This is a genomic window from Bacillus mycoides, assembly GCF_001757995.1.
GTDB lineage: Bacteria > Bacillota > Bacilli > Bacillales > Bacillaceae_G > Bacillus_A > Bacillus_A mycoides_B.
Genome location: NZ_LXLV01000037.1, coordinates 1 through 55,189, shown reverse-complemented (window position 1 = coordinate 55,189; position 55,189 = coordinate 1). Strand labels below are relative to the sequence as shown.

Genomic DNA, 55,189 nt, shown 5'->3' with positions numbered 1-55,189 from the left:
AGCGGGAGACATATATCGATATAACTCTTCGGCAAATAAAGACAGCTCTTGTTTTTGATGCATATTCATAAAAAGCACGTCACCCTTTCTCATTAACATAAGAGAATAGTAACGTGCTTTTAAGTTTAAAAATAGTCTAAATCCTTAAGTTGATGGATGTGGGGTACCACCACATCCATCAAGCTAAGAAAATAGATAACCCACAAAACGAAAAATTTTTGCCTTTTATAGCAACGAAGTGCATTTTTATCGTTTGAGGTATTAGAGAAGAAAAGTGGATTCGTTCAATATAGAGGCGAATATCCTTTCTTTTTATCATTTTCCGACAGAAAACCCCCACCTCAAGGAATGGGTAGGACATGGTCCAATGAGTAAGTGGGAGATGAATGGCGGTTAGGCAAAAGCCTAAAGGTTCTTCTGGGTGAAGAATCAGTATAAGGTATCGTAATGGTAAGTTCTTTAAAGTCTGTCCCATCGCTGTATTCGTAAAATGATGAATAACATCAAAACCCTCAACTTGATGGATATTAGCGAACCGTTTCACAAATGAAATTAAAGCGATAGGCGGGATCCTAATTAAAGTTTTTTAAATCTAATTGGACTTACCATTAAGAGAGCGAGGATTAATGTAATCCATGCATTACTATATGAAAATAATCCCATACCAGCCAATGGTAATCCAGCAGCTGGAATAGGTAATCCCTTAAAATATCCAATGGTTGGTTTTACACTAAATTTAGCTAATCTTAAAGCACCCATCGTTGGGAAAAGGATAAATGCCAAAGAAGTTAAAATAGATGGTGTTGCTATCGAATGAAATAAAAGTGCAGGAGCAACTCCGAAACTAACAATATCAGCTAAGGAATCCAATTGTACACCAAACTCACTGTTCACTTTTAATTTTCTCGCAATTCTTCCATCAAGGAGATCTAAAACAGCTGAAAAGAAAATAAAAATGGAGGCTACTTCCAAATAGTCACTCATATTCATGGTAATTGAAAAAACACCGCACAATAAATTTCCAATCGTAAATAAATTGGGTACAGCTTTTACTATCTGATTGAACAAGGTTGTCCCCCCTAAGTTGATCAAACTTCACATTTATGTAGCATTTTCTATGTATTCTTCCGTTATTCTTGAAAATATATGACCACTGTATGCTAAGTAAATTTCGACAAGAGAAAAGCCGACTTCTTGTACGTTATGTTAGTTTATAAACATGTTTGATCAAAGGTAAGTCTATTACTGAGTTCTTCCCCATTAATTATTGTATAACGGATAACCGATTCAATTAAAGGGCATTATCAAAAAGGATAGTACTATTAAACAGAACAAGCCAAAGAAATGGATAAGGAGTGAGCAAGCGATGGACAACATGATTAATATGGGCAACTTTGGTTTACAAAGGGGACCTGCTCAAAAAACGGTTGGCCAGTATTTGTTCGATTGCCTGAAACTGGAGGGCATTACCGAAATTTTTGGTGTCGCAGGGGACTATAATTTTACACTTCTTGATACTTTGGAGTGTTATAACGGCATCCGTTTTATAGAAGGACGGAACGAACTAAACTCGGGCTACGCTGCAGATGGCTATGCAAGAATCAAAGGAATATCGGCTCTTATTACGACCTACGGGGTCGGGGAGCTCAGCGCCTGCAATGCGATAGCGGGAGCCAACAGCGAGCATGTACCAATAATACACATTGTGGGTGCGCCTCCTGAGAAGGATCAAAAAGAGCATAAGCTTATGCATCACACCTTAATGGATGGGAATTTTGACGTCTTTCGCAAGGTGTATGAGCAGATTACGGCATATACCGCGGTGCTTACACCGGAAAATGCCAAGATTGAAATTCAGACTGCGATTCGCATTGCTAAGGAAAAGAAAAAGCCGGTATACCTGGTTGTGGCTAATGATTTAGTGACCAAGCCGATTAAAGTATGGGCAGAGCCAGTACCACCACGTCCAACATCCAACCCGAATACCCTTCAGGCTGCAGTGAATCATGTCCGTCCGCTTTTGGAACGTGCCTACCGACCGGTTATCTTGGTGGATGTGAAAACGATGCGTTTCGGCCTTCAGACAGCAACTCGGCAGCTAGCCGATGCAATGAATGTGCCTGTTGTAACGATGATGTACGGGAAGGGGGGATTCGACGAGACCCATCCAAATTATACCGGAATGTATCTAGGCTCTTTCGGGAGGGCTGAAGTCCAAAGTACGGTGGAGAATGCAGATTGTATCATTGTGATTGGCATGGTATGGGCGGACACAAACACCGCAAGTTTTACCGCAAAGCTGGACCCGCTAATAACTGTTAATATTCAACCAGATATGGTTAAAATCGCTGAGGCGGAATATCCGAATGTTCTTGCAGCCGACATGCTACTTGCCGTGCAGAAGGTGGGTTATAAGGGAAAAGGTTTGACAGAAAAAATTTCATTCCCTTACGATCAATTAACAACTAATGTCGACGGACCTCTATTGGCGGTCGACTATTATCCACGTTTTCAGCGCATGCTGAAAGAGGGTGATATTGTAATCGCTGAGACCGGAACGTTCTATAATGGAATGGGAGAGGTAAGACTGCCGGGCAATGTAACATATATTGGGCAAGGTGGATGGCAGTCCATTGGTTATGGGATCCCTTCGGCGTTCGGTGCTATTATGGCCGCGCCGGAACGCCGAGTATTGCTGTTTACAGGTGACGGAGCCCTGCAGCTAACAGCACAGGAAATCAGTTCTATGCTCTATTACGGCTGCAAGCCCATAATCTTTATATTGAACAACGATGGTTATACAATTGAGAAATATTTAAATGTCAAAACAGAGGATCAAAAGTACAACCAAATCCCTCGATGGTCTTACACCAAGCTGGCCGAAGCTTTTGGAGGTAACGCGTTTACCGTTACGGTCCGGACCTATGGAGAGCTTGATCAGGCCATAATCCATGCTGAAAAGGAAAGCGCCGAAAGACTCTGTATAATTGAAATGATCGCAGGGAATCCGATGGACGCACCTGAATATATGCGACGGATGCGTAGTTATCATATTCTTTTAATAAAACGCAATTAAAGGGGTGTAAAGTAAGTTGACAAAAGTTAAGGTTAGTTTACGACCTATTGCAAGTAAGTTCAATTTACCTACTGTTTTGAAAACAACTATACTACCAGGTGACTCAATTGAAAGGTTATTTATTGCAACCCAGGTAGGAGAAATCTTTTACATAGGAGACGGAGTTATAAGGACTTTTTTAGATATTCGCCCGCGAATCATAAAATTAGGCACATCTGAAGAAGGGGTTTCTGGTAATGGATATGATGAACGAGGATTGCTAGGACTAGCGTTTCATCCACAATTTTATCAAAACGGTTTATTTTACCTTCATTATTCAGTAGCTGGCACTCAAGGTCCGGGTGCCCTTTCTGAACCTTTTAAACCTAATCCATGTGATCTGAAAACTTTAAACTTAAAGTGGGTAAATAGAGATACTCAATATGATCATATTGATACGGTTGAGGAATGGATTTTACAATCACATGGTCAACCTCAAAAACGACGGACATTACTTAACATAAGAAGGCCCTTTTTTAATCATAACGGAGTCAATAGTTTAAACTTTTCACCTGAGACTGGAAAACTTGTTTTTACAAATGGAGATGGTGGATCGGGTTATGATCCATTTAATTTAAGCCAGGATGATTTAGAAATAGCGGGTAAAATAATTGAAATTGATGTAAGTAAAAATACATTCATAAATAACCCTCCAGTAGTTACGCGCTTTAATGAGTTTCCTTTATCTATACAAGAAACACTTACAGTAATTGCGAAAGGGGTTCGGAATATAACAGGTATTTCATTTCAAAGGTTTTATAATCAGTATATCAAATATGTTGGAAATGTCGGTCAGGATATTGTAGAGTCTATTTTTTCGTTTGTTCATTATAAACCCATACCGGTTACTGAACTTATTCAAATGTATGTAATGAGATCCACTCCCACTCAAGATGGATTTATTAATTTTGGTTGGCGAGGATGGGAAGGAGAATTTCCTACTTCTTTTATAAGGCACTGTTCTGAGAATCCTACTTTGGATGAGAGAACAATGGCTTATTATAATGAAACAATTCAAACGTCAGCGAGGCGTATTCAGCCCCTAATTAGTTATTTTCATAAAGATTCCAGACCGGATAAGTTTGGAGGAACTTCACTTACAGGAGTTCAGCCCTATATGGGAACTACAATCCCAAATTTATCAGGTAGCGTCGTGTTTACTGATCTTGCCAAGAAAGAAGAATCTCAATCTCCAGTAAAGGGAGTGTTAGCTTATACTAGAGCAAGTATAGACGATAAACGTAATGATTTTCATGTTATTGAAACCAATTATGATTTTGGTGCTCAATCAGCTTATTATGTTAGTTTAGGAACAAACTTAGATCAAACTAGATTATATTTAGGAGTTTACGGTTCTATGAAAGTAACTGATTTTAACAAAGGTACTATTTATGAAATTGTTCCTTGATACGATATAAACTCTAAGTCTAAAAATATAAGGAATTCATTCTTCTTTAAAACGCACGACCTGTTGTCCCCCTTAAAAAACTTCTATGTATAAACGATTAGTAGAAAGTAACTCATAAACCGTAAGTGTATGAATAATTATAGTAAGTGATGAATTAGGTATCTTTAGGAGGTATTTTGATGAATCGCTTTAGATGCTATTGGTATCAATGGATGATAGAGCAGGATGCGAATTTTGTTCATAAAAGAAAGGTGACTCCTGCAAGTAGGTTAGTCATTACAGCTTTACTCGGTTCATTTGCTGCTATTTTTCAATCTGCGGGGAATTTAATCCCTGGAATAGGGTTATTTATTAGTCCTTTCGCGACGCTACCGATTTTTCTAGCTATTTGTTATTCTATTCGTGAGGGAGTACTCTCTTATATTCTTACTATTTTCCTATTATTCATTATTGAGCCAAGTGAACTAATTGTCTTTCCCTTTACTACAGGATTATTAGGTATAGCATTAGGAGTATCCTTTTTACAATTCAAGAGGAGGATTTGGGTAATTTCCTTTTCAGCGATATGTCTACTTATAGGAATTATGATCATTCTCGATATCTTCCGTTTTCCTGTACTTGGTCCTACTATTCATACAACTATGGATATAAAAGTTATTACATTAATATTTATACTGAGTTTTCTATACTGCTGGATCTATGCAGAGCTGTGTAGAATAATAATGAATAGAGTATATAAAGTATGGTCTTAACGATTGTATAAAATCTTTTAAAATGAATACACTTTCTCATATATTTTCAAAGATTGGAGATTTAAATCATGTATAACGTTGAAATTAGAAGACCGAATTCGGATGATAGTGATGAATTAAATTTATTTTTTCGTCTAGTTATTACGAATACTTATAAAAACGAAGGGTTATCACAATTATTAGATGACATAGAAAATGAAATTAACTCGAAAAAGCAATATTTGAAAAACGATTTTGATAGTAATGGAGAAAGTCGTTACTTTTTATTAGCAATAGATACAAGTAACGATAAGATCATTGGAACGATTGAAATTGGTCCAGCAAGTACATTAATTAATAGTTGTACAGGCGGTGTACTTAAGGATTTGTATGAAATAGGAACTGTATTTATACTTCCGGAGTATCAAAGAAAAGGTATAGGGAGTTTACTGCTAAATACAATGTTTCTTACATTACTTAGCAGAGGAATAATCGAATACTGTTTAGATAGTGGATACAAAGAAGCACAAAGTATATGGACGAAAAAGTTTGGAAAACCTAGTTATGTGCTGAAGGATTATTGGGGCGAATCAATTGATCATATGATTTGGAAAAAAAGTTTACATGATATACCTATAATATTTGAATTATAAAATGAAATATGCCTCTGAACATAGCTTTTCTTACATACTTATGCTATTATTTATCTTTATAATAAAAGAGGACGTGAATGAACTTGATTAAAATTAATATTCCTGAAGCTGATGTTTCAATTACTGAACGTAAACAAGTTATTAAAGGAGACGAGCCATTAATTACTCCAATTAACGGTTTTATCGATTTCCACTTGTTCCCTAGAGATAAAGGCGGCATTTTTATGTTTTACAACATTAATGACGAACTTCTTTTCGTAGGTAAAGCTCGTAAAATTAGACAACGTATTAAAAAGCATTTTGAAGATAATGTTTCACCAATCAAAAATAATCGTGATGAAGTATACCGCATCGATGCATGTATCGTAGAAGATCCAACAGAAAGAGAAATTTACGAAACTTATATCATTAATGAATACAAAGCGAAATATAACGTTGATAAAGTGTTTTATAAATAAACAATATTAGCGAAATGAAACAATCCTAGTACATACACTAGGATTGTTTTTATTTATATAGGTTTGTAATTTTTGTCCGTAATGATTTTCCTCGCATTTGTTCCTCCTTATAAGGGAATATATTATTTAATCGGCAGAATTTTTTCTTATTTTAAAGTGATGAGCGGCAATTAAACAAAGTACCCCTATAAATAACATAATAATTCCAAGAGTTTTATGCTTTCCTTCAAAGAAAGGTATGTCTGTAATTACATTTGTCATACATAAGCCTAAGAACACAAGAATTGGTCCAATCCAAAGTAATATGTTTCCTAATTTTGTGTGTTTCTCCATATAAACCCTCCTTTATTTTTACATATATATCCATCGACATTGCAATCCATAACTTCAAAATAAAGGTTAAAGTAAATCCCCAGGAGAAATATATTTTCTTTCATAACAAAAATTAAAGCATCATATATTGGTACAAGCAAATGAGAAAGGAGATCATCATGAATTGGCTAGAAGCTTTTATTTTAGGAATTATTCAAGGACTGACAGAGTTTTTACCTATAAGTAGTACAGGGCATCTATATTTAGGGAGGCATATTTTTCAGTTAGATGAGGCAGGTTTGTTTTTAGATACGATGCTGCATATCGGAACTTTGCTTGCAGTGTTTATTTATTATAGAAAAGAATTTATTTATTTAATAAAAAATCCATTTTCAAAGCTTATGCTATTACTTATCGTTGGGACGGTACCTGCTGTCGTAATTGGCTTACTATTTAAAGACTTTTTTGAAGATATTTCAAAAACAGGTATAACAATAGGTTGGGAGTTTTTAGTGACGGGCTTATTTCTTTATATGGCCGATAAACAAAAGAACGGTCGTAAAAAAATGAATGATATTACATATAAAGATGCATTCATAATTGGTTCATTTCAAGCAGTAGCTATATTTCCAGCAATTTCTCGTTCTGGAATGACAATTGTCGCTGCATTATGGAGAAAGTTAGACCGCGAAACGGCGGCGTATTTTTCATTTTTATTATCAACACCAGCTATTGTCGGAGCTATCATCTTGCAATTTGCAGATGTTTTTCAAGGGAAAGCAGAATCTATTTCTAGTACATCATTAATTGTCGGAACATTATCAGCAGCGTTCTTTGGTTACATAGCAGTTTCATGGATGATTCAATATTTAAAACGTCATTCTTTAAAAGTATTCGCGTATTACGTATGGGGATTAGGTATTTTAATTTTAATGTTGCAATTCACAAAGGTTTTTTAAATATAATTATCAAGGGATTATTAGTTAAGATCCTGTTCCATTCATACACGACTCATACACGACAGGATCTCTTTTCATTAAGGGGGAAAAAATGTTTACTAAGGCTATTGTTATTGGTGGAAGTATCGCAGGAAAACTCGCCGCAAAGGCTTTATCAAATACTTTTGAAGAAGTACTCATTTTAGAAGCAGGAGAAAGATGGGATGGGAAAGGTCCGCGAAAAAGAGTTCCGCAAAGTAATCATCCGCATGTGTTATTAAAAGGCGGCGAAGAAGCACTTGAGGAGTTGTTTCCTAACATTACTAATGAATTAATTGAAGCAGGTAGCATCGTAAATAACTTTACTCGCGATTTAAAATGGCATCAGTTCGGCCTATGGAAGCAGCCTTTCAAAGGCGAAATAAATATGATTCAACAAAGTCGTCTTCTGTTAGAATCGCATATTCAAAAACGAATTGAACAAGTTTCAAATGTTACTACGAAGTATGAAATGTTGGTTGAAGGATTACTAGTAGATAACAAACTTAATAAAGTCTATGGAATAAAAGCTAAATGTTTGAAAACAGGAATGAAAGAAGAATTTCATGCAGATCTTGTTGTTGATGCAAGTGGATTTGGTTCGAAAAGTATAGATTGGTTACAAGAATACAATTTCGAAGTACAAGAAGAGAAAGTAAGAATTGATTTGTTTTACGCAACTAGAATGTTTAGGCTCAAAGAAAAAGAGATATTAGACTGTTGTAATATGCTTATGTCTCCAAGTTTTCCTGAAAATCCTTATGGTGTTCTAATTCAAACGATTGAAGATGATCGTTACTTTGTTACTTTTAGTGGATATGCAAATGAAAAAGCACCGCAAACAGATGATGAATTTTATGATTTTGCTGAAAACCTATCAATCCCTAATGTTACAGAGTTTCTAAACAAAGCTGAGGCGATTACCGATATAAAAACGTACAAAATTCCATATCAAGTACGCAGGCGATTTGATCTAGTTAATAATTTACCTGAAGGATTGTTAGTAGTTGGAGATGCGTATTGTCGTTTTGATCCAGTTTTCGGACAAGGTGTTTCAGTTGCAGCTATGGAAGCTCACCAATTGCAATTAATTCTTCAAGGGAGAAAAAGGCTTGATAAAACATTAACTCGAGAGTTTTATAGGAAGACTGCTATGATTATCAAAACACCTTGGGAAATGACCACAACGGAGATAGCACGTCATCCTAAGTTACAGAAAGAATTAACTACGAAACAAAAATTTCAGCAATGGTATACGAAACAAATATATCAACTTTCTGCAAGTGATTCTGATATTTATATTCGGTTAGTTAGAGTTATGAACTTAATTCGTAGTCCATTTCATCTTTTTCATCCTAGTTTATTACTTACTGTATTACTTAGACGAAAGAAATAGCAGGAAAATTATTGTTTAAAAAAGAATATATAACAGTTAGTAAATCAAGAAGGGGTAAACGGGATGGAAATATACATAGAACAATTAAAGAATCAAGACGCTGAAGATTTATTTAATTTTGAACTCACGAACAAATCATTTTTTGAAACAATGGTACCAAGTCGTGGCTCTAAGTATTACGTGTATGAACACTTTCAAAAGCAACTTGACGAACTATTAAAAGAACAAACTGAGGGGATTTCTTATTTTCATCTCATACGTAATACAGAAAAAGAAATTGTAGGACGTATAAATTTAGTTGATTTAGATAAGGAAAAACGAATTGGGTCGTTAGGCTACCGAGTTGGAGAGAAGTTTACTAAAAAAGGCGTTGCAGCAGCATCTGTAAAATTGATTTTGGCTCAAGCAAGAGTCTATGAAATTAATGAAATACATGCTAAGACAACAACAAATAACATAGCTTCACAAATTGTATTAGAAAAGAGCGGATTTTCTCGTGAAAAGGAAGCGGATACAACTACTGTAGATTTAAACGGGGAAAACGTAAATTTCGTACATTATATTTGGAGGACTACTAAGGGTTAAAAATAATAGGGGGACATGTACATGAAGGATTTACGTTATCCAATAGGCAAATTTACTTATGTAGGCACTATTACAGAAGAAATAATTGATAAATGGATTCAAGAAATTGAGGATTTACCTAATGAATTAGCAAGAGCGATAAAAGATTTAGATCAGAAGCAGTTAGATACACCGTATCGCGTTGGTGGATGGACTGTTCGTCAAGTTGTTCATCATGTTGTTGATAGTCATATGAATAGCTACATACGCTTTAAATTAGCACTGACAGAAAAGAATCCAACTATTAAACCGTACAAAGAAGAAAAATGGGCAGAGCTACCTGACTCAAAATTACCAGTAGATGTTTCACTTGTAATGCTAGATTCATTACATAAAAGATGGGTTAACTTATTATATTCTTTAGAACCAGCAGATTTAGAAAAGACATTTAATCATCCTGAATCAGGAGAAACAAAACTTGCTGCTGCAATTGGACTATATGCATGGCACGGTCGTCATCATACAGCTCATATTACTTCTTTAAGAGAGCGTTTAAATTGGTAACATTAGAGAAGGCTACAGCGATCGATGCAGAAGTTATATTTCAAATGCAAATCGAATCATTTAGCTCATTATTAGAAAAGTATAAGGACTATGAAACAAATCCAGCAAGTGAACCCATTGAAAGAACAGTTTCAAGAATAAATAATCCGGACGGTGGATTTTATAAAATTTCCGTAAATACAAATCTTGTCGGAGCGATATGTATATCCCGTAAAGAAGAGGTATCTAAATTTTGGATCAGCCCGATGTTTATTATTCCAGACTATCAAGGGAACGGAATTGCTCAAAAAGTATTAATTTTAATCGAGGAGATGTTTCCGGAAATAACGACTTGGGAGCTTGCTACAATTTTAGAGGAAGAACGAAATTGTTTTCTATACGAAAAGATGGGATATATAAGAGCGGAATTTAAAAATAAATTAAATGATAAAGCAACTTTAATTTATTATAAAAAAGAAAGGTAAAGCACATTTTAAATGCTTTTCCTTTTTTTATCATTTTAGATTAAATATACAAATTCAATGTATATTCTTCCAAAAAGTTCGGATTAGTAATTTCTAATGCGAATAAATATACAAAAATGAACTATTTTGTCGTATATGTTACTAACGCTTTTTGAATACTTAAAATGCTATCATCGCCTTTAAATTCTTTCGTAATTGGCTCGCTCAAACTAGACACCCATATTTTAAGCTCTGCATCTAAATCAAAATGCCCAGCTGTTTCAATACTAAATTGTGTAATACTTTTATAAGGGATAGAATGGTATTCTGTTTTTTTACCAGTTACTCCTTGTTTGTCTACTAAAATAAGACGGCGATTTGTAAATACGATTAAGTCACGAATTAATTTATAAGCATGCTCAACTTTCTCATCATCTAGCATAATCTTTTCTAAATCACGTTCAACGCTTTCTGTACTCGCACTTGATGCATTTCCTAAAATACCACTAAATAAACCCATATGAAATTCCTCCTTTATAATATGTGGAATGAGTTTCTTATATTGTACCATGCGAATGACTAATAGATTATGACATTGCTTCAATAGTTTTTTGTTATTATTGCAACTATTTTATATAACCTCATCCTAAAATCTTGTGCTAACATGTAATTAAGAAAACAGAAGTAGAGGGATTGAGCATGAAGAATATCGGTTTAGTATTAGAAGGCGGCGGAATGAAAGGGTTATATACTGCAGGAGTACTCGAATATTTTATGGAAAGGAACTTATTCTTTCCGTATGTAGTCGGTGTATCCGCGGGAGCGTGTATGGGAGCAACATATTTGTCACGTCAAAAAGGAAGAAATAAGAAAGTAAATACAGAGCTAGTAGCAGATCACAGGTATATATCTTATCGAAACTTATTTCGAAAACGTGAATTATTTGGAATGGATTTTTTATTTGATGAAGTACCCAACAAAATTGTACCGTTTGATTTTCAAACTTTCCTAAATTCAAATGAACAGTTTGTAATCGGAACGACTGATTGCGAATTAGGACAGGCAGTTTATTATAATAAAACAGAACATGGAAATGATATTTTAAAAATTATTCGTGCATCAAGCTCTGTGCCGTTTATAGCACCTGCTGTAGAATATGATAATCGAAAATTGTTAGATGGAGGGATTATAGATCCTATTCCAGTTTTTAAAGCACAAAATGATGGTTATTTAAAAAACGTTGTTATAATGACAAAGCCAGAAGGATACGAGAAGCAACGGAATAAATTTTCTGGACTGTCTAAAATTTTATATAGAAGATATCCGAAAATCGCAGAACTTTTAGTAGAACATTATCGTTTTTATAATGAAACTGTATCTTATATGAATCACAACGAACAAAAAGATAATTTTTATGTAATTCAGCCAAGCGCACAGCTTCCTATAAGCGGTATAGAGAGAAATAAAGAAAAGCTCGTTAATTTATATAATCTTGGGTATAAGGATGCTCATAATCATTATGAAAATTTATTGAATTGGATGGAGAAATAAAGGGGGGGAACGTTGATATTAGGAAAAAAGATTATTTTTAATGAATTGCTGAAAATGCATAGTCCTCTATATAAACCATTTCCGAATTGTGATACACGAAAATTGCAGCGAGACTTTAAAAATAAATTTACAGAAGATGACTGTATAAATGCCGATTTAAATTATTATTGGATGCATACCGCAGCAACTTTGAGTAGGGTACTTAATAAAAACGAAAAGAAAATTTCATTTCAACAAATACACTGGCTGAGAAAATCGTTTTTTGAATGGTTTCCGCAATATCGTTTTCTAGAAACAGAAATTGTGAAGTATCCAATTTTGTATAGAGATTTTATGAATTATGAGAAGGCCCGGAAACTATTACTTTATTACCTTACTGAATAAAAGTGAAAACGTACAGGTTATACATTACTTGTGCGTTTTTTTGTTCATAAAATATACAATATTAACAACTTGTTTATATAGGAATTCTAATGAGAAGAAAGAAGTACATATAGAATGATGTAAGGAAGGGAGGATAAGCTTAGTAGCCGTTTTCCTTTAAATCATTATTCATCATGTAAATGTTAAGTGACATAAAAGTTTTTTAATTCTTATTGGACTATCAGGCAGTTTAGTTAACTTGTGCTTAACAATTGTGCCGGATTCTTGAGAAATCCTTTCAAATATTGTTAGTTATTTATGTTAAAATATTCCGAGTGAAATCAGGTTCTTATCGATTTCATCAAGTATCAAGCAAAATAATTTAGAAACGAAGAAGGGATAGCACTAACATGGAAAACGTGTCAAATGTAGATAAATTAGAATCAATAAAATCTTTACAATCAACAATCAATAAGCTAGAAAATGCTTTGTCACAGATGATTCAAAAAGGTGCAAATACTACTTTAGTAAAGAAACGACTGAAAGCTGTTTGCATCGGCTTAGCAATGCTAGAAAACGTTTGGAATCAAAGAACCCATAATTATACCCAGCAAGATGTAGCAGAAGCTTGTAATGTTCTTACTGGTTTGCTTCCGTCAATTGAGAGGGCGTATGATAAGTCAAAGGCTGGAAGTCCTCAAAGAACGCTTTTAGAAAGAAGAATAAAAGCGTTGGAACAAGCTATTCAAGCAATTGATAATTTTCCTAATAAATAACTGATCTAAAAGGATGCGTTAATTCAATAAGAATTAAATAACTTTAAAGAGCCTTATTACAAATAAAATGTAGCAAGGCTCTAATATTCTTCATATCAAAATTAAATAACTATGACTTTACAGCGAATTTTAAACATATTCTTTCTATAGTTCAATTTCAAATAATACACGTAAGATTCATCTTTATACACCACATGATTATTCTCGCACTTCACACCTTCAAGAAGTTCTTATTACATCGGCTAACCAGTATACATTTCATCTTCATATTCATACGAAATCAGGAAAACTTGAAAATGAACCTCTTTTAACGGCAAATAGACGTCTCTATAAAGCTTTAAAAGAAAAAAGATACAAAACCATTTGTGAAGAGTTTAAAGATCGTCACGATGGCATTTGGTGGCGTAAAAAGCTACCGGATGGATTGAGAGCATTAAAATATTCGAAAACAACACTATAAAAATAAAATGAAAAGGGGAATGAATCTATGAATCAAGATGAACTAGATAAAAAACTTAAAAAACAAGAAATTTTAGTTAAAGATGAAAAAGTTTGGTCGTTCACTTATGAAGACCATATTAGCTCAATCATAAAGCAAGCAGAAAAGAAAGGCGCTTTTAATGATTTACCTGGTAAAGGGAAACCTCTTAATCTTGATAAAGAACTTTCGTACAATCCTGAAAAGCAACTGTATAGAACTTTGAAGAATAATCATGTTTTACCGAGGTGGATTGAACTTTCAAAAGAAATTGATATTTTAAAAGAAACTCTAAAAGAAACAACAAATACCGCAGAAGCAGCAAATTTAATTCAAATTATTAATAAAAAGGTTTCAGAACATAATTTACTTTGTCCGCCAAGTGCGCAAAAAATGAGGGTGAAAACGGATTTTTAGTTTTTTTTAATGAAACCATCTTTTGCAATATAATTGAGATAGACATTTATTATTTATCTTTAAAGGGAGGCAGGCGAAATGAAGAATACGTATCAGCTTAAAATACCAAAAGAACTAGAGCAATATCGGAGTATTTTAGAAGAAAGTGTAAAACCGTATATAAAAGTGCCTGGAACGCAAGCAGAAACAACTCTTTTTGAAAGTAAGTTTGGCGGGTATCCGTATGTACCTATAAATCAAGAACATCCTAAAGACTCAAATGGACAACCAATGATGCTACTTGCGCAGTTAAACTTTGAAGAAATGCCGTATATTGAGTCCATGCCTCAAAACGGACTGTTACAATTTTTCGTAAGTGCTGATGATGAACTTTTTGGAATAGATTTTGATTATCCAACAAGCCAAAAAGACTTTCGAATTATTTATCATTCTACAATAACGGAAGATTTAACTAAGGTTATTACTGATTTTAGTTATTTAAACACTTTAGATTTAGAGCATTTTATCATACCTGAAGCAGCTAAACTAAAGTTTGAAGTCGATTATCAACCAGTAACATCAAGAGATTATCGATTTGAAAAGATTTTTAATGAAAACATTGATTGGGAAGAAATTGTTGATGAAGAAAATAAAACAGAATTAGGCGAACTGTATGATGATCTATGCGAAGATCAAGGGCATAAAATTGGCGGTTATCCATTTTTCACACAGACAGATCCGAGGGAATGGGAAGAAAAATACCAACAGCATGATATATTATTGCTACAAATCGACACGGATGATGCATTAAATATTATGTGGGGAGATTCTGGTGTTGCTAATTTCTTTATACGTAAGGAAGATTTGTTAAATCTAGATTTTTCCAATGTTATTTACAATTGGGATTGCTATTAAAATAACAATTTAGAGCATTACTTATGTTTAAATAGGGAAAGGACTCAATTTATTGGTCTATATATGTTTAAGTGCTAAAAAATCATCCTAACAGTTAGGGTGATTTTTGTTTTAATAATATTTAATTATGTTAACTAAATTGAAAGATAGCAATCATAATAAAAGTCAAGCGATGATATGAAATAAATAAAAATAATGTAACATGTAGCAAATCATATATGTAGCTAAAAATGATAAATTAATCAGTGGAAAATTCATTAGTAATAAAAACACTTTAATCGATTTTAAATTTTTATTTTAAATGTATCGTTACGTAAAATTTTTTTGTGTTTGTAAATAGAACGATTCATGAATTTTAAGTTCGGATTTGCTATAAACGGATTAAATATAAATTTAGTGATAAAAACGTAAAAAATCATTTAAGTTTGATTTAGTATAAATCTCATTAAAAATCTCCGTTTCGTCTCATTAAGTATAGTTTACTTGGTTTTTGATACAGATGAACACTTACTCTATACAACTTTGTATAATATATATTATGTTAACTAGTAAAAAGTAATAAACTTATTATATGTTAGTTGTAGTTGTTAGACTCCCCTTTTTAATTGGGTTAATAATCTGTTATAGATTGTGTGGTTATTTGTTGTTTTAAGTTGTTCATGTTGTGTTATTGATAAGAATATTTCCGTGTATACTTTATATTTTAGTTAATAAAAAACGCAATTCATTTAAAGTGAACAAATTGCGTTGATATGATTAAGAATAAGTTTTTTTAAAATTAGTTTGCTACAGCGATTGCTTCGATTTCGATTAATAATTTATCGTTAATCAATTTGTTAACTTCTACAGCTGAACTTGCTGGTGGATTGTTTGTGTTGATGTATTGATCTCGAATATCTCTAACAATGGCCATTTGAGAAATGTCCGTCAAGAAAAATGTTAATTTTACTACATCATTAAAATTTAATTCTGAAGCTTCTAATGCTACTTTAATATTTTCAAATACTTGGCGCGTTTGTGTACTTAAATCTCCAATCCCAACTATATGACCATCAGTATTAAGCGCTACTTGTCCAGATATGTAAATTGTCCGTTTAGCGTTACTAACTTCGACTACATGTGAGTAACCAAAAGTTGCTGGCAAAGTTTCCGGATTGATAAATTTCTTTTGCAATGTACTTCTCTCCTTTTTTTATCGTATTTTCTTTATATTTTAATTTTAATTTATTTTTGAACTATTATCTGTTCACAAATGATCTATTTTGTTGTATTCACTTATTTTCCATTGTTCTTGATGGTAATAGATGCTTGTTGTTTACCATTTTTATTTAGCTTAATGTTCTCGCGACCTTGGAGCTTTCCAATAGCATTCCACTCAGTTTCCCCGTGCCTAACTAAGCATATAACAGTCATACACGTATCCTCCTGCTACAATGTGAAGTTAAATTCTATACATACAGTTTAAAGAGTTATATATGTTTGATTCCCTTGAGAGCTGCGTTTAATTACGTCTTGTTTTATTAATTCATCAGTTACTTTTGTATAGAAAAAGTGATACCACCATATAAAAAATTCTTCATAGGTTATTTCCATTGAGTATCTGCTGCTACAAAATTTTTTACTAATTGCTTTTTCGCGTAATTAATATCAGTAATAGCATCGTGAAAATGTTCTTCAAGTATTTCCTTATTCGCAGTTATTAAATTCAAAGTTGTATATCGTGTGTTTCTATAAAGGCCAATTTGAACTTCTCCTAAATATAAATACGTATTACCATACATCCCGAATGCCTCTATGTCTGTTTGTTCCTGTTCTTGGATCGCATAATTATATCTTTTCTCATTTCTCAAAGGTCGTTCCGTTCCTAAATAGTTTTCTTCAATATTAGTTATTTGTCCAAAATCTAGTAACACACCACTATAAAGTAATAGACTATACGATTCTTTAGGTAAATGATTAGATGTTTCAATTCTTTTAGAAATAATATCAATTTGATTAGAATACTTCTCAATCATTTTAAGTGTAGGCTTAATTAGAGGCTTACATAGGTTATACAATTTGTTCCCTTCATAGGCTGTTATAACCATACACGTCGGATAGTAGCCTTCTCCTGTCCTTTTCAATAAGCCTTCTAATTCTAATAAATAAATGTGCTTTTCAAATTCTTCATTAGTCCAATTTAGTACTGTCTTTATAGTATTTGATTCAATTCTAAGATGAAGCATAACAAGTAAATATTGAAGATTTGTTTCACTTATTTTTATAGTTGGAGAATTATCTCCAGATGAAATCATTTTAGTCTCCTAAGCTGTTTGTAGTATTTTCTCTGGAGTATTATTAGCAACCATCATTACATCCCTCCTTTTTAAATAAGTTAATTGTAAAATCTATGTATTTACTATGTTCTATAAATAAAAATAAGTACCCTTTAATACTCTCAAATTAAAAACCTTAGTATGGCTATGTTAATACCTATACTAAGGTTATCTAGAATTTTATTTTTAGTTATTACTTATACTGACACATTGATTTTCTTTTGGTATAACACCGTCTGCTGTTATAAATCCTAAAATATAAGCCATGTTATTTGACCAAGTTTTAAAATAATCTTCTTTTATGGCATACTTTCTCTTCCAACTACCTCTTGCTCGTCTTGGAACGTTATTGTCTGTTAAAAACATGCATATATACCTAGCAGACACATTGGCAAGTACAGCTATTTCTGAGGTGCTCTTCCCTTCTGTATAAAGCTAAATCATTTCAGATTTTGATAGTTTACATTTTGACTTCTTTTTTCTTTCTTCAAGCATTTATAGACTCTCTTTCCTTTGGATAATTAGTTACCTACCTGCTTCTATAACATATAGCGAAACATACGTTCTTTGTTGTTTATGAAAAAGAATTTACTTAAACAAAACAATTTACAAATACATAATATTAGTTTTAGCTGCTGCTAAATGAATTCTATTTTATATATAAATAATAAATTTGAAGAATTTATGAAATGTACTGCATTAAAGATGAAAGGTAAAATAATATAGTTTACACTAATAACAGCTAGAATAACAACATACGTATATTGTTAAACGTAAAAAGGAGAACTAATGAAAAAGAAATATATAAATCAAATTCATACTGATGTAAGTTTTAAACCAAAAGATGTTATCGGTTTAATGACTGATTACTTTAAAATGAAAACAAAACTGCGTCCTATAAAGAATTTACCTATTGCTTTATCGAATAAAGATAATGAGTCTTTAGAGAGTATTACATGGTTTGGTCATTCTGCTTCTCTTTTAAAAATAGAAGGTAAAAAGCTGTTATTAGATCCTATGTTTGGCGACGCCTCTTCCCCGTTTCCTGTTTTTAATAGTAAACGATATAGTGGTGCTTTTTCTTTAGAACGTGAAGATCTTCAAGAAATTGATGCGATTATTATTTCTCATAATCACTATGACCATTTAAATTATAAAAGTATTATGCAGTTAAAAGATCATGCAAAGCATTTTTATGTTCCGACTGGAGTTGCGCGTTATCTTATTAAATGGGGTGTTTCACCTAATAAAATTAGTGAGCATAATTGGTGGGATGAAATTACGTTTGATAATATTAAGTTAGTTTGCGCTCCTGCAAGGCATTTCTCTGGACGAAGTATGACAGATAAAGATCGTTCTTTATGGTGTTCATGGCTTATTCTTGGTCAAGAAACGAAAGTTTTCTTTAGCGGTGATAGTGGCTATGCTCCGCACTTTAAGGAGATTGGTAATAAATATGGTCCATTCGATCTTACTTTAATGGAATGCGGGCAATACGATACGAGATGGTCTGCAATTCATATGTTGCCAGAAGAAACAGTACAAGCTCATATTGACGTTAAAGGAGAATTGCTTGTTCCTATTCATTGGGGTGCTTTTACGTTAGCATTACATGAATGGAGTGATCCAATTGAGCGAGTTACAAAAGAAGCAAATCGTTTAGGGGTTAATATTGCAATGCCACAAATTGGTGAAGCTATTACGTTAAAATCTAGAGAATATCCTACGTCAGCTTGGTGGCGAGAAGTATAATTATAATAAAAAGCGAACCGATTTAATATTGATGGTTCGCTTTTTATTCATTTATGACTCATCTATTAAAATTCTCTGTTTTATCTACTGGAATTGCATTTTACATTTTTTCTTTTGTCCAATATCCTGTAGGGTCTTCCATATTGTTTGAATCTAAAATAGCAGATGGGATATTGGGGGCTTTTTTATAAAACATCACTTACTTATTTGTTACCGAGTTGTTCCGCCAAACCGATTAGAAGTCCTTCGGTTCCACGAATGTAGCAGAGCCGATACGAGTCCTCGTACTGAACCACTTCGCCAACGAGCTGAGCACCATACTTAGTAAGTCTGGATACCATTTCGTCAATGTCTTCAACGGTGAACATGACGCGTAGATAACCGAGGGCGTTTACAGGAGCAGTCCGGTGATCTGCTATAGTAGGTGGGGTGAGAAATCGCGAAAGTTCAATTCGGCTGTGGCCATCTGGGGTAACCATCACAGCAATCTCTACGCACTGAGAACCCAATCCAGTTACGCGACCGGACCATTCACCTTCGACAGTGGTTCGCCCTTCGAGGTTCAAGCCAATTTCCTCGAAGAAAGAGATTGCGTCATCAAGGGATTCTACAACGATGCCGACATTGTCCATTCTTAGTAATTTGTTTTTTGCCATAGTTTTATCTCCTTATGTGTAAAAATTTATTATTTGATCATCTTCATAATTATTCTGTTAGAAATTCCTTTCAAACAAAAAACACCTTGTCACAGTTCATGATAACACAGAAAAGTCACAGTATAGGAAAATGTGAAATCGGATTTTCGGGTATGTCACATATAGCATCTTGTTAACGAACAACACTTCGTAAACCCTCTACTACCCAGAAACCTTTTCTTCAAAAATAGTATCCATTCCGATTTCGTTCAATTGCTGAAATTGCCTTGAAGGATTTTGACCAGAGGATGTTTTGCGACTGGCTCATTCTATAAAAGAAGGAACAGTCTCAGCATCACTTTGTTCTCAATAAGTTCTAACAGGTGATATTAAATATACTGCTGCAGATTGTTCACCTGCTTCAATTAATATCGGTCTCATGGAACCACCAAAACTTAAAGTAACTCTATCTTCTTTTATTGCTTTTAAAGTATCGACCATATATCGTCCATCGAAAGATATATTTAATTGCTTTTCACCGTGAATAGCATCTATTTGTTGTGTCTCGGATATTTCACCAATTTGAGAAGCGTTGGAAGAGATTTGTATTGTGAATTCGTCGATGATTTCTAAGTTAACGTTGTTGTTTGCCCATTCACTAGCTAATAAACTTGAACGATCTACACCTTGTAAAATCTTTTTTCTATCTATATTAATAACTGTTTGGGATTCATTTGGAATTAGGCCGGATATATTAGGATATTTCCCTTCAATAAGCCTTGAATACAACGTGATTGTACCGAATTTAAAAATAATGTGACTCTCTGAAAGATATATGTATACTAAATTTGAAGTCTTGTTCATTAATTTTAGTAGTTCACTAATAGTGGAACTTGGTACAATGCAATTTGCTTTCGCATGAGATGAAATTAATATTTCTTGTAAAGCTAGTCTATGTGAATCAGTCGCAGCGCAAATTAACTTATTATGATCAAAAACGAAATTTACACCAGTAAGAACTGGTCTAGATTCATTTTTAGCAGCTGCAAAGGCAGTTTGTTTAAATACTTCAATCAATCGTTCCGTCTCTACTTGTATTTCTGCATGTTCATCTATAAATGGTACATGAGGAAACTCATTCGCCGAGAATCCATTTAAGTTTAATGTAATTTCATCAGATTGAATTGTAATCAACTGCTCATTCATACTTTTTATTAAAATCTCACTTGGCATTTTCTTAATAATTTCAATGAAATACTTTGCCGGTACAACAATACTCCCTGCTTTTAAAATAGTTGCAATTTGTTCGTTTTCAATTGAACTAGGTATAAATTTTTCAATGAAAATATTCGAATTGCTTGCGATTAAAGTAATTCCAGATTGATCTGCTGTTATTTTTATTCCGGATAATATAGGAATTAAAGTTTTTGTTGAGATAGCTTTACTTACTTCTGAAAGAGCTTGTGTAAATTGTCTGTGATTAACAATAAACTCCATTTTTCCCCCGCCTTAAATGAAATACTATCTTTATGAAGATTGATGAATAATAGTTCCATTAAAAATATAAGGAACTGTTTCTTTCTTTTGTAAAACACCTTTTAAGTGTTCTGGTATACGTAAATAAGGCTCTGCTATATGTAATTCCATCCAGGTAATCTCTTCAATCTCTTTTGGACGCGATATATATATTTCTCCTCCTATTATTTCTCCTGAAAAATTAAAGAAGATTGCATGATGTCCTCTCTCCTCAAAAAAGGCTTCACTAATGGAACAAATTCCTTTTACGGATATATCTAGCCCTGTTTCTTCTTTCACTTCACGAATTGCTGCCTCTTCTAACGTTTCACCGAATTTAACTGCTCCACCTGGTAAAGTGTAATAAGAACCATTTTCCCCTTTGTTTTTAACCATTAATAGCTTTTCATGTGTTTCATCATATAGAAGCGCGTATGTAACATTTACTTTTTTCATATGTAACCCCTTTGAATGATAAGAATTTTCTGTCTTTGTTTTATTCTATCATTAAATTGTATTTTATTCACAAAAGGAAATGAATTTCTATTCATAAACTCACAAAAGAAAAAGAACGTGTTTTGAAAAAATCAATCAAAATACGCCCTCTATATGTTAAAATAATCGATTCGTTTAAAGAATATCAAACAATAGCAACCATTAATTCAATACGCTTTTTACAATCTTTTTTCTAAATAGTAATGATTATGTCCTTTAGGATGATCTTCACTTACGCCTATCACTTTATATCCATGCTTCTTATAAAAATTAGGGGCTTGGAAACTAAAAGTATCTACGTTGATTAGCCTACATTCTTTTTCAATTGCAAATTCTTCAATGAGTTCCATTAATTTGTTACCGTAGCCTTCGTGTCTACATTCTTCAGAAACCCATAGAAAATCGATATGTAAATGATGCCAGAATGTTATTGCCGTTATCCCTCCTACTATTTCTTCTTTTTCATTTTTCACTATAAAACTAATCTTTTCTGAAAGTGTTTTTTCTTCATTTGAAAGTTGTTTTTGGTTATATTCAATTACTTTTTCTCTTATGTAATCACTATCTTCTTGTACCCATTGCTTTACTATTTTCATTTTAACTATCACGCTCCTTTATGTTATTTATTCAATTTAATAATCGGAATTTCCTATCTTCTTTAATGTTAGTTATGTAGTAAGTACAGGGACAAAATTAGATTTTTTGAATGTCATCCATTGTTTATACATTATGTTTAAAGAAAAAGAGCCCTAGCATAAGGACTCTTTCTTAGCATTAAGCTATTTTTCGATTTAACGATTTTAATTCCTTCTCCTTTTCTGCATTTGGAGGGCGGATTACTATAGAGATAACGAAAGATATTACACATAGAACACCGATTGTAATGAAGGTTGGTTGAAATCCGCCAAGTAGTGCTCCAATGAATGATCCTGCAAGTGCACCAAATCCGAAACCTTGGTAAACAATCCCGTAATTTGTACTATGATTTTTTAATCCGAAGAAGTCTCCAACAATTGCTGGGAATATAGTGATGTTGCCACCAAAGCAAAAAGCAACACTTGCTACACAAGCAAAATAAATACCGTAATTTAGTGGAATGAAACTTAAAGTAAAGACGGATAATCCAATAATAATAAACGTTGCAGAAACGATTTTTAATCGGCCTATTTTATCTGATAACGTTCCAAGAATAATTCTACCTATTGTATTAAAGATTGCGATCATTGCGACGGCATTTGCGGCAGTCGCTGCACTAAGACCAACGAGCTGCACCCCAATGTCTTTTACCATACCGATTAAATATAGTCCGCCCATACATGATGTGAATAACATGAAAAATAAGAGATATACTTGTTTCGTTTTCATCATTTCACGCGGCGTATAATCATTGTGTAATGTTTCAGTTACAGTGTTACTTACAATTGCTTCACGTAAGAAGAATGATCCTATCAGCACTAAAAGTAAGACAATAATACCCCAATATAAAAATGCTTGTGATACCCCAAGACTGTTGATAAGATTTCCGTTTATATATCTAAAGATTAAGCTTCCCATTCCATATGCTGAAACAGATATACCAGAAATAAGCCCTTTACGGTTTGGAAACCATTTAATTAAATTAGATAGTGAGGTAATATATGCTGTTCCATCAGCATATCCAACGACAACACCAGCTAATAAATAAAGTAATGGTAATGAGGAAACTTGTGAACTAAGTATTAAACCGAGTCCTAAAACAATTCCTGCAGTAGCGATAAGTTTACGGAGTCCAAATTTTTGTTGTAGCTTTCCTGCAAATAGAGTTGAGAATGATAAAGAAAAACTCGTAATTGAGAAAGTGATCGCGACTGAATTGAGGTTCCATCCAAACTTACTTACAAGGGGTTGATTAAATAAACTCCATGTGTAAATTGTTCCTAGGCCAATTTGAACAATGATTGTACCTAGAACAATTAGCAACGGATTTATAGATGATTGTTTCATACTAACTGTCCCCTTCTTTTATCATGACATGAATTTTCACAATTAGTATATCCATGATAAATTGCACGATACCGTACGGAAAATGGAAATTAAGTTAGTTTACACAAAAAGACACTTCATCAAGAAGTGCCTCTTTGTAGGTTATATACAGATGTATTTAAAGAAAGCTTTGTTAAGATAAGACATTTTCAAATGCTTATGTACATATGTTATCAAATAATTTGCTGAAAGTGATGAGACTTAAGACGTATTTTTCTTTCATAAATAAGTCCGAGAGAAAATTAATATTCAATTTCCTCGAAGTCTTTCGGCTGGGGTACAGTTTGCATATTAGCTGCATCTTTCGGATCGCTATAAATCGCGTTTTGTTCTGTGTTTACATCCTTTATATTTTGCTTTTTATTTTTATTCACTTCATTTTTCATTAAAGTTCACTCCTTTTTATTATAGGAGTAGTTATGCCCTAACCATATTATTTTTACTGCTACTAAATGTATCAGCGACTAAATTGCTAAATTCACGTAAATAATATAAATAATTATCCCCACCATAGTTGTATCTTTTATTGTACATTTTAGCAACGACGACATTATATTCTGGAATGACTAATATCGTAGGTCCTGTAATTCCTAATATTTGATAGGAACCTTTCGGAACTCGCTCACCAAGTTCGCTAAGTAAAGCTGGTTCATTTTGAACGAACCAAAATAACCCGTTTTGAGGTAGTTCTTTATTTTTATACGCTGGATTTTGTAAGCTCGTAGCAAGTTCTATAACTTCTTTTGGCACAATTTGTTTACCATTTAAGAACCCGTTATTTAAATGCAGGTTCCCCCAGTATGCAAATTCTCTCGCAGAGACAAACAAATTTTTCTCGGAGCCGTCATCTACTGTACCAATACTATTTATGGCGCCTTCATTTGGATTTACAACAACTTTAACCAATTTTTCATCATGTTCTATTCTCCATCCAGTTTCATTGAAGTTGGCAGGTAGGAATACACGCTCTTTTAATAATTCAGGAAAACTCTTATTATACAGCTGATAAATAAGCTGCGTCACCATTCTTACATTAATATCTCTGTACGCCCAAGCTTGTCCCGGCTCAAATTCACGAAAAACTGTCCCATCATCGGTTTCATTTAAACCGTGTGAATGAGTTACTAAGTGTCTTATCGTTGTCTTACCGAGTAATGAAGGATCATGTTTTTTAAAATAATTTACTGCCTCATCATCAAGAGATTTTATTTTCCCCTCATAAACTGCATAAGCTACCATTAATCCTAAATAGCTTTTTCTTGCGGAAGCGACATTGAACTGTGAAGATATGGTTACTTTTTTACTAGTAGGAGTATTTGAATGCTTTCCACTATAGTGCTCTAGTACAATCTTATTATCTTTCATAATACAAAGTGCAGCCGCAGAACTTTGATTTGTCTCTTTAATATTTTCTACCCATGAAATTAATTTTTCATATTTGTACAAATAAATATCCCCCTAAAACATATAAAAATGACAGCATGAAAGAAAAGAAAGAAAAGTTTCAATACATTTTAACTTTGCATCTGCACTTTTCTTTCATGTGAAATATTATTGATCTGTAGTACTTAAATAATCCACCAGCTCCAGCAATTAGAACAGCTGAAACAACCAAAACAGCCAACACAACCTACACAACCACCGCAACGTCCGCCGCCACAACCACCACAGCGACCACCACAGCCACCACAACGTCCGCCGCATCCGCCACAACGACGTGCATCGTCTTGGATGTAATAATATGGATATTGATTTTGTTGCTGATCCCAATACACAACATTACCAGGTTGATAATCATTAAGGTTTAATGATTGTAGTTCTTGTTGAAACTCATTCATTATGAAACCCTCCATTCACAAATGTAAATTCCGTCCATATCTTTAAGTTTATTTACTTTTAAAAATAAAGTAGAAATAAGGCTATAGACTAAATGCGTACATCAACAAAATATGACTTTACACTAGGTGATGTACCTTGTTTATGAGCCTATTTTCTTTATATTCTTTTAGTGGACGTAATTAATATAAATAGAGACGATTAAAAGTTACTAATCCAGCAAGTTAATAGTTCATCACTTAATTTTCTTTCTAGTAATTCTTTTACTGAAGGTGTCGGCATTATTGTATAGGAGTATATATTTTCTTTAGTAAAATCAATCCAGTGAAATGCTAAATGGGACTCTTTAGATATTGGAGTGAAATCGGGTTTTAACTCATTTGAATCTATTTCAAAAATGTGGTTAATTTCATGGTGGAGCATTTCTTTGGTTTTCCATTGATTTTCTATGACGCCTAAAAATTGTTTTATACTGCAATTTACCCCAAGTTCTTCTCGCAACTCTCTTATTAGTGCAGTCTCTGCTGATTCCCCAATTTCAACATGGCCACCAGGTAAAAAATAGTGATGTCCTATGTATTCAGCAACTAGTAATTTTTCATCTTTTATCATGATAGCTCGTACAATATGATGGAATTTACTTTTCATTTTGTATTCCTCCTAATCATTCACTTTATACTTGCTCGAAAATTTCCATTTAAAAGCGGGATAATATAAATCATAGGTGTTTCATATGAGTGAATTTCATTAATAACTGCAAGAGAACATTTTTAAAATTAAAACTAATAATTTTGATAAATGATTCTAAAAAAGAGTATGTTTATGAAGAAAATTATCAAAACATACTCTTAATATTTTTAATTGACTCATTCATTTACAAAAAGGTTTGATTATTCCCTTTCTATGTGGCTCCACAATTGAAGCTAATAGCTAAAGAATGAAATTAATACTTTTCCCTAGGTAACTTCATTCTCAAATTCAAATTTACCTGTTTGTACAAATTTTAGACCCTTAGCGAACCACGAAACCCCCTTGCGGCATAGTAGGATTCTGCTCCATTGTGATACACAAAGACATGCCCAAAGCGATAATCGCAAAAAAGGGCACCGCCAAGTTCTCTAATATCAGAAGGTGTTTGCACCCAACTTGACGTCTTCATATCGAAATTTTCAAGATTATGCAACGCACGATATTCTTCTTCCGTTAATAGTTCAATACCCATGGTAGTTGCCATATCAATAGCGTTATTTTCTGGTTTATGTTTCTTTCTTGATTCTAGTGCTTCAAGATCGTAACAAACACTTCTACGACCTTTAGGACTTTCTGCTGAACAATCATAAAAAATGTATTCGCCTTTTTCTTTATCAAAATCAACAACATCAGGTTCGCCACCAGTTCGTTCCATTTCGTTGAGCGACCACAACTTTTCAGTATTAGCATCTAGCTTCTCTTGAACATTAGCCCATTCTAGACCTGTATGGCGGTTCATATTATTCTCAAAACGATCTTTCAATGTTTGTAGTAATTCTTCACATTGCTCTAGTGACAACTCTTTTTTATTGCTCTCTTTCATATTAGTTCCTCCATTGATGTTTTTATTAATGATAGTTTAAGTATATATAAATACTGTTTTATAATAAAATGTTTAAATAATTGTGTGAATTCGCTTTGCAATAATTTATATGATTTAGCAAAATCACTTATCCGCAATAAGGTCCTTTAACGGAACAACTTATTGCGGATAAGCAGTTCCTTACTCGATCTTTCAATTCTAGATGTTCTTTTCCTTTTTACTATAAATACACGATATAACTTTATTCAAAACAGTACATCTTTATTTCAACAACAATAAGCGATATATTTCCTCACCGTCATATACATTTCCTAATGGTTTAAAACCATAACATTCATATAGTTTCTTTGCTGAAATATTATCTTTATGGACAGTTAATCTAATTTCCTCACACTCTTTAAAGTTATTTTTTATTAATTTAATGATTTCCTTTAATGCGGATTTTCCATATCCTTTTCCTTGCTCTTTTTCATCAATGATAAATCCGTTAATCCAATACATATCTGTTGATTCTCGTACAAAAGCGTGCATAATAAAACCAACTATAAGATCGCCATTATATATAGCGAATGGAATATATTCGACATTTGCACCATCTGGTTTTATGTATACTTTAGCAAGTGATACTGCCACTGCCGGAACAAAGTGTATTTGATTTTCTTTAACTTGTAACTTTAATACGTCTTCCCAATTTTCTCTCGTAACAATTTTTAATTGGACGTTCACTATTTTAAGCTCCTTTAAAAAGAGAATTTATCTTTTATATTCAACGGTGTGAAATAATTCCCTTTTTCGACATCAACCTATAACATGATTTCCATAAAATCCTGGATAAATTTTTCCTCATCCAATTGTAACGCTATACGTGCCCCTTCAGATTTAGAGTGTGGGCGAAAATCAGCAAAAGTTTGTCCCTTCGTTTCACCGCATATATCCACGGTCACTTTTCGGGATGTATAATTTAAAAATGTAGGATTCACCAAGCCACTAATAGCAAGTACATCGTGTAATAATGGCCCTTCAATAGATGGATTGAGTTTTTGGTGTGCTGATAAATAATAATCATACAGGGGTTTCATAATCGGCTTAAATGAATTTTTTGTATTAGCTAAAATATAAGTAAATACATTTGGGGTTAAAACTGTTTTATTTGTTACATTTAAAGGGAATAACGTTATATTTTTAGCTTGCTGAAATACAATTTGACTTGCTATAGGATCTCCGTACACGTTCGCCTCTGCTAATGGAGTAACATTCCCTGCTTCTAAAAAGACACCACCCATAAAATAAATTCCTTTTACATTTAACATCAAGTCGCTCCATAAATTAAAAGCAATTGCTAACGAGGTAGATCTTCCTACATCGACAATTGTTAAATCTTCTCCATTCTTTACAAGAATCGCAGCAATACTACCAAAATTGTATATCGGAATAGACAACACACTTTCCGGTACATGTATGGGTCCTAATCCTTCTGGTCCATGAATTTCAGGGTAATACGTTGTAATTTCATTTGTAAGTGGCTTTGTTGCCCCACTAATTACAGGAATATCTTGTCTGTTTGCTAACTGTAAAATATAAGCTGCATTATGAGCGGCATGTATATGTTCAACATTTCCATATCCAGTTACGATACCAACAATTTCAATTTCAGGATGTAGTAATCCGTACATAATTGCAAATGAATCATCAATACCTGGGTCTCCGAAAAATAAAACTTTCTTCAAGAAACGTTCCCCTTTCATATGTAAGATAATTATGTATATGTGGAAAAAATTTAAATCTATACAATTCTAAGCAAGTATTAATGGTGAGTAGCGTGTCGATAAAAAAGAACTAGTATTATACTAGTTCTTACTCTGGTAATCATCTAACAGTATAATTAAATTCCGTACAAATGCTGGACTAGTGCATTTTAATATAGATATTTTCCGTTATATCTATAAAAACCCATATTAGTTCAATATTGTGCAACTACTCGCAGAGGTGTCTTACTATACTTTTTCGCTCCCGATTTGCTTATAATTATCTTTTTTAAATGTTAAATGAGCAATCACAACTCCAAGTATAGTAATTACCCCTCCGATTATCGAAACAAAGGTTGGCACCTCACCTAACCATACCCAAGCAATAAAACACGCAGTTACGGGTGTTAAATATAGAGAGCTAGTTGCCTCAGATGCACCGGCATGGGATGTAATATACGCTAATGCAATGTACGGAAGTACTGTCGGAAACACACCTAAATATATAACGCTCAAAGTAATTTCTATAGGAGCTGCTACAATTTCTTCATAAATCCCAGGTGAAAAAATAAACATACATACAGTACCAGACCAAATTGTATATATTGTAAATGGCAAGAAACCATACTTTTTTAAGTACGACTTTTGGAAAACGAAAAATAGGCTTTCTGAAAATGCCGCAAATAATATAAGAAATACCCCGCTATTCAATTGAATGGAATCTCCTGGACTTAATGATAAAAAAGCAATTCCTGCTAAACTAATTACACCACCGATCCAACCATTTAATTTCATTTTTTCATTCAAAAAAACAGAAGCAAGAATTGCCGTTAATATAGGTGTTACAGATACAATTAAACTAGCAGGTCCAGCATTCACACTCTTCTAACCGTAGTTCAGTGCAATATGATAAATAGTAAATCCTAGAGCGCCAAATATAAAAATTACTGGAATATCTTTTAAGTCAGGTAAACGTAATTTGTATATAAACGAAAACAGTAGAAGAATCAAAGAAGCGATTAATAATCGTAGCAATGTAAGGTGTTCAGGCGTGTAAGCTTCAAGGCCCATACGAATCCCTGGAAAAGCTGTCCCCCATATAAGAATGGTAAAAGCGTGAGCACATACAATACGGAAATCCCATTTTTTATTATGCATATTTTCTCTCCCTCTCCAATAAACCAGCCATTTTCCTATTACCAATTATTTCTTTTCATCATATTTAATAGTTGATACAATGTCTTCAACCAGTTATTCCTCGAAAAAACCAACCACTTTGCATTTTTAAAATGAATGAGGGAGTTTTTTAATATGTCGACCGATAAAAAACCGCCAAAATATCGACAAATAATAGACTATATGAAAGAAAAAATTGAAAACGGAGAATGGACAATTGGAGGTAAGATTCCTAGTCAGCGGCAGTTAGCGAAATTATTTCATGTCAATCGTAGTACTGTAATAACTGCACTAGAAGAACTTATGGCAGATGGTTTAATTCAAGGGAAAATTGGAGCGGGAACAATTGTAATGAATAATACATGGTCATTATTAGCGACTAATCCCCCGCCTGATTGGAGTGAATATGTGAAAGCCGGTATTCATAAACCAAGTAAATTAATGGTTCGAGAAATTAATGAAGCAGAAGCAAACAAAAAATTCATTCATCTTAGTAAAGGAGAACTTGCACCTCATCTTTTCCCGTTAGAAACCATGCAATTCATTATGGGAAACGTATGTGAGGAGCTAGATTATTTCGGATACGAGGAACAAAAAGGATATTTCCCTTTACGTGAAGCGATAAGTAATTATGTAAAATCATTCGGAATAAATACATCTCCAAGTTCTGTATTAATAGTCTCTGGTGCATTGCAGGCATTACAATTAATATCAATCGGTCTATTACATAGAGAGTCAACTGTTTTACTTGAACAACCTTCTTACTTATATTCACTTCATGTATTTCAGTCGTCTAATATTCACCTTTCTGGAATACAGATGGATGATCATGGCATTGTCCCTAATGACTTATTAAGACGCATTAATTATAGTCAAAAGAAAAATATTTTATATTCGATTCCTTGTTTTCAAAATCCAACGGGTGTATTAATGTCCAACGAGCGACGAAAAGAAATACTAAAAATTTGCGAAAAGGAACAATTGCCTATCATTGAAGATGATATTTATCGTGAGCTATGGATTGATGAACTGCCTCCACCTCCGTTAAAATCAATGGATAAACATGGACATGTATTATATATTGGTAGTCTCTCTAAAACGCTTAGCCCAGGACTTAGAATTGGTTGGATTATCGGACCGGAACCCGTTATTGATAGATTGTCAGATATAAAAATGCAAACAGACTATGGATCGAGTTCTTTATCACAAAGAGTTGCTGCTGAATGGATAAATAAAGGTTTTTATGAAGAGCATGTAGCGAACGTAAGAATTAACTTAAAAGAACGAAGAAAAATGATGGTACAAGCTTTACATAAGTATTGTACAGACATTGCTACATGGGATATACCTAGTGGTGGATTTTTTATATGGCTAAAGGTTGTACCTAGCATTCCGATGAAGAAACTATTTTCAGAGGCACTGTCAAAAGGAGTCCTTTTAAACCCAGGACGGATTTATGAAGAAGAATCAGATCAGTGTATACGTTTATCATATGGATATGCTTCTTCAGAACAAATAACTTACGGCATTAAATTGTTGAGTGAATTAATCCGTAAATTAATGACATAACAAAAAATCCTCTTTTATTTATAAGAGGATTTTTTATGTAGCTTATTTACCACAATCTCATTTTCTGCCCTAATAAAATTAGTTTTTCATAAGGATCTCCATCAATCTTTAATACTTGAGCAAAAGCAGGTTCTGTTTTTAACCCTTGTTCTTTTAATCGAATGATTTTTTCTCTTATATGGGGGTGCTGCATTAATAGCATGTGCTCTACAATCATATGTTTATATGCATTTTGACTACGAACTGGCTTAGGTTGACCAAATAATACAAAATCAAAACCTTCAAATTGAAATTTCACCTTTATCGTTTCGGTATTTTTATTATTTTTCTTTTTTATTTCAAATCCTTCATAAGAACCATATAAAGATCTTATTTCCTGTTCAAAAGCATCAAAATTATGTACTTCCATTACAATATCTAAGTCAGAATGAAGTATATCGATTCTAATAGGGATTGTCCCGCATAGCACAGGGCTATATAGTGCTAAGTCCTCGGTTATGTTTAGTTTATTCATAACTTCGTAAACTTTTTGCTGTTTATCATTCCCAGATTGTAAATATGTGATAGATGTAAACATTGAAGTCTCTCCTTCATTTAACGTAATACTCGTCTCACTAAATTCGAGAAAAAATTTAATCATTTCATTTTGTTCTAGGAGTACCCTTATTTCAATATATTAAGCCGAACTAACTATATTTTTCAACTTTTCTCCTATACTGCAATACTATAAAAATAAAAAGGAGGAATTATCATGAGTGTTTTCAATATTCTTTTGACCATTCACATATTATTTGGAACCATATGTTTAATTACGGGAATTGTAGCGATGCTTGCTCAAAAAAAGAAAGGAAAGCATACAGAATGGGGCGAAATATATCATGCATCTTATGTTGTAATAACTCTTACTGCAATTATATTGTCCATTATAAATTGGGATAAAATCGCATATTTATTTTATGTAGCAATTTTCTCTTATTTATTTGCGATTTATGGCTATCTTGCAGGAAAAAAGCGTTGGAAAAATTGGCTCCACCACCATATTAGAGGTATGTTAGGCTCCTATATCGGTGCCGTAACCGCGCTTTTAGTAAACGTCGGCATTCATATTCCAATTATTAATTCACTGCCGCCTATATGGTTTTGGTTTTTACCTACCTTAATTGGCATTCCTCTCGTAGCCAGTGTATCAAAAAAATATAAAAAACAAAGGAAGAATTAATTACATTTTGATTACTTTCTAAGTAAGCTTATGAAAAATTATGCTTAATACTGCAAGTAGTATTATTATTTTGATTCCATGTTTCCGATGATATAATGGGTTATATTATTCCATATAAATTAAATATAGGAGGATTTTAATGATACTATCACAAGATAAAAACATTAAACTAGTGATACATGGACTTACTTTCTTATCTTTCTTGGCCTTTTTCCTCTTTGGTAATACACTTTTCTTTGTACCGCTCATACTTTATTTCGTTTTTAAATCACAAAGTATAAAAGAGATGAATTTAGAATCAGCCCTTTTTCAATTTGGAGTATGGCTCGCTGTATTTCTTTGGAACTTCATAGTAATCCGTACGATCATGATTTCCTTATTACACATTGACTTGAGTAGAAATTCCTTATTTGTTATTTTTGGAACAATTCCACTATATATAATACTTTTAGCTGCTGTAATTTTAGGACCACTTAAAGGGATTTTATATGAATTACAAAATAAAGAATTTCATTATCCTATTGTTTCACGATGGGTGTATAGAACTAAATAAAAAGAATCCAATATTTTTATTGGATTCTTTTTATTTTCTCTTTTGCATAGTTATTTAAACTTCGACTCAATGTATTCAATTATGTTACCATCAGGAAAACAGCTGTAAATCATTTCCTAGCGGGGGATTCTTTTTACTTATGATTTTTTAAATCCAATATTGAATGTAAACGATCTGGATAATTAGTAAACATCCCGTCGACGCCCCAAGAAAGTAACTTTTTCATATCTTTTTCATTATCTACTGTAAATGGATGAACTTCTAATCCATAATTCTTTATTTTTTTTACGTAGGCTGCATCAATATATTTGTAATTCATACCAAGACCTATGCAGTATGTTTTATACTTTTCTATTTCTGATTCTGTTAATTGAACTGCTTTTTTATATGATAATAATTGTACTAGCGGTATATTGGCATTTAAATTATGAATCTTTCGCAGACTTTCTTCACTAAATGATTGAATAATAGCTTTATCATTTATTTGGTAGCGATTTATAATTTCTAATAGTTTTTCTTCCATTCCAGGATATTCATCTGGTGATTTTGTTTCGATATAATAGTTAGCATTATGTCCAAACGTTTCAATAATTTCTTCTAGTGTTGGAACTTTAGCATCTTCAAATTCTTTCTTTGCTAAATTTGGATGCTTTTTATTGAAAAAAGATCCTGCATTTAGTTTCTTTATTTCTTCTAATGTATGTTCTTTAACTAATCCCATACCGTTAGTTGTACGGTTTAATGTTTCATCATGCATAGCTACTAAATGTCCGTCTTTTGTCATTTGAAGATCTATTTCTATGTAATCACCCTTTAATTGTCGCCCTAATTTATAAGCTGCTATTGTATGTTCTGGTGCATATGCAGAAGCACCTCTATGCGCAATATTTTTTATATGATTTGATTGATTAGTAGCTTTTATATAATTATGTTCATTTCCTTGTTGAAAAACAAAAATGCTTATTACTATGAAAAAACAAATGATTGTAATTAGTGATATTTTTTGCATAACGGTATGTTAACTCCTATATTTAAAACAATTTGCCTTGGATGATTTACTCAAATAAATGCCGATTTTCAAAAACAGTCATTTGTCCTACAGCTTGAAAGCCGGATTTTTTATAAATATTTATTCCATCAGGTGAAGCTTGTAATACGCAATACGTATTTTTTAGTTGTTTAGCTTCTTGCAGCAAGAAATTAAACATAGTAGAGCCGAATCCTTGCCCTCTCATTGCTTCTTTAGTCGCTATATCATAAATACCGACACTATCTTTCGTACATACTAAAGAGCCAACAGATACGACCTCACCTTTATAAAGACCTAAGTATAGTTTCATGTTATCGCTATTCCATAAATCTAAAGAAGAAATTTGATTATAGTATGCTTGAACGTGAGTACCTTCTGCTGATGTACCGAATAAAGCCGCTAATGTTTCGCCAAATTGTTGTATTTGTTTTGGTGATGTTGCTTTTTGTATTGTAAAACCTACTGGAATGTCTATTGTTGGATGAATTTTTTTTAAGTCTACAACCATTGCAATATTATTTTCTGCTTCTATTAATCTAAGTTTTAGTAACTCGTTCTTAAGTGTATTCTCTCGCTTTGCATCCCAACACCAAACACTCATGGGGAACCCTTTTTGATTAAAGTGTTCTATCTCCGTACATAATTCCTCGTTTCCTTCAGTTAAGTTGTTGTTTAATAAAGTAATAATATTAAATGTATCTGTAGGTATACCACAGTTAACAGCAATATAATCCTTCGTTTTCTTTACACTCATTCCTTGTACATGACGAGCAACATATGTAGTTTTATATGTAAAATTATCTATAAGTAACTTTTGATAATTCATCAATCGTGCTCCTTTCATAGAAAGTAATAATTTAATAACTCATATATTAAATATAACATATAAGAAATATCACTTAATCAATGATATTCCCCTTTTTAACCCCTTTATATCACACGATGTAGCATAATAAGAATTAAAAATGATATAACATTGTCGGAATGAAAAAAGTGGTATATAATAAATATTAACATTACTAGTAATTATTTTAGGTATTCCTAGAATAAAGGAGCGATACATATGAAAATTACTATTTATTTCGGAAGTCATGAAGATCAAGATGTTCGTACTATGGACTGTCATTTAGATGTAGAAGATACAGAAGAGATTGTTTCTGTATCATAATATAAATAATCGGGATGAACCCTATTCCCTACAGCGTTTAAGACACCTTTTAGAGGTGTCTTTTTTATTGTTTTTTCGTCAAAAACCCTTTACTTTAGAGCGTTTTAATAGTAAAATATAAATATACGAACAAACGTTCTTTTTAATTTATTTGTACATGAAGGGATGATTTTAACAATGACTCAAGCAAAGCGCAGAGGAAGAAAAAAGCAAACACCTATTATTTCAAATACAGGCTTTATTGGCTCTGTCTTTATTGATACATTGGAGTTACAAAAGAAATCCTATTATTTCGCTCGTAAAAAACTTCAAATTGTTCATCACGTACTAGATGGTCTATCTGGAGCAACGAGTGCATTATTTAAAGAACATAATATCTCCGCATACATGTCATGTGTGTATTTACATAAACAAAAGAAAATCGGTTTTGTTCTTTCAACAAAACCTTTTGAACAAAGTGATGGCGTTGCTTACTTTATAAATTATTTAATCGAAAAGAATTTTTACGGTGACGAAGACGTTGAATATCAAGAAGTATTTAATACAGGTTTTATTGGTGTAGTATTCGCTGATTTATCTAGTATAGATCGCTTTAATTTTGAGTTTGAAATGGGTATGTTAACAAAATTAATGAAAGATATGATTATTCCGGTTAAAGAACTCTTTTTACGCCACAATGTACCGGCATACATCTCCACTTCTCATTTAGAGGAGCAAAATAAATTAGGTTTCGTTCTATCTGTAAAACCATATGATGAACGTGCAGAAGCAGATTTATACTTCGAAACATATTTAAAAGAGCGCGGGTTATTTATTGGTGATGAAGAAGATGATATTGATAAGATTGTTATTAGAAAAACAGCTGAATTACGATAGTTTTCCAGTACAACTTACATTTATGAATTGTTCAGTATTTAATTTGAACTTAATACCTTCCTATTGGTAATAGGAAGGTATTAATAATTTATTAGTCCTTATGCTTTTCATACATCTCTATTTTTTTATTTAGTAAATCTTTACCCCAGACTTGCATTGCTTCTAATACAGGTATAAATTTTTTCCCCTGCTCTGTTAAAGAATATTCTACCTTTGGTGGAACAACTTTATAAACTTCTCTGTGTACTAGCTCGTCCTCTTCAAGCTCTCTTAATTGTCTAGTTAAGATTCCTTTTGAAATACCGGGTAACATCCTCAATAATTCATTAAACCTAATAATTTCATTTTTGCTTAAATGCCACAAAATCACGATTTTCCATCTTCCTGCAATTGCATTTTGGGTAACTGTTAATGGACAAATTTCTTGCTGTGTTTCTTCAGAAATCGATTCATCTTGATAACTAAAACGTGCCATAATAAAATCTCCTTTTTCTCTAAGTACTATTTTTATGACTATGTTATTAAATTGTGCCTACTTACATAAATCCTTCTTAAGAAATAGTATATCTAATGTAGACAAAAATCAAAAATAACGCTGTATGTAACGGAGGAGATTGTATGAAAGTTTTAGTAACAGGTGCAAACGGAAATTTAGGTTCTAAAATTGTTGAGTATTTACTTACCAGATTATCAATTGAAGAAATAATTGTTGGTGTACGTGATGACAAGTCTGAAAAAGCACTTAGCTATAAGAAACAAGGCTTAGAAGTACGTGTAACGGATTTTGAAAATCAAGAAACCTTGTTTTCAGCATTCAAAGATGTTGATCGTTTATTCATCATGTCAACATTTGGTGACTTTGATACAGTTATACGTCAGCATACAAATGCAGTAGAAGCTGCCAAAGCAACAAGTGTAAAACAAATTATTTATCCAAGTGTTACAAGAGCAGAAGGAAATGACTTCTTCCTAGCAGGCATGCATAGAGCACGTGAAGTAGCAATTATTGAATCAGGTATTCCTTATGTGATTCTGCGTAACAACTGGTATGTAGAAAATGAACTTGGTACAATTCAAAGCTGTATGGCTGGTGCCCCTTGGGTGACTTCTGCAGGAGAAGGGAAAATCGGTTGGGTATATCGTCCGGATTTAGCTGAAGCAGCAGCGAATGTTTTGGTAGCTGATGGTCACAAAAATAAGATTTATGAACTTTCTGGTGAAAATTTAAAACAACAGCAATTTGTTGATACATTAAGTGAAGTATTAGGTAAAGAAATTCCTTTATTAGAAGTAGATGACTCTTCTTATGAAGAAATGTTAAAAGGTGCTGGAGTACCTGAAGCCTATCTTCCAATGTTAGTAATGACTCAAAAAGGGATTCGTGAAGGAGGATTAGAATCAACACATACCCATTTAAATTTCTTATTAGAACGTCAGGCTACACCATTAAAGCAAGCATTAACACATTTATTAGTAAATACAAAATAGATAAATCAAATTCTACAGCCGAGATCCAAATAATAAATTTTGTATCTTACAAAGTGCCAGTCCACATTAGGAATGGCACTTCTTTATTCCTGCCTTTACTTCGACCATCTATCACTTTAGTTAAAGAAGAATTTTTAAACTACATTATTATTTTTCAAAAAACTTTATTGCAAAATAAACATCTTTTTTGTTACTTAACAAATTCGCTTAGCTACGTAAAACACTATAATCTGTTGAATGAATTTCTAAATTCAACTTATTTGAGTAAGCCTTATTCAAAATAAGAAATACTATCCCTCCTGCAATTGAAAGCATGTAGGCTGGAATGTAATTTAATAATAGACCTGATAATGCCAGTGCTATTGGCTGCATCATTTTACCTATACTTAATCCAATACTGAGCACTCTTCCCCTATATTCATCGGGAATCTCTTTTTGCATGAAATAAGTTAAAGGAATATCAATTAGTGCTATCATTAGCCCTAAAAAGAACATAATAATGCAATACATAGTAACGTATACAAAATTATCTACTTCAATATTTTTGAATAAAACTGGAATCCCTGAAATTATCATAAAAATTGCTAACATAAAACTTGATTTTTTTAAAAGATAGGAATAAGAAAAACGATCAGTTATCTTTTTTACTAAGATTGCACCAACTATCATTCCTACTGGAAAAGTCCCATGAATCATGCCAAATTGCTTCGAACTAAGATTGAGAACTGTGTTTATTATGTATGGTAATGGGACGATTACAGCAAAACCTAGGAAGAAATTAAGTGAAGTTAAAATAATAAACGTATTTTTTAAGCTTTCCCTTTCAATTAAGTAAGAAAATCCCTCTTTTATATCTTTAATAAAATTAATTTCCCTGTTTGAACATTCCTTATTTATGTTGTACTCGAACAAGTTAAAGTGAATAAACAATATTGATATGCCAGAAAGAATAAATGAAATACCATTTATAATTATAAAAGTTTTTATATCTAAGACAGCAAAAACGATGCCCCCTAACATAGGACCGAGAATTAAAGATACAGAATCGATAATTTTACTTATAGAGTTAATACTCATTAACCTCTTTTCAGAGACGATATTTGGTTTTGCGGCTTCTAACCCTATTCCAAAGAATGTTGTAAATACCGACATAAGAAAGGTAGTAGCATAAATGATGAATAAGTTTAATCCATAATTGATGCTTACTATATAAACAGCAATTAATAAGCCTCCATTTAGTAAATCCATACAAATAACCAGCTTCTTTTTATCAACCCTATCTGCGATTACGCCGGCAAATGGATTCATAACAATCATTGGAATCGTTCCTAAAATGAGTGTAATTGCGAAATTTAATGCTGATCCGGTTATTTGTAAAACATATAATCCTAATGCGAAACTATAAATAGAACTGCCAAATATTGATATTGTTTTCCCAATTACATAGAGACAAATATTTTTTAGTTCTTGGCTGTTTTTTTCATTTTGTAACTGTATTCGTAAACTCTCCATAACTTTTCCCTCCCACTTAACTTTGTATTACGTACAGTGTAAGTTCTCGGGTCAACCCAATATCAATATGCTAGTATTAAAAACTTTTAAAAGAAAAATTAAAAAAGATGGGGTTAACCCCATCTTTTTCCGAAAAATGAATATGTATAAATTTCTTCTCCTTTGACAAAGAAATTTTCGTATTTTCCGCCTCGTTCCAAATATTTAGAAGTTCTTTCATCAATAGAATGAAACTGTAGCTTTTGGATTTCTCCCTTAACTGTTGCAGATGTAAAATTCTCTCGGAGTCTAGGTGCAATTTGGCTATTTATGCTGAATTTATTAAATAAAATAAATGAACTTAATAAATAACAATTGGGTTTAAAAAGGGAATTTAATTCGTGCAATAAAAACTCCTCATGTTCAAAACTATAATTACTTGTACCTGATTGATCAATTACAATATCAGCAGAATAACTCTGAATAGGTATGTTTAGAAAGTCGGCACAGATAAATACAATATTTTTTTTCACATTTCTTCTTTCAATTACATCTTTTAAAAGTAAAAGTTTATTCAAATCTCGATCAACAGCAATGTATAAACAATCTTCCGGTAATTCTTCATAAACATTTCGTAAAAAGAACCCCAGACCCGATCCTAAATCAAGTAGTATCTTGTTATTTAAATCTAGCTGTATTAGTTTCTTTTTTGCCCATTCGCCGCCTCTTTGTATATTCTCCAAAAAGGTGGTATCAGTTTCATGGATATAATCTGAAATAGATTCTTCAAGTGATGTCCTTTCATACGCCTCAAATAATTTTCCAGCTGTTAAAATCCCGGAAGTAATCGCGTATTCTTCACCACAATTACAAATTAACTTTCCCTCAACAATTTGGTTCTTATTGATAATACCATCTTCAAGAATTAAATTTCCGTTACACTTAAAACATTTAAATAAATGAAGTACTTTTAAATCTATCCCTAAAATCGAATTCGAAATTTCAGTTGCTATTGATAAATTATTTAACGCTTCCTTTAATTTGTCTTTTCGTTCCTCTAAAGTTTTTATTTCTTGTTCAATTTTTTCATATTTCACTTTAAATAAAGATTGATAAAAAATATCCTTTTCGTAATCTAAGGATTTCCCTAAATTTTTATAAAGAAACAGTTCTTTAATTTCATTCAAGCTAAACCCTAGCCATTTGTACTCTAATATAAGTTCTATATCCTTTTGACAATACTCGTCAAAAAAATAATGACTGCCCTTTTTTTCAGGAATAATGAGCCCGAGGTCTATATAATGTCTTATCGTATCTACACTTACATTATTTATATCTGCAAACTTACTGATTTTCATCCTAATCACTACCATTTATATATTTGTTTATACATACTTCTTTTTTATTTTTAAAAATCCTTTTATCTCCCTATATGAAAAAAATCTTATTATTTTTGTTGAAGGGACCCAAAAATAGCATATAATTCTTTTGTTTTATATATAAAATATTATTAGTTCTAAAATAATTAAAATCCATAAACAATGCAATTTTATCCATTGCATTGTTAAAAATAAGTTATCCTTTCCTATGATTCCGCAGAAAGAATAACTTATTTTTTATTTTTAGACATTTTAGCTATATACAGTCTCTTGTAAAGAATCTATTAAATATTCGCTAAGATTATCATGAGTAATGACATACATTTTTTAGAAAAGTGGCTCCGCAAGAAAATAGGACCCTCGCCATCTTTCATCTAATTTATATCTAAGCTGTTACAGTACCATCAAAGTTATTTAAAACAACAACTTACTGGTAGGTTTGTAATTTTGTGTGGTGAGCAATAGACGAACCCGCGGACAATGTCTACCAGTAGTACATAACTTTCTCCTCATTAATCCTCAATTTCAATTCCAGCCTGTTTAAACGGCTCTAATACTTTTGGATAACACATTGAAATATATTCCACTGTTTTTAAATTTTTTAGACTCTGAAATCCTTCAACAGAAATTACATCAAATAAACTGTCTTCACCATCCCAATCTGGCTTTAGAATATGATAAATTTCATTACCTCCATCAAAGCAAAGGGATTCAATCTTTTCCAAATCACTTATTTCTAAAGTCAACTCTTCTAAATATCCCCTGATTTCAACAATTGATCCAGCTCCAGAATACCATTCAAAATTATCCGTATACTTATCTATTAAGTCTGTTAATTCTTTTAGAAATAGTGGTTCCTTATCTAATAAAGCTTCGATTACCACTAATTTAAAATTAAAATCTTTAAACATCTCACTCTTTCCCATGTTAACTACCTCCAATGTTATCTTTGTCCTAGCCTTTTAATCTACACTGCACTAAAAAGGAGAGTCTTCTGTAAAATATCTAATCTAGCAGTTAATATCATTTCAGTTAAGTATCTTAATATATATTAAAAACAAAAAATCATTTAGAAAGGTATGTTATCCTTCACAAACACTTACAGTTTAACACTAACAAATTATTACAATTATTACGAGTGTTTTTAGCTTGAAAACGCTGTAGTGGCTCCCCATTTTCAATTTGATTAAATAAAAAACCCGTGAATGATTCACGGGTTTTCCTCTAATAACTAATTGCTATTGTTCCCTCACCTGCATGTACAGCAAATGAAATTGGTAATGGATAAAGTTTGAAATCCATTTCAGGGAATGCTTGTTTAATATCTGAAATCCATTCTTCAGCTCCATCTTTATCGTTAGCATAGAACATATGAAGTACTTTTGGTAATTCTTTTTCAAGCTCATTTTTAATGTAGTCTCTACATTTTTGGATTTTACGCACTTTCTTTTCAAGTAAAAGTTCTCCGCCTTTTACTTCTAAAATTAAGTTGACACTTAATAAACTTCCAAGTAAAAATTGAACTCCCTTTACTCGACCACTTGCATATAAACCTTTTAAGCTTTTTGGAAATACATAAAAAGGCCTTCTTTTTTCATCTACTAATGTTTTATGTATATCTTGTAAAGTCATACCATCATTGTATAACGTTTTAGCTTTTCTCATAAGTTCATCCATTGGATAACTTGTCGTTTCACTATCTAATACAGTTAAAGGGAAACCTGCCATATCAGCAGCTAGCTTCATATTTTGATAGGTCCCACTTACTTTTCCGCTAATAGCAACTGCAAAGCCTTCTTCATATTCTTCTTTGCATTTCGTAAATAACTCCACCATTTCCCCTATGTTAGGTTGTGAAGTAGTAACCGTTCTTCCGTCATTTAACGCTTCATAAAGACGTTCATGAACTCCTTCTTCACAATCTTTATACGACACTCCATCGATAATAACTTCAATTGGGATAACAAAGTTATCTCCTTCTGTTGTAAAACTCGCAGTTGTACTATCAGTAATCCAAGCAACACGCTTCATGTTGTTCCTCCCTTATTCAATTCCTCTTTTCTGACTTTTCTATATATTTATCTTATGAAAAGAGAATATCCCCTGTAATAGTAACAGGACTTTAATATTTTGGCTATAGTAGATATATGATAAATGTGAATATTGTTTGTCTATTTCACAAATAAAAAAGAAAATCAGGATATTTCCCCGATTTCCCTCTAATAATACATTATTTAAAAGTTTCATTATCTAAAATTACAACATAATCATTCGTCAATCGGCCAGCTTCCTTCGTATAACTAACAAGTCTTTGTATGTTATCACAGCTAATTTTTGCTCCCCATACAAGTAACGGTACTCCGATAAAGTCAATGTGGAACCTTCTAGAAAACAGACCACCGAAAGTCATTGGTAAAGGCACTGTTGGTGATGTATTAGAAAAAATAATCTTTTCATGACTTTGATAATGTTTTTGCAGAATCTCTCCTAAATGTTTCATCGCAGGTACAACAACTTTGGATGCCCCGCACCCAATTGTATATACAGGATTCCCATATTCATCTTGTCCATGGAAAATAATCTTTCCCATGTCCTCTGTTTTCAATTTATTAAAGTAATCTACATTTAATATTTCTTCTTTTGTTAACTTACGATCCGTTGGCAATTTATTTAAATGATAAGCTGCAGCGAGTGCAGTTGAATGTGTTCCGCCGAAATCTGTGTAAATGAATATCATATTATCATCCCTTGTTGTAAAAGTTCAATGTTATTTAGTATTACCGTTCACAGCATTGTTAAACAAGGGATAAATGTATTTACACTTTTTGTGTTAACTCATTATATTTTTTCCAGATATAATATCGTCTACTTATTACTGTACCTAATGTAATGCATAAAAAGGCACTCGTTACAACCATTAATGTGTAGTGAGTACTGCCAGAAAACATATTTTGCTTAATCGTAACTTTTGCACCTAAAATAACAAGGAGAATAATTGTACTTAACCAATTTCCTTTTCGTAATACATGACCTGTTTCACTATCTAATCGAAATGTTAAAGCTTTTCCCCTAATAACTCCAAGACCCAATCCAATGCCGAGCATTGCAACGAATAGTAGTACTTGCAATATATTTAATTGTCCCATATAAATAATGGACTGGATTGTTACAAGGCACAGCAAAGCCGGAATGAGCCAAATACGATTAATATTCACTTTATATTCCTTACCCTGTATTAATACAATTATAAGAATAACAAGTAGAATAACAAATAGAATATCCATTTAGAGTCCTCCTATATACTTGTTTACTTTTGAAAATTATATTCGCCTCTGTTAATTCCATACTTGAAATACGATAGCTACTTTAAAGTGTATAATGTGGAATGTGATTTCCATCAGTCTTACTCATTAGTTATAAAAATAAAAAGACATACTTTTTACTCGTACGTCTTTATTACCTTTATTATTACATTCATAAACTCTTTTAAACTTTTATTTATCAATACATTCTACATCTTTAGAATTAGTTTTATCTACTACTTGAATGTTAAATGTAGCAGCTAGCTTTAAAGTGATTTTATAAATAGAATATCCAACAATAGAACCTAGAACGTTACAGATTACATCATCAATATCAGTAATACGTCCCCATCCACTAAATAAAGACTCAATTAGTTGTAATAATTCAATACTAACTGATATAGCAAATCCTAATAAAATAGTATTTTTGATCTTTTTATATTTATCCCATATATTTGGTGCTAAAAAACCTAAAGGCATTAATAATAAAATGTTCCCGCCAACATTTCTTACGATTAGACCGATCATAAATAGGACATCACCATCATAAGCAGTCCCTATTTGACCTATATCCTTAAAAATTGATGCAAAAGGAATAATATTAACTGAACGACTAAGATTTTCAGCACTAGAAGGAAAACCAATTGGTAAAGGAAATAAAGTTACGGCAACAACCATACAAATGTATACTGCGAATAGAAAACTAATTAATTCTTTCCACCAATTTACATGCTTTTTATTTTTGACCCCAATTAATATACTTCGGACAAGTAAATAACAGATAACGCCAAAAAAAATAAATAAACTACCGTTAATCATATACAAATCGCTAGCACACCCCTTCATCTTAATTATTCGCTTCTATTCTATAGGAATTTTCGCAGGATGGTTTTGTCATACGGAATAATGTATCTTTATATTATTGTAAATTCATTAAAGAGAAACCTTCATTTTATTTACAAAATGAAGGTTTTCTAGTTAACACGCTAACTTAAGTACTTTTCAAAGCAAACACACTCATGAACCCTTTTAAACTTTTGTGTTATTTCTTTTTTATTTTCACCTGTGTAATGAGCGAATGTTTGAATAGGATATAAATGTCTCATATTACTTTTTATCACATCGTTTATTTCATCTGTATGATCAGAATATACGTGTAAATATGAATCTACGTTTACAAAATTATTATTTTCATACCATTGTCGAACCGATGAATCATCTCTAGTCCAAGCTTCTAATCGATTTAAATGAAACATTTGCGCTATGTTTTCTGCTTCATATAAAAGTTGATTTCCAATTCGCTTTCTACGAAAATCCGGATGAACTGCAATATGCCGAATTATACCACCAAGACCCATTCCCCTTGAACAAACCGTACGTTCTTTTATTTCGTATTCAATATCTATCAATCCTACTACTTGTCCTTCATATATAGCTACTAGTTCAATTGCGGGATTTTCATATTTTTCTTTCTCTCTAAGTACATTGTCATAATATGCTGTATCTAAAAACGATAACGCACGGCAACGTACCCAGCCTATTTCGTCTTCTTTTTTATATGCTCTAATTTTTATATCCATGTAATTAAAAAGCTCCTTCTATTTCTACCATGAATTTTTCAGGTCCTGCCCCTTTATTTGATGGAATAACTAATGAAATTCCTAAGTCTGGGTATACGGCCGAGCGAAAACTAACGCCTGGATCATATCCCATTACATGATATTTAAAAATGGTATTCTGTTTTTTCTCAATCCATATTCCATAACCGTAAGACTGGTTATTATTCACCGAAATATGAGGAGTTAAAAGTAAATTTGTAAATTGGTGGCTTAATATTTCATTGTTAAATAGAGCCTTCCAAAATTTCAACATGTCTGGTGCGGTAACGTAGGCACCGCCATCAGCACCTCCCTTAATAGGTATAGAGTATGCATTTGTTCTCCATTTTTGATTATTTCCATCTTTTATATATCCAAGGGCTGTATCTTTAGGTAAATTATCTAAAGAAAAATAACCCGAATCATTCATGACAGCTGGAACAAATATATTTTTTTCTATATATTCCGTAAATTCAAGTCCTGACTGTTGTTCTATAATTAATCCGAGTATGATAAAACCTGCATTGTTGTAGTGAAACTTACTTCCTGGGGCAAACATCATATTACTGTTTTGGAATAATGGTAAAAAGTCTCTTAAACCTTTTAATAGATACATAGGCGTTTTTTTCCAAAGATCCTCGAAATTATCCATAATACTTTCATCAAAATAATCCGGAATACCAGAGTTATGCGTTAAAAGTTGATGTATTGTAATGTCTTTATCGAAGTTTGGAAATTCAATACTTAAACAATCTGTTAACTTTGTATGAAAAGAAAGTAAACCTTTCTCAACGAGTTGACATATGCCTATTGCAGTAAATATTTTACATCCTGAAGCAATTCCAAATCTTGTTTGTAGTGTATTGGTTATACCTTCACTTCGGTTAGCATATCCAAACGAATTTTCATAGATAATATCATTATCTTTTTTTATTAAGACTACCCCAGAAAAATCTATATTCTGATGTATTTCTTTTACAATTTTCTCTATTTGATCTTTTGTTTTTATCATAATAACCACCCTTGTTTATCAGTATTGTTCTTTCCACTTATTATTTTTCCATATATAGGGGAAAGAAACCTCCTATTCACCACCCCTTAAGTTTCAAATAAAAACCAAGGGAACTATTTCGATTTTATTGATTCAGCGGAATATACCTTAGACTGCGATGGTAATAAAGTAAATACGTACAATATGATAGTAATAAGTAGCATTACCAATACTCCTACAATGACTACAATTTGTATAGAAGTGAATTGAGTTGCAACGCCGAACAGAATCGTTATAAAAATGGTTATTGCCGCAATAACAAGCCCATATATACTTCCGATCCGTCCCATCATATGAACAGGAACATTATTTTGATAAAATGTGTAAAATCCTGTATTTGCAAATGCCATAGAGAAAGATAAAATAAAGAATCCGATAGCAGCTATTAAAAACTCATTTGAAAAAGCATAAATCAAATATCCGATTGCAATGAATAATGATCCTATCCCAATTAGAAATGAAGGTGCTAATTTTTTTGATAAAATTGTATTTGTTATGGCTCCTAAAATAAAACCCGCTCCAGCGGTACTAACTAGGAAACCATATTCACTATCTGTTAACAATAAAACTTCTTTCGCAAACGATAGTTCAAGTGAATCTATAGCGGTAGCTAAGACCATCATTCCTTGGAATAGGAAGTAAACACCTACTATATACACAGATTTTTTGCTGAAATTTAAAACTATGTTCCAATCTTTTTTTAGTACAGTTAGAGATAACTTATCACTTGATGTATTAGAATCGTATTTTTTATCAAGATTAGGTAAAAGTAATGTAATGAACCCTGATAATAGAAATGCTATAGCATTCATATATATAGCAAACTCTGGTGTACCAGTTATTAATAATATCCCCGCCACTGCTGGACCAATTAAAAATGCACCAGATCCTATTAAACTACGTAGTGAGTTGAAACGTTGTCTTTGCTCTACTGGAATTAATTTCGTCATATATGTCATAGCAGTTGGTTCATAAATTGCACTGGCCATGCTTATAAAAAATACTAAGAGATAGACAATCCAAAGGGATGGAACCAAGGGTAAAATGGCGATAAATACTGCTCGGTATATATCGAGGTGAATCATTAACTTTCGTTTATTTAAACGATCTATCATACTTCCTGACCAAGCGTTTGTAAATAAGGTCGCAAATGGTTTAATTACATATAAAGTAGCAACCGCTAAAGCTGAGCCGCCCATATTATAGACAAGTACATTAAGTGCTATTAAGTAAATCCATGCACCTAAATTTGCAATACCAACTCCGGACAGTAGTAATAAAGGATATTTCCAATCTTTAAGTAATTTTTTCACTTTAGGCACCCGCTTTCTAAATTGTTTTAAAACAATAAAAAAATCCCACCCCCAAGACTTTTTAGTCTTAGGGACGAGATTTATCATCGCGGTGCCACCCTAATTTATTAATATGTCACCATATTAACCTTATCAGGTACTGCATTGTTTTCATGCTTATACCTTAGCCCTATAACGGGAGCTCCCGTCACACCATCCCCTCATAAAAGGTTCCGATGTGCTGCTCAGAGGCTTGGTTCAATAAAGAATCTTTACTCCTTTTCAGCTAAATGGAGCTCTCTGTGAAAAATTCATTTTATTTACTCTTCTCTTCACTGCATTTGATTTTTTCCATATTATCACACATTTATTTAACTGTAAATAACAAATAATCAGATATTTAAAGTCATGCTATCCGTTAATAGTCTTATTTATTATTTTTTCTAAAAATTACGGTGCGTGAAATTACTTGAAGCTCTAAAAAAAGCCTATTGTATATAGGCCCTTCAAAATGTTCGATTTAATTCGTATTTGCCTCTGCTAACGGTTGTAGTGGCGGTTCTAATTCTAATTCTAAAGTATCACCTTCTTGTAAATCTTGTCCTTTTTCAATACTTTGATTTGTTACATAACCCGTCCCTGAAGTTTTTAAATCTAATTTCAATAGTTTAGAGAAATACATAACATCACGCATTGACCAACCTTTTAAATTTGGCATTTTTGCGTTAGTCCCCAATAGAAATATACGATCGCCTTCACTCATTACCTCGCCAGACTGCGGATATTGTTTTATTAGCTTTCCTTCTCCCAATATTACTGGCTGAAGTTTTTCTTTTTCTGCACTTTTTTCTACTGTAACCATCGATTGATTTTCATAATTTTGTACTTTTAATTGGGATTGTTTCGTTGCATCTGTCATTTGTTTTTCTGTATATGGTTTCACCTTTAAATATTCAAGACTATTTTTCATAACCGGTTTAAATATTTCAGCAAGAGGCTGAGCTCCATACTCGTCTCCCTTTAACTTTGGCTGCTTAATAGCTAAGTATACGATTAACTCGGGGTCATCAATTGGAGCCATTCCTAAGAAAGAAAAAATATAATTTTCTTTTCCTTCCATATATCGTCCATTTTCAGGATTCGGGATTTGCGCTGTTCCCGTTTTACCACCTATTGGATAACCATCCACTTTATACATTGTACCTGTCCCTTTTGAAGACGTTATAACACGCTCCATTAAGCTTCTTACCTTATCTGCTGTCTCTTTTTTTATCGGATTCCCAATTTCTTTCGGTTGATTTTCCATAATAACTTGTTTGTTTGTTGGATTTACAACTTTATCAACGATATATGGTTGCATCATTTTCCCGTCATTTGCTATTGCTGTAGCAGCTTGTACTAATTGAATAGGGGTTACAGTTGAACCTTGGCCGAAAGAGGTAGTAACTTGTTGAATTTGTGTATTTAATAATAAAGTATTTTTACTTTCTCCAGGTAAATCTATTCCTGTTTTTTGATTGAATCCAAATTTATTCATATATTTCTTAAAGTTGTTTGGTTTCAATAACTGATCTTCTAAAATAGAAAATCCGACATTTGATGATCGTTCAAACCCTTCATCAAATGTAATAGAACCCCATCCGTATCCGCCATTGTGGTCTTTAATTTCTGCTGAACCAACTGCGTATTTTCCTGATTGAAAATATTCTTTCCCGTTATATACACCTTCATTAATTGCAGCAGCTAGTGTGAAAACTTTCATTGTAGATCCTGGCTCGTATGCGTTTGCAATAGGATCGTTTAAAAAATATTCAATATCACCTTTATTTGGGTTATAACTAGGTTTACTAGACATCGCTAAAATCTTGCCTGTTTTAGGATCCGCAATAATACCTATTAACATAGAAGGATCATAGTGTTGCTCCGCTTTATTCATCGCGTCTTCTAAAAAACTATTAATTTGTTTATCAAGCGTAAGATATACGTTATTTCCATTTTTAGCAGGTTCTACTTTTCCTATATCATTTGTAAGCGGGATTCCATTTCGAGAGCCTACATATGCGACATTACCATTTGTAGAGCGCAAATATTTATCAAGACTTTGTTCGAGTCCAAACTTACCTTCTGCATTTCCTTTTTCATCTGGTCTAGCAAAACCTAGGATATATGATGCAAAGTCTTCGTTTGGATATACTCTAGCTTTTTCTGTCGTAAATGACACCCCTGGTATTTTTAATTTTTTTATTTGTTCCTTCAATTCTCTAGATAAATTCCGACCAATTTTACCAATTTCAACTTGTGTACGTCCTTCATGAAAATTTTTCATGATCTCTTCTTTATCAACTTCAAGCGCATCAGCTAAACGTTGTGCAGTATCTTCTTTATCTTTTAATTTATCTTTTCCTTTTAAATTTACAACGATTCGATATGTTGTTGAGTCTTGGACTAATACTTTACCGTTTTGATCATAAATTGTCCCGCGATTTGCCTCTAAAACTCCATTTTTGTTTTGTTGTTCATTCGCAAGATCTTTTACATTAACATTATGCACGACTCCTACTGCTTGAATATAAAATATACGTAAAAGCATAGTAAAAAACAAAACAATAAAAGCAATCATCATATATCGAGCGCCTTTATTCGTTTGAAGTTTATGCATACTTATCTCCTTTCTTTTCCAATGTATTAATGCAAAGCTGTGTTTCTAAATATGTTCTTTATTATATTAGATACTATATTTTTCGAAGTTTTTTTAGTAATTCCTCTATAACAATAAGAAAACTAGCTGTGTTGTTATTTGTTTTTTATTAATTTATATTTTTAACATAAAATACGGTAAGTGAAATTTAAGAATCTTCAAATAAAAAGAACCTACTTTTTGTAGGTTCTTAAAATTAAGCTATATGGTTATATTTCGCTAAAAAAGGAACTCGTTTTGCTACTAGTGCATACATTTTGAAAATAAAACTAGCTAACGGTTCAAGTATACGTGTGCTTTGTATTACTAATCCACTTGTAATAAATGTTAAGAACGCAGCACCAAGTATATCTAGAGGATAATGAACACCTACGTACATGCGTGATACACCGACTAATATTGTCCAGGTAAGCGCGATATATTTAAGTTTTTCTCCTCTTAGAATAAATACGAAAGCAATCGAAAATACAAGTACAGAATGATCACTTACAAATGATGAATCTGCTGCATGTGGTACTAATTGATTGACATGATGTGTTATAAAAGGACGCGGATGATAATATACCGCATGTATAAGAACATTTACTAATAATGCAATACTAACTGAAAGTGTCGTATATAACACTGTATATTGTTTTCTAACTGCATTTTCTTTCTTTCCATTATTAAACCATAGGATAAGCATGAATAGAATGGCTACATATGGAACACTATTTGTAATAGCAATCATTAGCGTATCTAATAGCTTGGATGATCCAGCAAAGTTATTAATCCATTGAAATACTGTGTAATTCATATTACTCTCTCCTTATTATTTCTCATTGTACTTTAAATAAAGATACAAGCGTTCTTGATTTACACAGTATACAACATCAATATGAAAATGGGTTTAAACTTTTCTCATCTAATTCTCATCTTGCTACTATTCATTTGACAATCGTGTAACTATTTACACGAGCTAAATATGTATAAAGGTTGTAAACCATTTTAAATAGTATGGTAAACACTCTATGCATGGATATAATACATAACATATTCATTTAAATATTTTAGTTACGAAATCATATTCTTATTCCATACGAAGTGCTATATTACCGAATTGTTCTCCTTGTTGCACTCGATTTAAAGCTTGGATTGCTTCTTCTAATGGATATACTTTATCAATAATTGGTTTAATATTATGTTTCTCTATAAAATGAATCATCTTATTAAATTCTTCGCGGCTTCCCATTGATGTTCCCATAATATCGATTTGATTATAAAATAATGCTCGTAACGGTAATTCGATTTTATCTCCTGAACTTGCACCAAAATTAACGATTCTTCCATTTGGTTTTAATATATCAAAATATTTTAAGAAAGTCGCTGGACCTATACTATCTATAATTAAATCTACTTTTTCTCCATGTAAGCACTCTTCCCAATTACCAGAACTATTAAAAGAAAAGTCTGCTCCATATTTTTCTGCAGCCTTTCTTTTGCTCTCTATCCTTGAAGTAACACTCACCTTTGCTCCAATTGCTTTAGCAAATAACATAGCATAAGTAGCTACACCACCGCCAATTCCCGGAATTAGGACATGTTCTTCAGGTTTTAATCTACCTTTTGTAAAAAGCGCTCTATATGCAGTTAATGCCGATAAAGATAAAACACCAGATTCTTCCCATGAAAGATATGTTGGCTTTTCCACTACATTTTCAGCTGGCACAATAACATATTCAGCAAATGTTCCATCTGCTGGTCCACCTAGTACTTCAGGTAACGCTGGTATTTCGTGAGTATTATTCCATCCAATACTAGGATTTATAATAACCTCTGTATGTAGTGTGATATTTGAAACACCTTCTCCTAATTCCGTAACAATACCTGCACCATCTGATCCTAAAATTAATGGTAATTCTATTTCTTTTCTATTATTCATTATAAATAAGTCGCGATGATTTAATCCTGCAGATTTTAACTTTACTTTAACTTCTCCAGCATTAGGAGTTATCTCCGGTGATACTTTATATTCTAAACCTTCTAAGCCTTTTTTATGTTGATGTACAATGGTATTCATTATTATTCCCCCTTAATATTTTTAATGTACTAGAAATATCGTAATAAATAAAATATTTGGATTGCTAAGCATAAAAAAAGATGACATACATAATGTATTCCTCCTTATAAAGAACTCTTTCAACAAGAATTTTCTACCTTTACCTATTAATGAGTAGCATAAGGAAATGTAATCGTAACAATTGTTCCTTCATTTTCTTTACTCTCTAATTGAATAGTTCCGTTATATTTTTCTACAAGCCGTTTTGCAATAGATAGGCCTAGCCCATTGCCACCTTGTTTACGACTTCTCGCTTTATCAACCCGATAAAAGCGGTTAAGAACAAAAGTTAAATCTGTTTCAGGTATGCCCGCTCCGTGATCTATTATACTAATTTTAATTTTGCCCGCTTGTATACTTGATTCAATGCAAATATACTTATTAGCTTCTTTCGTATATTTCAACGCATTATCCATTACAATAATAATAATTTGTTCTAAGTAAATGGAAATATTTATTTCTAAGTATTTTCTCCATGTTATTTAATCCCCTTACTTTTAATTACTCTGTGACAAGCAGTGTATCAAATGAAAAAGAAAGGAACATGAGAGAAAGATTAAAATAAAATGAGAATTTGCAAACTACTTATAATTTGTATCGATTCTTTTTAGCTAAAACTATTATTTTTTGAATAAACGGGGCTTTTGCAGTTGTATATGAAACACGATCAAAAGGATATGTAGTAGCAAGTCTTTCTTTTAATTCGCTATATTCTTTTCGTGCCCATTCATGTTTTATGAGAAAATCTCGAAATAATAGGTTGTTCCTCCATTCTTCACTATTATAAATATAAACATGTAAATGGTGGGTACCAGCTCTCCATTTCCCTTTTCTAAAAAAGCGCCAATTTGGTGTTTCTTTTGGAACATATTCATATCCAATTTCTGCAAGGTTTTCAGTCCAATTTTCAGTGATTTGCAAATTTGTTACGCCAATCATCATATCAATAAGGGGTTTAGCTCCTAATCCTTCTATCGCTGTACTTCCTATATGTTCAATAGCAATAATTTCTTCCCGCAACAAAGAAATGAATTTCTCTTTTTCTGTTACATATTCTTCATGCCACTCGTTTTGATATGGTTTAATTAAAATTTGTTGTTCCATTTTATTCTCCTCCTTATAGTATTTATCATTATATTTATAAAATTTCACGTTATTAACATAGGGATTCCACAAAAATGTGTCGAATAATGCAATATACAACTTAATTATAGTAAATACGAGGTGAATAATGAAAGATATTCCAGTTGAAATTCAGTTAAATAATGTAACATTCCAATTAAAAGAACATCATAATTTTGATTGGCTTATGAAATTAGGAACAGTATTTACCGTTTTTGATCAGCAAGATTCAGGGAATATAAGTTTCGGTGTTGAAAAGAATGGGGAAAAGAAATTTATTAAATATGCAGGAGCATCAACTGTTGCATATGAAGGAACTTCAGATGCAGCTATTATTAGGTTGAAAAATTCAGTTACTATATACCATGAATTAAAACACAATTCTCTTATAAATTTAATTGAACACTACCCTGTACAACAAGGATATGTTTTAATTTTTGATTGGTTTGATGGTGAATGTCTTCACCCGCACTGGAGTTTCCCACCTCCAGCGAAATATATTGATCCTAGCTCACCATTTTATAAATTTAAGCATTTATCTATTAAGGAACGCATAGTATCATTGAATTCTATTTTTTCTTTCCACACTTACGTAGAACACAAAAACTATGTAGCTATTGATTTTTATGACGGTAGTATTTTGTACAACTTTAAAACGAATGAAACAAAAATTTGTGATATTGATTTATACAGTAACAAACCGTATGTAAATAAGATGGGGCGACTGTGGGGGTCCTCGCGTTTTATGTCACCTGAAGAGTTTCAACTTAACGCTATAATAGATGAAAAAACGAATGTATTTAATATGGGTGCGATAGCCTTTGCACTTTTAGGCGGAGGACAAGATCGTTCCTTTATAAAATGGGAAGCAAGTAAAAGTTTATATGAGGTAGCATATCGTGCTGTAAATGAAAATCGAAGCGGACGGTATTCGTCAGTTCAAGAATTTTATAATGCATGGTTAGAAGCCTATTCTACTCAAAAACTATAAAAACTTTCTATATTTATTAAGTATATATAGAATTTGTACTTTTATAATGTATAATACATATGAAATTGAAATTCAGAATAATGAGGCATGTATTATGAAG

At 32.4% G+C, this 55,189-nt stretch carries 55 protein-coding genes, 7 pseudogenes and 1 other annotated feature; of the genes and pseudogenes, 22 read left to right on the top strand and 40 right to left on the bottom strand.

All coding sequences use genetic code 11. The annotated features are described in order from the left end of the window. Positions 1-576: 576 nt before the first annotated feature. The gene (pssA, locus tag BWGOE10_RS14900) at positions 577-1,068 is read right to left on the bottom strand and encodes a CDP-diacylglycerol--serine O-phosphatidyltransferase (RefSeq protein ID WP_002085344.1); all 492 of its coding nucleotides are present in this window, start codon (positions 1,066-1,068) and stop codon (positions 577-579) included. 298 nt (positions 1,069-1,366) lie between these two features. On the opposite strand from pssA, the gene BWGOE10_RS14895 reads away from it, so the two are divergent. The 5 genes from BWGOE10_RS14895 to BWGOE10_RS14875 all read left to right on the top strand — a co-directional run bounded on the left by BWGOE10_RS14895 (position 1,367) and on the right by BWGOE10_RS14875 (position 6,365). Next, positions 1,367-3,076: an alpha-keto acid decarboxylase family protein gene (locus BWGOE10_RS14895; RefSeq protein WP_070143082.1), complete on the top strand. Its 1,710-nt coding sequence runs from the start codon at positions 1,367-1,369 to the stop codon at positions 3,074-3,076. A 16-nt stretch (positions 3,077-3,092) separates the two neighbouring features. After that, positions 3,093-4,523: a PQQ-dependent sugar dehydrogenase gene (locus tag BWGOE10_RS14890; RefSeq protein ID WP_070143084.1), complete on the top strand. Its 1,431-nt coding sequence runs from the start codon at positions 3,093-3,095 to the stop codon at positions 4,521-4,523. A 179-nt stretch (positions 4,524-4,702) separates the two neighbouring features. Continuing rightward, positions 4,703-5,275 (top strand): hypothetical protein, encoded by a 573-nt coding sequence (locus BWGOE10_RS14885; protein WP_002161642.1) that lies wholly within the window; start codon positions 4,703-4,705, stop codon positions 5,273-5,275. 68 nt (positions 5,276-5,343) lie between these two features. Beyond that, on the top strand, positions 5,344-5,907 hold the full coding sequence (locus tag BWGOE10_RS14880) for a GNAT family N-acetyltransferase (RefSeq protein ID WP_070143086.1): 564 nt from the start codon (positions 5,344-5,346) through the stop codon (positions 5,905-5,907). Positions 5,908-5,984: 77 nt separating this feature from the next. Next, entirely contained in the window at positions 5,985-6,365 is a 381-nt protein-coding gene (locus BWGOE10_RS14875) for a nucleotide excision repair endonuclease (protein ID WP_070143087.1), read from the top strand. Between the two features lie 126 nt (positions 6,366-6,491). On the opposite strand, the gene BWGOE10_RS14870 is transcribed toward BWGOE10_RS14875, so the two are convergent. Further along, positions 6,492-6,698, bottom strand: coding sequence for a hypothetical protein (locus tag BWGOE10_RS14870; RefSeq protein ID WP_070143089.1), 207 nt, complete (start codon positions 6,696-6,698; stop codon positions 6,492-6,494). A 158-nt stretch (positions 6,699-6,856) separates the two neighbouring features. On the opposite strand from BWGOE10_RS14870, the gene BWGOE10_RS14865 reads away from it, so the two are divergent. The 5 genes from BWGOE10_RS14865 (at position 6,857) to BWGOE10_RS14845 (ending at position 10,642) form a co-directional block, all read left to right on the top strand. Next, the gene (locus BWGOE10_RS14865) at positions 6,857-7,636 is read left to right on the top strand and encodes an undecaprenyl-diphosphate phosphatase (protein ID WP_070143090.1); all 780 of its coding nucleotides are present in this window, start codon (positions 6,857-6,859) and stop codon (positions 7,634-7,636) included. A 91-nt stretch (positions 7,637-7,727) separates the two neighbouring features. After that, on the top strand, positions 7,728-9,050 hold the full coding sequence (locus tag BWGOE10_RS14860; protein ID WP_070143091.1) for an FAD-dependent oxidoreductase: 1,323 nt from the start codon (positions 7,728-7,730) through the stop codon (positions 9,048-9,050). 63 nt (positions 9,051-9,113) lie between these two features. After that, complete coding sequence (locus tag BWGOE10_RS14855; RefSeq protein ID WP_070143093.1) at positions 9,114-9,635, top strand: GNAT family N-acetyltransferase; 522 nt, start codon at positions 9,114-9,116, stop codon at positions 9,633-9,635. Between the two features lie 21 nt (positions 9,636-9,656). After that, positions 9,657-10,178, top strand: coding sequence for a YfiT family bacillithiol transferase (locus tag BWGOE10_RS14850; protein ID WP_070143095.1), 522 nt, complete (start codon positions 9,657-9,659; stop codon positions 10,176-10,178). Continuing rightward, positions 10,118-10,642: a GNAT family N-acetyltransferase gene (locus BWGOE10_RS14845; RefSeq protein WP_070143097.1), complete on the top strand. Its 525-nt coding sequence runs from the start codon at positions 10,118-10,120 to the stop codon at positions 10,640-10,642. The genes BWGOE10_RS14850 and BWGOE10_RS14845 overlap by 61 nt, the downstream gene beginning before the upstream one ends. 121 nt (positions 10,643-10,763) lie before the next feature. Here the strand turns inward: BWGOE10_RS14845 and BWGOE10_RS14840 are convergent, their stop codons facing one another. Beyond that, on the bottom strand, positions 10,764-11,141 hold the full coding sequence (locus tag BWGOE10_RS14840) for a PH domain-containing protein (protein ID WP_070143099.1): 378 nt from the start codon (positions 11,139-11,141) through the stop codon (positions 10,764-10,766). Between the two features lie 179 nt (positions 11,142-11,320). Between BWGOE10_RS14840 and BWGOE10_RS14835 the strand changes: the two genes are divergently transcribed. The 5 genes and pseudogenes from BWGOE10_RS14835 (at position 11,321) to BWGOE10_RS14815 (ending at position 15,100) form a co-directional block, all read left to right on the top strand. Then, on the top strand, positions 11,321-12,172 hold the full coding sequence (locus tag BWGOE10_RS14835) for a patatin family protein (RefSeq protein WP_070143101.1): 852 nt from the start codon (positions 11,321-11,323) through the stop codon (positions 12,170-12,172). A 12-nt stretch (positions 12,173-12,184) separates the two neighbouring features. Next, on the top strand, positions 12,185-12,556 hold the full coding sequence (locus BWGOE10_RS14830) for a YxiJ-like family protein (protein WP_070143103.1): 372 nt from the start codon (positions 12,185-12,187) through the stop codon (positions 12,554-12,556). Between the two features lie 389 nt (positions 12,557-12,945). Beyond that, on the top strand, positions 12,946-13,311 hold the full coding sequence (locus BWGOE10_RS14825) for a hypothetical protein (RefSeq protein WP_070143105.1): 366 nt from the start codon (positions 12,946-12,948) through the stop codon (positions 13,309-13,311). A gap of 133 nt (positions 13,312-13,444) precedes the next feature. Continuing rightward, positions 13,445-14,206 (top strand): annotated as a pseudogene (locus BWGOE10_RS33825) (DnaJ family domain-containing protein); the annotation flags it as partial. A 78-nt stretch (positions 14,207-14,284) separates the two neighbouring features. Continuing rightward, positions 14,285-15,100 carry a YwqG family protein gene (locus BWGOE10_RS14815; protein ID WP_070143109.1) on the top strand — a complete coding sequence of 272 codons (816 nt, stop codon included), beginning with the start codon at positions 14,285-14,287 and terminating at the stop codon, positions 15,098-15,100. Between the two features lie 778 nt (positions 15,101-15,878). Here the strand turns inward: BWGOE10_RS14815 and BWGOE10_RS14810 are convergent. The 4 genes and pseudogenes from BWGOE10_RS14810 to BWGOE10_RS33440 all read right to left on the bottom strand — a co-directional run. Further along, positions 15,879-16,274 carry a RidA family protein gene (locus tag BWGOE10_RS14810; protein ID WP_070143111.1) on the bottom strand — a complete coding sequence of 132 codons (396 nt, stop codon included), beginning with the start codon at positions 16,272-16,274 and terminating at the stop codon, positions 15,879-15,881. A gap of 131 nt (positions 16,275-16,405) precedes the next feature. Continuing rightward, positions 16,406-16,513: pseudogene (locus tag BWGOE10_RS30085) on the bottom strand (histidine phosphatase family protein); the annotation flags it as partial. A gap of 48 nt (positions 16,514-16,561) precedes the next feature. Then, positions 16,562-17,394, bottom strand: a pseudogene (locus BWGOE10_RS14805) (hypothetical protein). Between the two features lie 216 nt (positions 17,395-17,610). Continuing rightward, positions 17,611-17,820 (bottom strand): annotated as a pseudogene (locus tag BWGOE10_RS33440) (endonuclease); the annotation flags it as partial. Positions 17,821-18,204: 384 nt separating this feature from the next. Here BWGOE10_RS33440 and BWGOE10_RS14795 point away from each other — a divergent pair. After that, complete coding sequence (locus BWGOE10_RS14795) at positions 18,205-19,167, top strand: MBL fold metallo-hydrolase (protein WP_070143113.1); 963 nt, start codon at positions 18,205-18,207, stop codon at positions 19,165-19,167. A 203-nt stretch (positions 19,168-19,370) separates the two neighbouring features. On the opposite strand, the gene BWGOE10_RS14790 is transcribed toward BWGOE10_RS14795, so the two are convergent. The 14 genes and pseudogenes from BWGOE10_RS14790 to BWGOE10_RS14735 all read right to left on the bottom strand — a co-directional run bounded on the left by BWGOE10_RS14790 (position 19,371) and on the right by BWGOE10_RS14735 (position 30,146). After that, entirely contained in the window at positions 19,371-19,823 is a 453-nt protein-coding gene (locus BWGOE10_RS14790) for a VOC family protein (RefSeq protein WP_070143115.1), read from the bottom strand. Positions 19,824-20,027: 204 nt separating this feature from the next. Then, positions 20,028-20,120: pseudogene (locus BWGOE10_RS30080) on the bottom strand (recombinase family protein); the annotation flags it as partial. Positions 20,121-20,168: 48 nt separating this feature from the next. Continuing rightward, positions 20,169-21,299, bottom strand: a complete 1,131-nt coding sequence (gene dnaN, locus BWGOE10_RS14785; protein ID WP_070143117.1) for a DNA polymerase III subunit beta — start codon at positions 21,297-21,299, stop codon at positions 20,169-20,171. Positions 21,300-21,329: 30 nt separating this feature from the next. After that, positions 21,330-21,773: an NUDIX hydrolase gene (locus BWGOE10_RS14780; RefSeq protein ID WP_070143119.1), complete on the bottom strand. Its 444-nt coding sequence runs from the start codon at positions 21,771-21,773 to the stop codon at positions 21,330-21,332. A gap of 218 nt (positions 21,774-21,991) precedes the next feature. Further along, positions 21,992-22,408, bottom strand: coding sequence for a GNAT family N-acetyltransferase (locus tag BWGOE10_RS14775; protein ID WP_070143121.1), 417 nt, complete (start codon positions 22,406-22,408; stop codon positions 21,992-21,994). Between the two features lie 178 nt (positions 22,409-22,586). After that, a complete protein-coding gene (locus BWGOE10_RS14770; protein ID WP_070143123.1) occupies positions 22,587-23,795 on the bottom strand; it encodes an OFA family MFS transporter in 1,209 nt (402 codons plus the stop codon). 281 nt (positions 23,796-24,076) lie between these two features. Beyond that, positions 24,077-24,220, bottom strand: coding sequence for a hypothetical protein (locus tag BWGOE10_RS32895; RefSeq protein ID WP_002013225.1), 144 nt, complete (start codon positions 24,218-24,220; stop codon positions 24,077-24,079). A gap of 31 nt (positions 24,221-24,251) precedes the next feature. Beyond that, positions 24,252-25,280, bottom strand: coding sequence for a serine hydrolase domain-containing protein (locus BWGOE10_RS14765; RefSeq protein ID WP_070143125.1), 1,029 nt, complete (start codon positions 25,278-25,280; stop codon positions 24,252-24,254). A 122-nt stretch (positions 25,281-25,402) separates the two neighbouring features. Continuing rightward, positions 25,403-25,672 (bottom strand): heterocycloanthracin/sonorensin family bacteriocin, encoded by a 270-nt coding sequence (locus BWGOE10_RS14760; RefSeq protein WP_070143127.1) that lies wholly within the window; start codon positions 25,670-25,672, stop codon positions 25,403-25,405. Positions 25,673-25,871: 199 nt separating this feature from the next. Beyond that, positions 25,872-26,318, bottom strand: coding sequence for an NUDIX domain-containing protein (locus BWGOE10_RS14755; protein WP_070143129.1), 447 nt, complete (start codon positions 26,316-26,318; stop codon positions 25,872-25,874). Positions 26,319-26,673: 355 nt separating this feature from the next. Then, positions 26,674-27,243: a DUF4256 domain-containing protein gene (locus BWGOE10_RS14750; protein ID WP_070143131.1), complete on the bottom strand. Its 570-nt coding sequence runs from the start codon at positions 27,241-27,243 to the stop codon at positions 26,674-26,676. A gap of 261 nt (positions 27,244-27,504) precedes the next feature. Continuing rightward, on the bottom strand, positions 27,505-27,969 hold the full coding sequence (locus BWGOE10_RS14745; protein ID WP_070143133.1) for a GNAT family N-acetyltransferase: 465 nt from the start codon (positions 27,967-27,969) through the stop codon (positions 27,505-27,507). A 77-nt stretch (positions 27,970-28,046) separates the two neighbouring features. Next, on the bottom strand, positions 28,047-28,970 hold the full coding sequence (locus BWGOE10_RS14740; RefSeq protein WP_070143135.1) for a nucleoside hydrolase: 924 nt from the start codon (positions 28,968-28,970) through the stop codon (positions 28,047-28,049). A gap of 267 nt (positions 28,971-29,237) precedes the next feature. Continuing rightward, positions 29,238-30,146, bottom strand: a pseudogene (locus BWGOE10_RS14735) (DMT family transporter). A gap of 153 nt (positions 30,147-30,299) precedes the next feature. Here BWGOE10_RS14735 and BWGOE10_RS14730 point away from each other — a divergent pair. Further along, entirely contained in the window at positions 30,300-31,733 is a 1,434-nt protein-coding gene (locus BWGOE10_RS14730) for a PLP-dependent aminotransferase family protein (RefSeq protein ID WP_070143137.1), read from the top strand. Between the two features lie 46 nt (positions 31,734-31,779). On the opposite strand, the gene BWGOE10_RS14725 is transcribed toward BWGOE10_RS14730, so the two are convergent. After that, positions 31,780-32,310 (bottom strand): DUF4269 domain-containing protein, encoded by a 531-nt coding sequence (locus BWGOE10_RS14725; RefSeq protein ID WP_070143138.1) that lies wholly within the window; start codon positions 32,308-32,310, stop codon positions 31,780-31,782. 174 nt (positions 32,311-32,484) lie between these two features. Between BWGOE10_RS14725 and BWGOE10_RS14720 the strand changes: the two genes are divergently transcribed. Together BWGOE10_RS14720 and BWGOE10_RS14715 are read left to right on the top strand one after the other, a co-directional pair. Then, on the top strand, positions 32,485-32,952 hold the full coding sequence (locus BWGOE10_RS14720) for a DUF2306 domain-containing protein (RefSeq protein WP_070143140.1): 468 nt from the start codon (positions 32,485-32,487) through the stop codon (positions 32,950-32,952). A 139-nt stretch (positions 32,953-33,091) separates the two neighbouring features. Then, entirely contained in the window at positions 33,092-33,505 is a 414-nt protein-coding gene (locus BWGOE10_RS14715) for a DUF4870 domain-containing protein (RefSeq protein ID WP_070143141.1), read from the top strand. Positions 33,506-33,638: 133 nt separating this feature from the next. On the opposite strand, the gene BWGOE10_RS14710 is transcribed toward BWGOE10_RS14715, so the two are convergent. Both BWGOE10_RS14710 and BWGOE10_RS14705 read right to left on the bottom strand, forming a co-directional pair. Beyond that, positions 33,639-34,514 carry a glycerophosphodiester phosphodiesterase gene (locus tag BWGOE10_RS14710; protein WP_070143143.1) on the bottom strand — a complete coding sequence of 292 codons (876 nt, stop codon included), beginning with the start codon at positions 34,512-34,514 and terminating at the stop codon, positions 33,639-33,641. Between the two features lie 46 nt (positions 34,515-34,560). Beyond that, positions 34,561-35,361, bottom strand: a complete 801-nt coding sequence (locus tag BWGOE10_RS14705; protein WP_070143145.1) for a GNAT family N-acetyltransferase — start codon at positions 35,359-35,361, stop codon at positions 34,561-34,563. 519 nt (positions 35,362-35,880) lie between these two features. Between BWGOE10_RS14705 and BWGOE10_RS14700 the strand changes: the two genes are divergently transcribed. Next, complete coding sequence (locus BWGOE10_RS14700) at positions 35,881-36,579, top strand: hypothetical protein (RefSeq protein WP_070143147.1); 699 nt, start codon at positions 35,881-35,883, stop codon at positions 36,577-36,579. A 91-nt stretch (positions 36,580-36,670) separates the two neighbouring features. Here BWGOE10_RS14700 and BWGOE10_RS14695 read toward each other — a convergent pair whose 3' ends face one another. After that, positions 36,671-37,054 carry a winged helix-turn-helix transcriptional regulator gene (locus tag BWGOE10_RS14695; RefSeq protein WP_070143149.1) on the bottom strand — a complete coding sequence of 128 codons (384 nt, stop codon included), beginning with the start codon at positions 37,052-37,054 and terminating at the stop codon, positions 36,671-36,673. Positions 37,055-37,197: 143 nt separating this feature from the next. On the opposite strand from BWGOE10_RS14695, the gene BWGOE10_RS14690 reads away from it, so the two are divergent. Next, a complete protein-coding gene (locus tag BWGOE10_RS14690) occupies positions 37,198-38,067 on the top strand; it encodes an SDR family oxidoreductase (RefSeq protein ID WP_070143151.1) in 870 nt (289 codons plus the stop codon). A 207-nt stretch (positions 38,068-38,274) separates the two neighbouring features. On the opposite strand, the gene BWGOE10_RS14685 is transcribed toward BWGOE10_RS14690, so the two are convergent. The 15 genes and pseudogenes from BWGOE10_RS14685 to BWGOE10_RS14615 form a co-directional block, all read right to left on the bottom strand. Then, the gene (locus tag BWGOE10_RS14685; RefSeq protein ID WP_070143153.1) at positions 38,275-39,579 is read right to left on the bottom strand and encodes an MFS transporter; all 1,305 of its coding nucleotides are present in this window, start codon (positions 39,577-39,579) and stop codon (positions 38,275-38,277) included. 113 nt (positions 39,580-39,692) lie between these two features. Further along, positions 39,693-40,916: a MerR family transcriptional regulator gene (locus tag BWGOE10_RS14680; RefSeq protein WP_070143155.1), complete on the bottom strand. Its 1,224-nt coding sequence runs from the start codon at positions 40,914-40,916 to the stop codon at positions 39,693-39,695. A 533-nt stretch (positions 40,917-41,449) separates the two neighbouring features. Next, positions 41,450-41,863, bottom strand: a complete 414-nt coding sequence (locus tag BWGOE10_RS14675) for a DUF6892 domain-containing protein (protein ID WP_070143156.1) — start codon at positions 41,861-41,863, stop codon at positions 41,450-41,452. A 298-nt stretch (positions 41,864-42,161) separates the two neighbouring features. Then, complete coding sequence (locus BWGOE10_RS14670) at positions 42,162-42,968, bottom strand: DegV family protein (RefSeq protein ID WP_070143158.1); 807 nt, start codon at positions 42,966-42,968, stop codon at positions 42,162-42,164. Positions 42,969-43,167: 199 nt separating this feature from the next. Beyond that, positions 43,168-43,674, bottom strand: coding sequence for a DUF3189 family protein (locus BWGOE10_RS14665; protein WP_070143160.1), 507 nt, complete (start codon positions 43,672-43,674; stop codon positions 43,168-43,170). A gap of 79 nt (positions 43,675-43,753) precedes the next feature. Then, on the bottom strand, positions 43,754-44,221 hold the full coding sequence (locus BWGOE10_RS14660; RefSeq protein WP_070143162.1) for a DUF1453 family protein: 468 nt from the start codon (positions 44,219-44,221) through the stop codon (positions 43,754-43,756). Positions 44,222-44,431: 210 nt separating this feature from the next. Next, entirely contained in the window at positions 44,432-45,064 is a 633-nt protein-coding gene (locus BWGOE10_RS14655; protein WP_070143164.1) for a VanZ family protein, read from the bottom strand. Between the two features lie 161 nt (positions 45,065-45,225). Continuing rightward, positions 45,226-45,819 (bottom strand): GNAT family N-acetyltransferase, encoded by a 594-nt coding sequence (locus BWGOE10_RS14650; protein ID WP_070143166.1) that lies wholly within the window; start codon positions 45,817-45,819, stop codon positions 45,226-45,228. Between the two features lie 4 nt (positions 45,820-45,823). Next, on the bottom strand, positions 45,824-46,849 hold the full coding sequence (locus BWGOE10_RS14645) for a serine hydrolase domain-containing protein (RefSeq protein ID WP_070143168.1): 1,026 nt from the start codon (positions 46,847-46,849) through the stop codon (positions 45,824-45,826). Between the two features lie 113 nt (positions 46,850-46,962). Beyond that, positions 46,963-48,201 (bottom strand): MFS transporter, encoded by a 1,239-nt coding sequence (locus BWGOE10_RS14640; RefSeq protein ID WP_070143715.1) that lies wholly within the window; start codon positions 48,199-48,201, stop codon positions 46,963-46,965. Positions 48,202-48,267: 66 nt separating this feature from the next. Next, positions 48,268-48,525: a binding site (T-box leader), on the bottom strand. A 175-nt stretch (positions 48,526-48,700) separates the two neighbouring features. Further along, positions 48,701-50,839 (bottom strand): penicillin-binding protein, encoded by a 2,139-nt coding sequence (locus BWGOE10_RS14635; protein WP_070143170.1) that lies wholly within the window; start codon positions 50,837-50,839, stop codon positions 48,701-48,703. Between the two features lie 235 nt (positions 50,840-51,074). Then, positions 51,075-51,674, bottom strand: coding sequence for an undecaprenyl-diphosphatase (locus BWGOE10_RS14630; protein WP_070143172.1), 600 nt, complete (start codon positions 51,672-51,674; stop codon positions 51,075-51,077). Between the two features lie 273 nt (positions 51,675-51,947). Further along, positions 51,948-52,937, bottom strand: coding sequence for a zinc-binding dehydrogenase (locus tag BWGOE10_RS14625; RefSeq protein WP_070143174.1), 990 nt, complete (start codon positions 52,935-52,937; stop codon positions 51,948-51,950). Positions 52,938-53,083: 146 nt separating this feature from the next. Beyond that, a pseudogene (locus BWGOE10_RS14620) lies at positions 53,084-53,425 on the bottom strand (sensor histidine kinase); the annotation flags it as partial. Positions 53,426-53,561: 136 nt separating this feature from the next. Further along, positions 53,562-54,080 (bottom strand): GrpB family protein, encoded by a 519-nt coding sequence (locus tag BWGOE10_RS14615; RefSeq protein WP_070143178.1) that lies wholly within the window; start codon positions 54,078-54,080, stop codon positions 53,562-53,564. A gap of 127 nt (positions 54,081-54,207) precedes the next feature. Between BWGOE10_RS14615 and BWGOE10_RS14610 the strand changes: the two genes are divergently transcribed. Beyond that, positions 54,208-55,089, top strand: coding sequence for a serine/threonine protein kinase (locus tag BWGOE10_RS14610; RefSeq protein ID WP_070143179.1), 882 nt, complete (start codon positions 54,208-54,210; stop codon positions 55,087-55,089). The last annotated feature ends 100 nt before the right edge of the window (positions 55,090-55,189 follow it).

Excerpts from the sequence above, each read along its gene's own strand:
- BWGOE10_RS14895 (WP_070143082.1), top strand. The coding sequence starts at position 1,367 with ATGGACAACATGATTAATATGGGCAACTTTGGTTTACAAAGGGGACCT.
- BWGOE10_RS14885 (WP_002161642.1), top strand. The coding sequence starts at position 4,703 with ATGAATCGCTTTAGATGCTATTGGTATCAATGGATGATAGAGCAGGAT.
- BWGOE10_RS14880 (WP_070143086.1), top strand. The coding sequence starts at position 5,344 with ATGTATAACGTTGAAATTAGAAGACCGAATTCGGATGATAGTGATGAA.
- BWGOE10_RS14875 (WP_070143087.1), top strand. The coding sequence starts at position 5,985 with ATGAACTTGATTAAAATTAATATTCCTGAAGCTGATGTTTCAATTACT.
- BWGOE10_RS14870 (WP_070143089.1), bottom strand. The coding sequence starts at position 6,698 with ATGGAGAAACACACAAAATTAGGAAACATATTACTTTGGATTGGACCA.
- BWGOE10_RS14865 (WP_070143090.1), top strand. The coding sequence starts at position 6,857 with ATGAATTGGCTAGAAGCTTTTATTTTAGGAATTATTCAAGGACTGACA.
- BWGOE10_RS14860 (WP_070143091.1), top strand. The coding sequence starts at position 7,728 with ATGTTTACTAAGGCTATTGTTATTGGTGGAAGTATCGCAGGAAAACTC.
- BWGOE10_RS14855 (WP_070143093.1), top strand. The coding sequence starts at position 9,114 with ATGGAAATATACATAGAACAATTAAAGAATCAAGACGCTGAAGATTTA.
- BWGOE10_RS14850 (WP_070143095.1), top strand. The coding sequence starts at position 9,657 with ATGAAGGATTTACGTTATCCAATAGGCAAATTTACTTATGTAGGCACT.
- BWGOE10_RS14845 (WP_070143097.1), top strand. The coding sequence starts at position 10,118 with ATGGCACGGTCGTCATCATACAGCTCATATTACTTCTTTAAGAGAGCG.
- BWGOE10_RS14840 (WP_070143099.1), bottom strand. The coding sequence starts at position 11,141 with ATGGGTTTATTTAGTGGTATTTTAGGAAATGCATCAAGTGCGAGTACA.
- BWGOE10_RS14835 (WP_070143101.1), top strand. The coding sequence starts at position 11,321 with ATGAAGAATATCGGTTTAGTATTAGAAGGCGGCGGAATGAAAGGGTTA.
- BWGOE10_RS14825 (WP_070143105.1), top strand. The coding sequence starts at position 12,946 with ATGGAAAACGTGTCAAATGTAGATAAATTAGAATCAATAAAATCTTTA.
- BWGOE10_RS14815 (WP_070143109.1), top strand. The coding sequence starts at position 14,285 with ATGAAGAATACGTATCAGCTTAAAATACCAAAAGAACTAGAGCAATAT.
- BWGOE10_RS14795 (WP_070143113.1), top strand. The coding sequence starts at position 18,205 with ATGAAAAAGAAATATATAAATCAAATTCATACTGATGTAAGTTTTAAA.
- BWGOE10_RS14790 (WP_070143115.1), bottom strand. The coding sequence starts at position 19,823 with ATGGCAAAAAACAAATTACTAAGAATGGACAATGTCGGCATCGTTGTA.
- dnaN (WP_070143117.1), bottom strand. The coding sequence starts at position 21,299 with ATGGAGTTTATTGTTAATCACAGACAATTTACACAAGCTCTTTCAGAA.
- BWGOE10_RS14780 (WP_070143119.1), bottom strand. The coding sequence starts at position 21,773 with ATGAAAAAAGTAAATGTTACATACGCGCTTCTATATGATGAAACACAT.
- BWGOE10_RS14775 (WP_070143121.1), bottom strand. The coding sequence starts at position 22,408 with ATGAAAATAGTAAAGCAATGGGTACAAGAAGATAGTGATTACATAAGA.
- BWGOE10_RS14770 (WP_070143123.1), bottom strand. The coding sequence starts at position 23,795 with ATGAAACAATCATCTATAAATCCGTTGCTAATTGTTCTAGGTACAATC.
- BWGOE10_RS32895 (WP_002013225.1), bottom strand. The coding sequence starts at position 24,220 with ATGAAAAATGAAGTGAATAAAAATAAAAAGCAAAATATAAAGGATGTA.
- BWGOE10_RS14760 (WP_070143127.1), bottom strand. The coding sequence starts at position 25,672 with ATGAATGAGTTTCAACAAGAACTACAATCATTAAACCTTAATGATTAT.
- BWGOE10_RS14755 (WP_070143129.1), bottom strand. The coding sequence starts at position 26,318 with ATGAAAAGTAAATTCCATCATATTGTACGAGCTATCATGATAAAAGAT.
- BWGOE10_RS14750 (WP_070143131.1), bottom strand. The coding sequence starts at position 27,243 with ATGAAAGAGAGCAATAAAAAAGAGTTGTCACTAGAGCAATGTGAAGAA.
- BWGOE10_RS14730 (WP_070143137.1), top strand. The coding sequence starts at position 30,300 with ATGTCGACCGATAAAAAACCGCCAAAATATCGACAAATAATAGACTAT.
- BWGOE10_RS14725 (WP_070143138.1), bottom strand. The coding sequence starts at position 32,310 with ATGTTTACATCTATCACATATTTACAATCTGGGAATGATAAACAGCAA.
- BWGOE10_RS14720 (WP_070143140.1), top strand. The coding sequence starts at position 32,485 with ATGAGTGTTTTCAATATTCTTTTGACCATTCACATATTATTTGGAACC.
- BWGOE10_RS14715 (WP_070143141.1), top strand. The coding sequence starts at position 33,092 with ATGATACTATCACAAGATAAAAACATTAAACTAGTGATACATGGACTT.
- BWGOE10_RS14710 (WP_070143143.1), bottom strand. The coding sequence starts at position 34,514 with ATGCAAAAAATATCACTAATTACAATCATTTGTTTTTTCATAGTAATA.
- BWGOE10_RS14705 (WP_070143145.1), bottom strand. The coding sequence starts at position 35,361 with ATGAATTATCAAAAGTTACTTATAGATAATTTTACATATAAAACTACA.
- BWGOE10_RS14700 (WP_070143147.1), top strand. The coding sequence starts at position 35,881 with ATGACTCAAGCAAAGCGCAGAGGAAGAAAAAAGCAAACACCTATTATT.
- BWGOE10_RS14695 (WP_070143149.1), bottom strand. The coding sequence starts at position 37,054 with ATGGCACGTTTTAGTTATCAAGATGAATCGATTTCTGAAGAAACACAG.
- BWGOE10_RS14690 (WP_070143151.1), top strand. The coding sequence starts at position 37,198 with ATGAAAGTTTTAGTAACAGGTGCAAACGGAAATTTAGGTTCTAAAATT.
- BWGOE10_RS14685 (WP_070143153.1), bottom strand. The coding sequence starts at position 39,579 with ATGGAGAGTTTACGAATACAGTTACAAAATGAAAAAAACAGCCAAGAA.
- BWGOE10_RS14680 (WP_070143155.1), bottom strand. The coding sequence starts at position 40,916 with ATGAAAATCAGTAAGTTTGCAGATATAAATAATGTAAGTGTAGATACG.
- BWGOE10_RS14675 (WP_070143156.1), bottom strand. The coding sequence starts at position 41,863 with ATGGGAAAGAGTGAGATGTTTAAAGATTTTAATTTTAAATTAGTGGTA.
- BWGOE10_RS14670 (WP_070143158.1), bottom strand. The coding sequence starts at position 42,968 with ATGAAGCGTGTTGCTTGGATTACTGATAGTACAACTGCGAGTTTTACA.
- BWGOE10_RS14665 (WP_070143160.1), bottom strand. The coding sequence starts at position 43,674 with ATGATATTCATTTACACAGATTTCGGCGGAACACATTCAACTGCACTC.
- BWGOE10_RS14660 (WP_070143162.1), bottom strand. The coding sequence starts at position 44,221 with ATGGATATTCTATTTGTTATTCTACTTGTTATTCTTATAATTGTATTA.
- BWGOE10_RS14650 (WP_070143166.1), bottom strand. The coding sequence starts at position 45,819 with ATGGATATAAAAATTAGAGCATATAAAAAAGAAGACGAAATAGGCTGG.
- BWGOE10_RS14645 (WP_070143168.1), bottom strand. The coding sequence starts at position 46,849 with ATGATAAAAACAAAAGATCAAATAGAGAAAATTGTAAAAGAAATACAT.
- BWGOE10_RS14635 (WP_070143170.1), bottom strand. The coding sequence starts at position 50,839 with ATGCATAAACTTCAAACGAATAAAGGCGCTCGATATATGATGATTGCT.
- BWGOE10_RS14630 (WP_070143172.1), bottom strand. The coding sequence starts at position 51,674 with ATGAATTACACAGTATTTCAATGGATTAATAACTTTGCTGGATCATCC.
- BWGOE10_RS14625 (WP_070143174.1), bottom strand. The coding sequence starts at position 52,937 with ATGAATACCATTGTACATCAACATAAAAAAGGCTTAGAAGGTTTAGAA.
- BWGOE10_RS14615 (WP_070143178.1), bottom strand. The coding sequence starts at position 54,080 with ATGGAACAACAAATTTTAATTAAACCATATCAAAACGAGTGGCATGAA.
- BWGOE10_RS14610 (WP_070143179.1), top strand. The coding sequence starts at position 54,208 with ATGAAAGATATTCCAGTTGAAATTCAGTTAAATAATGTAACATTCCAA.